We start from the raw sequence: 56,949 nt of genomic DNA, 5'->3' as shown, positions 1-56,949 counted from the left end.
TAACACCGAATCCCTGTTGGCCGGCCTTGTGGCTCTGGTTGGCACCATACAAGTCGCCCTGCTCTACCCTCAGATCGCCCACGGTGGCGTGATCCGCGAAGAATTCATGTGGTTGCCCAGCCTCGGGCTGAACTTCGTGTTGCGCATGGATGGTTTTGCCTGGCTGTTCTCGATGCTGGTACTGGGCATTGGCACGCTGGTATCGCTGTACGCGCGTTACTACATGTCGCCGGACGACCCGGTACCGCGTTTCTTCGCGTTTTTCCTGGCCTTCATGGGCGCCATGCTCGGGCTGGTGATTTCCGGCAATCTGATCCAAATCGTGTTCTTCTGGGAACTGACCAGCCTGTTCTCGTTCCTGTTGATCGGCTATTGGCACCACCGCGCCGATGCCAGGCGCGGCGCCTATATGGCGCTGATGGTCACCGGGGCGGGCGGCCTGTGCCTATTGGCGGGCGTGATGCTACTGGGGCATATCGTCGGCAGCTACGACCTCGACCAGGTGCTGGCGGCGGGCGATCAGATCCGCGCGCATTCGCTGTACCCGATCATGCTGGCCCTGGTGCTGATCGGCGCCTTGAGCAAAAGCGCCCAGTTCCCTTTCCACTTCTGGCTGCCTCACGCGATGGCGGCACCCACTCCGGTTTCGGCCTACCTGCACTCGGCGACGATGGTGAAGGCCGGCGTGTTCCTGCTGGCCCGCCTGTGGCCGTCGCTGTCCGGCAGCGAAGAATGGTTCTGGATCGTCGGCGGTGCCGGCGCGATCACCCTCCTCCTCGGCGCTTACTGCGCCATGTTCCAAAATGATCTCAAGGGCCTGCTGGCCTACTCCACCATCAGCCACCTCGGGCTGATCACCCTGTTGCTGGGCCTCAACAGCCCGCTGGCCGCCGTCGCTGCCGTATTCCATATTCTTAACCACGCCACGTTCAAGGCCTCGCTGTTCATGGCCGCGGGCATCATCGACCACGAAAGTGGCACCCGTGACATCCGCAAGCTTAGTGGCCTGGTGCGGCTCATCCCGTTTACCGCGACTCTGGCGATGGTGGCCAGTGCCTCCATGGCCGGCGTGCCATTGCTCAATGGTTTCCTGTCCAAAGAAATGTTCTTCGCCGAAACCGTGTTCGTGTCATCGACCGCCTGGGTAGAAATCGCCCTGCCGATGATTGCGACCATCGCCGGCACCTTCAGCGTCGCCTATGCGCTGCGTTTTACCGTCGATGTGTTCTTCGGCCCGCCCGCCACCGACCTGCCCCACACGCCCCACGAACCGCCGCGCTGGATGCGTGCACCGGTGGAATTGCTGGTGTTCACCTGCCTGCTGGTGGGCATCTTCCCGGCCCAGGTGGTTGGTTCGATCCTCGCCGCCGCCGCGCTGCCGGTAGTGGGCGGCGTATTGCCCGAGTACAGCCTGGCGATCTGGCACGGCTGGAACGCGCCGATGATCATGAGCCTGGTCGCCATGTCCGGCGGCGTGGTGCTCTACCTGCTGCTGCGCAAGCAACTCAAGCGCGGCCGCTTCAAATACCCGCCGATCATCAGTTACTTCAACGGCAAGCGCATGTTCGAGCGCAGCCTGGTGGTGATGATGCGCGGTGTGCGCCGCATCGAGAAACGCATCAGCACCAAGCGCCTGCAGACCCAGCTGTTCCTGCTGGTGCTGGCGGCAGTGATCGCCGGCTTGATCCCAATGCTCAACAGCGGCATCAGTTGGGGCGACCGGCCGAAGATCCCGGGCTCCATTGTGTTTGTGACCCTGTGGCTGCTGGCGATTGCTTGCGCCCTTGGCGCCGCCTGGCAAGCCAAGTATCACCGCCTGGCGGCCCTGACCATGGTCAGCGTGTGCGGCTTGATGACCTGCATCACCTTCGTGTGGTTCTCGGCGCCGGACTTGGCGTTGACGCAGTTGGTGGTCGAAGTGGTGACCACTGTGCTGATCCTGCTGGGCCTGCGCTGGCTGCCACGGCGGATCGAAGAAGTGTCACCACTGCCCAGTTCGCTGCGTAAGGCGCGCATTCGCCGCCTGCGTGACTTCCTGCTGTCCACCGTGGTGGGTGGCGGCATGGCGTTGCTGTCCTACGCGATGCTGACCCGCCAGACGCCTAACGATATCTCCTCGTTCTACCTCAGTCGCGCGCTGCCCGAAGGCGGCGGCAGCAATGTGGTGAACGTGATGCTGGTGGATTTCCGTGGCTTCGACACCCTCGGCGAAATCACCGTATTGGGCGCCGTGGCGCTGACCGTCTACGCGCTGCTGCGCCGCTTCCGCCCGTCCAAGGAAAGCATGCAACTGCCCGCGCAACAGCGCCAGCTGGCACCGGACGTGGCCACCGACCTGGTCAACCCACGGCAGGCCAGCGATACCGCCCTGGGTTTCATGATGGTGCCGGCGGTGCTGGTGCGCCTGCTGCTGCCGATTGCACTGGTGGTGTCGTTCTACCTGTTCATGCGCGGCCACAACCAACCGGGCGGCGGTTTTGTCGCAGGCTTGGTGATGTCAGTGGCGTTCATCCTGCAATACATGGTCGCCGGCACCCAGTGGGTCGAGGCGCAGATGAGCCTGCGGCCGATGCGCTGGATGGGCTTCGGCCTGCTTTCGGCAACCCTCACCGGGCTCGGCGCTTTGTTTGCTGGCTACCCGTTCCTAACCACCCATACCTGGCATTTCAGCGTACCTGTGCTCGGCGATATCCATGTCGCCAGCGCGCTGTTCTTCGACGTCGGCGTGTACGCCATGGTCGTCGGTTCCACACTGCTGATGCTCACCGCCCTCGGCCACCAATCCGTGCGGGCCCATAAACCGAGCAACCAGACCAAAGTGGTTGCCACAACGGAAGGAGCCGCCTGATGGAGGAAGTCATTGCAATTGCCATTGGGGCCCTGGCGGCCTCCGGCGTCTGGTTGATCCTGCGACCACGGACGTTCCAGGTGGTGATGGGCCTGTGCCTGCTGTCGTATGGGGTCAACCTGTTTATTTTCAGCATGGGCAGCCTGTTTATCGGCAAGGAGCCGATCATCAAGGACCGCGTGCCGCAAGACCTGCTCCACTACACCGATCCCCTGCCACAAGCCCTGGTGCTGACGGCGATCGTGATCAGCTTCGCCATGACCGCCTTGTTCCTGGTGGTGCTGCTGGCTTCCCGGGGCCTGACCGGTACGGACCATGTGGACGGCCGGGAGCCCAAGGAATGAATTGGGTCAACCAAATGATCGTTGCGCCGATCCTGCTGCCACTGCTGACGGCCGCACTGATGCTGATGCTGGGCGAAAAACGTCGCCCGCTGAAGGCAAAAATCAACCTGTTCTCCAGCATCGTCGGCCTGGGCATTGCCATCCTGCTGCTGTACTGGACGCAACAAGGCGGCCCAGGCTCGATTGGTGTGTACCTGCCGGGCAACTGGCAGGTGCCATTCGGCATCGTACTGGTGGTGGACCAACTCTCGGCATTGATGCTGGTGCTCACCGGCATCATCGGCGTGAGTGCTCTGCTGTTCGCCATGGCCCGCTGGGACCGTGCCGGCACCAGTTTTCATGCACTGTTCCAGATTCAGATGATGGGCCTGTACGGCGCCTTTCTCACCGCGGACTTGTTCAACCTGTTCGTGTTCTTCGAGGTGCTGCTGGCGGCGTCCTACGGCTTGATGTTGCACGGTTCGGGCCGCGCGCGGGTGTCGTCAGGGCTGCATTACATCGCGATCAACCTGCTGGCGTCGTCGCTGTTTCTGATTGGCGCGGCGATGATCTACGGCGTAACCGGCACGCTGAACTTCGCTGACCTGGCACTGAAAATCCCGCTGGTGCCGGAGGCGGATCGCGGCCTGTTGCACGCTGGCGCGGCGATTCTGGCGACGGCATTCCTGGCCAAAGCCGGCATGTGGCCGTTGAATTTCTGGTTGGCGCCCGCCTACTCGTCAGCCAGCGCGCCGGTGGCGGCGATGTTTGCGATCATGACCAAGGTCGGCGTCTATACCGTGCTGCGCCTGTGGACCCTGCTGTTCTCCGGCCAGGCCGGTGCTTCGGCGCTGTTTGGGGGCGACTGGCTGGTGTACGGCGGCATGGCGACCATTATCTGCGCCGCGCTGGCGATGCTGGCTGCGCAACGGCTGGAGCGCATGGCGAGTTTGAGCATTCTGGTATCGGCCGGGATCCTGCTGTCGGCCGTGGGTTTTGCCCAGCCAAGCCTCACCGCCGGCGCGTTGTTTTATCTGGTCAGCTCAACGCTGGCCTTGAGCGCGCTGTTCCTGCTGGCGGAATTGATCGAACGTTCGCGCTCGGCCAATGACCTGCCGTTGGATGAAGAAATCGATGCGCTGCCCAAAGCCATGGAGTCCCTGCATCCGCGTCCCGGCGTGAACCTGGACGATGAACAAAAAGCCGTGGTCGGCCAGGTGATTCCCTGGACCATGGCCTTTCTCGGTTTGAGCTTTGTCGCCTGTGCACTGCTGATTATCGGCATGCCGCCCTTGTCCGGGTTTATCGGCAAGCTCAGCTTGTTGAGTGCACTGGTCAACCCAATGGGCCTGGGTAACGCGGTGGATGAGCCGATCCGCCCGGCCGCCTGGGGCTTGGTGGCGTTGCTGATTTTGTCCGGCCTGGCTTCGCTGATCGCCTTCGCCCGCCTGGGCATCCAGCGCTTCTGGACCCCGGAAGAGCGTCCATCACCGCTGCTGCGCCGCTACGAGTGCCTACCGATTTTCTTCCTACTCGGCCTGAGCATCCTGCTGACCTTCAAGGCCGAACCGTTGATGCGCTACACCCAAGCCACCGCCGAGAGCCTGAACAACCCGGAACACTACGTGATGGCCGTGATGGCGACGCGCCCGATTCCGAGCCCTGAAGCCAAGGCCGCCGCCCTGGAGGTGCAGCCATGAAGCGTCTGTTCCCAGCCCCGTGGCTATCATTGGCGCTGTGGGTGTTGTGGCTGGTGCTGAACTTGTCGATCAGCCCCGGCAACCTGTTGCTGGGCGCGCTGCTGGGCTTTCTCGCGCCGCTGCTGATGGCACCGCTGCGCCCGTTGCCGATCCGCATCCGCCGCCCCGGCGTAATCATCCGCCTGTTCTTTGTGGTGGGCCGTGACGTGATCATCTCCAACCTGCAAGTGGCCTGGGGGGTACTGGTGTGTGGTTCGCGCCCACCACGATCACGTTTTATCAAAATCCCGCTGACCCTGCGCGACGCCAACGGCCTGGCCGTGCTGTCGATGATCACCAGCGTCACACCCGGCACCGTCTGGTCGGAACTGGCGCTGGACCGCAGTATTTTGCTGATCCACGTGTTCGACCTGGATGACGAAGCGCAGTTTATCGAGCATTTCAAACACGCCTACGAACGGCCCCTGATGGAGATCTTCGAATGAGCGCCCTGCTCTCCAATGCGATCCTGTTCAGCCTGTTCCTGTTCTCGCTGGCGATGGTGCTGACCCTGCTGCGCCTGTTCAAAGGCCCGTCGGCCCAGGACCGGGTACTGGCGCTGGACTACCTGTACGTCCTGGCGATGCTGATGATGCTGGTGCTCGGCATTCGCTACGCCAGTGACACTTACTTTGAAGCAGCGCTGCTGATTGCGCTGTTTGGCTTTGTCGGGTCATTCGCCCTGGCGAAATTCCTGCTGCGTGGCGAGGTGATTGAATGATGCCGTTATGGGTTGAAGTGAGCGTGGCGATGTTGCTGGTGCTGAGCAGCGTATTCGCACTGATCGGCGCGATTGGGCTGCTGCGGATGAAAGACTTTTTCCAGCGCATGCACCCGCCAGCGCTGGCCTCCACGCTGGGCGCGTGGTGTGTGGCGTTGGCGTCGATTATCTACTTTTCGGTGCTCAAGTCCGCGCCGGTGCTGCACGGCTGGTTGATTCCGATTTTGTTGGCGATCACGGTGCCGGTGACCACGTTGCTGCTGGCGCGTACGGCGTTGTTCCGTAAGCGCATGGCCGGTGATGATGTGCCGGCCGAGGTCAGCAGCCGCCGCTGATTTCTCAGGCGAACACAGTAAAACATGTGGGAGCGCGGTACATCAGTCACACATGTATTGACTGACACTGCGCATTCGCGAGCAAGCCCGCTCCCACATTGATTTTGCGCTAGGCGAAGGATCGGATTCTGGCCGCCAGCTCTGCCAACTCAGCATCATCCGCCCGCACATAATCGTGGGACGAGATATAGCCCTCATACGCCTCGAAGAACTTATCCACCTTCGAGCTCAACGGCTTGAAGGTACTGTCCGAGCCCGTCCCATGCATGGGAAACAACTTCGCATGCAAATGATCCACCCCATACCCTTCCAGCATCATCCCCGTTCGGGCCACATCGGGAAACGCACGGTCGATCTGAAGCGCGGTTTTCTTCGCTGCAACGGCAAGCCCTGCCAACACCTCATCCGACTGCGCAAACGCATAACTGCCGTAGTGCTGCTTGGGGATTACCACGCTGAAACCCGGTGTATTGGGAAAGATCGAAAGAAACGCCATATGCTGGTCGTCTTCCCACAGAATGTGCGCTGGGGAGGTCTTTTGAACAATGCTGCAGAAGATACAATCCATTTGAATCACCGCTGGTTTCATCGTGGGTTTGGTCGTGTCGACCATCTAAAGCCAGGCTGCGGCGGACGTCAAAACAAATGGCAACTTTCATATATGTCCTACGACGTATGCGATGAGTAAAACCTACACCCCTAAAAGGTAATGGGCTAACCCAAAAGTAAGTGTCTGAATTCAGGGGCCCTCGTAACACACCCAACTGTAGGAGCCGGCTTGCCGGCGATGGCGGCGTGTCAGCCGCCGTCAATGTAGCGGATACGCCACCATCGCTGGCAAGCCAGCGCCTATAGGGGTAATGGGGCTTGTCCTTACAGAATCGGCGCGCCAAACCTGTTCAGGCGTGGCATCCAGTGATCCAGGATCTGCGCCGATGCCAGCACATGGTGCGCGCGCCCGATCAACAGCCGACGCGGCACAACGCCGATATACCGTGAGTCATCGCTGTTATCACGGTTGTCCCCCAGCATGAAGTAACTGTCGGCCGGCACCACCACCGAGCCGAAATTGCGCATTGCCCGCACCGTCGGCATGAACTGCACCGTGCGCTGACAGTTGGCCGCCCGTTCGACCAGCTTGATTCCGGGTACCGTATGGCCGGGAACGATGGGCTCGCTGATGTCCTGCGCGTCACTGTAGGTAGCCGGCACGCCGTTGACCCACAACACCTCGTCTTTCATTTCCAGGGTGTCACCGGGTATGCCGACGATGCGCTTGATCAGGCGCATGCCGTCCTTGGGCGACGAGAACGTCACCACATCGCCACGTTGGGGGTTATCGAGCTTGGCCAGGGAAATATCGGTGAGCGGCACTTTGAGGTCATACGCCACGCGATTGACCAACACCACATCACCCTCCAGCAAGGTCGGGCGCATGGAGCCGGAGGGGATCGGATTCCAGTCGGCCAGGGACGTACGGAAAACGCCAAAGCACACCCAGAAAATGATTGCGTAACGGTAACGGATCAACCAACTTCGCATACATCCTCGCACGACAGGAAAGGGGCATCAGGACTGCGTCTAGACGCCCGGTTGTTGCACGCGAGGGTTAAATTAATATTAGCGTCCACGCGCACTAAAAGGAGTTTCCGCCATGGATATCCAATGTTCCGTTTTTATCGCAACCAGCATCGACGGCTTTATTGCCCGCCCGGACGGTGATATCGAGTGGTTGCACCGACCAGAGTACGAAACCGCCGAGTTGAACGGCGTGACCTATGAACGCTTCATCGCCACGGTCGATGCACTGGTAATGGGTCGCAAAACCCTGGAGAAAGTCTTGTCCTTCCCCGAGTGGCCCTACGAGGGCACGCCAGTCATTGCGCTCTCCCATCAGCCTCTGCAGATCCCTGCGCATCTGGAGAGCAAGGTCGAGGTCATGGCAGGAGACGTCACCTCACTCTTGGCAACGTTAGCCGAGCGCGGTATGAAGCACCTCTATATCGACGGAGGGCAGACGATCCAGGCGTTTCTTGAAGCGGGCCTGGTCAATGAGCTGATCATCACGCGTATCCCGGTTTTACTCGGGCAAGGGATCCCACTCTTCAGCCAGATCGGTCGAGAACTTGAGCTTCGCCATATCGGCACGCATGAGTCGGACAATGGTTTTGTTCAAAGTCGGTATCAAGTGATGCAATCTTCATAGCGGCGGCAGACACTCCTATCGCGCAAGACGGACAGGATGACTAAGCACATTATTGTTATCGGCGGCGAGTCCACCGAAGACAAACGGACAATCACGGCAGTGGGGCCGAGACGGGACGTTGATAGAAGACTGCCAATACCAAGCAGGAAAAATTTCAGAGCCGTGTTCGGTGAGACCTCCGCTCTGACTATGCAGGTCTTGGACACGAATAGAGGTTTAATTCGAAAAACTTAGCAATATGCAAAAAAACGCCCCGAACCAGTCGGGGCGTTTTTCATTCAGCGTTTACCGATCAAGCTTGATCAGCCAACCGCCAAGTAGTCCCACCCTTGCCGTCTTCCAACACCACACCCATCGCGGTCAGTTGGTCACGGATACGGTCGGATTCCGCCCAGTCTTTATTAGCCCGCGCAGCCAAGCGCGCCTGAATCAGCGCATCAACTTCAGCTGCATCCACACGCCCTTCAGCGCCAGCTTGCAGGAAGTCATCGGCTTGCATCTGCAGAACACCGAGCACGCTGGCCAGTTCCTTCAAGCGTGCCGCCAGACCCGCCGCTGCATCAAGATCAGTCTCGCGTAGGCGGTTGATCTCGCGCACCATCTCAAACAACACCGCGCAGGCTTCCGGGGTGCCGAAGTCGTCGTTCATGACTTCGGTAAACCGTGCCACGAACGCTTCGCCGCCGGCAGGTGCCACGGCTGGCAGGCCTTTCAGCGCGTGGTAGAAACGCTCCAGGGCGCCTTTGGCATCCTTGAGGTTGTCTTCCGAGTAGTTGATGGCGCTGCGGTAGTGACTCGACACCAGCAGGTAACGCACCACTTCCGGATGGTACTTTTCCAGCACGTCGCGAATGGTGAAGAAGTTGTTCAAGGACTTGGACATCTTCTCGCCATTGATGCGGATCATGCCGCAGTGCATCCAGGCGTTGGCGTAGGTCTTGCCGGTGGCGGCCTCGCTTTGGGCGATTTCGTTTTCGTGGTGCGGGAACTCGAGGTCGCTGCCGCCGCCATGAATGTCGAAGGTGTCGCCCAGGCAGCAGGTGGACATCACCGAGCATTCGATGTGCCAGCCCGGACGGCCGGCGCCCCATGGCGACTCCCAGCTCGGCTCGCCGGGCTTGGTGCCTTTCCACAGCACGAAGTCGAGCGGGTCTTGCTTGGCTTCGTCGACCTCGATACGCGCGCCAATGCGCAGGTCTTCGATTTTCTTGCGCGACAACTTGCCGTAGCCCATGAACTTGGCGACGCGGTAGTACACGTCGCCATTGCCTGGGGCGTAGGCGTAACCCTTGTCGATCAGGGTCTGGATCATGCTCAGCATGCCCGGAATGTGATCCGTGGCGCGCGGCTCCATGTCCGGTTTGAGGATGTTCAGACGCGCTTCATCCTCGTGCATCGCGGTGATCATGCGCTCGGTCAGCACATCGAACGGTTCGCCGTTCTCGCGCGCCCGGTTGATGATCTTGTCTTCGATGTCGGTGATGTTGCGCACATAGGTCAAGTCATAGCCGCTGAAACGCAACCAGCGGGTTACCAGGTCGAAGGCAACCATGCTGCGGCCGTGGCCGATGTGGCAGTAGTCGTACACGGTCATGCCGCACACGTACATGCGCACCTTGTTGCCATCCAGCGGCTTGAAGACTTCTTTGGTCTTGCTGAGTGTGTTGTAGATCGTTAGCACAACGGCTTCCTTAGAGAATCACTGGCCCCACGAATCACGCAAGGTCACGGTACGGTTGAATACCGGCTGACCGGGTTTCGAGTCTTTGATATCCGCGCAGAAGTAACCTTCGCGCTCGAACTGGAAACGGTCTTCCGGCTGTGCGTCGCCCAAAGAGGGTTCGGCACGACAACCTGTGAGAACTTGCAGGGAGTCAGGGTTGATGTTGTCGAGGAAGCTGGCGCTGTCTTCAGCCTTTTCAGGATTTGGCGAGCGGAACAGACGATCGTACAGACGCACTTCGCACTCGATGCTGGCCGCAGCTGGCACCCAGTGGACCACGCCTTTGACTTTGCGGCCTTCAGGGTTCTTGCCCAGGGTGTCCGGGTCGTAGGAGCAGCGCAGTTCGACGATGTTGCCGTCGGCGTCCTTGATCGCTTCGTCGGCGCGAATCACGTAGCTGCCGCGCAGACGTACTTCGCCGTTCGGCTCCAGGCGCTTGTAGCCCTTCGGCGGCTCTTCCATGAAGTCATCATGATCGATGTAGATTTCACGGGCGAACGGCAGCTTGCGCACGCCCAGCTCTTCTTTTTGCGGGTGACGTGGCAGTTCGAGGTTCTCGACTTGGTCTTGCGGGTAGTTGGTGATCACGACTTTCAACGGACGCAGCACGCACATAGCGCGCGGAGCGTTCGCGTCGAGGTCCTGACGGATGCTGAACTCGAGCATGCCGAAATCGACCACGCCGTCGGAACGGTTGGTGCCGACCATGTCGCAGAAGTTACGGATCGACGCCGGGGTGTAGCCACGGCGGCGGAAGCCCGACAGCGTCGACATGCGTGGGTCGTCCCAGCCATGCACGTGCTTTTCATCGACCAGTTGCTTGAGCTTGCGCTTGCTGGTGATGGTGTAGTTCAGGTTCAGGCGGCTGAATTCGTACTGACGCGGGTGCGCCGGCACCGGCAGGCTGTCCAGGAACCATTCGTACAGCGGGCGGTGGCTTTCGAACTCCAGGGTGCAGATCGAGTGGGTGATGCCTTCGATGGCGTCCGACTGACCGTGGGTGAAGTCGTAGTTCGGGTAGATGCACCACTTGTCACCGGTCTGGTGGTGGTGGGCATGGCGGATGCGGTACATGATCGGGTCGCGCAGGTTCATGTTCGGCGAGGCCATGTCGATCTTGGCGCGCAGTACACGGGCACCGTCCGGAAACTCACCGGCGCGCATGCGGGCGAACCAGTCGAGGTTCTCTTCGACCGAACGGTCGCGGAACGGGCTGTTCTTGCCAGGCTCGGTCAGGTTGCCACGGTATTCCTTGGCTTGTTCCGGGCTCAGGTCGTCGACGTAGGCCTTGCCAGCCTTGATCAACTCGACGGCCCAGTCGAACAACTGATCGAAATACTTAGAGGCGTAGCGCACTTCACCGGACCATTCGAAGCCCAGCCACTTGATGTCGCTTTCGATGGCGTCGATGTATTCCTGGTCTTCCTTGGCCGGGTTGGTGTCGTCGAAACGCAGGTGCGTGACGCCACCGAACTCCTGGGCCAGGCCGAAGTTCACACAGATCGACTTGGCGTGGCCGATGTGCAGGTAACCGTTGGGCTCAGGCGGGAAGCGGGTGACGATCTGCGTGTGCTTGCCCGAATCCAGGTCCGCCTGGATGATCGGGCGCAGGAAATTGACCGGAACGGCAGGTCCGGCCTTGGAATTCGAGGTAGGGTCGACAGTGGGCTTGCTCATAGGATCCTTGAACAGACAGGTTCGTGGCCAGGTGGGGCCAGATAAAACAAAGGGCTCATAATAGCCGAAGCAGTCAAGACACTGACAGGCCACGACCAAAAACTGCTGCTTTAATTACTGCTTTAATGACGAGGGCGGTAAAAAACCACCTCGAAATTCCTGCAGGTCACGCTAAACTGCGCGCCTTGGCCCACGTTTGGCCGAACCGGTCGCGGCGCCCAGGCGTCCAAACCCACGAATTCCCTGAAAAGAGTAGTGAATATGACTCACGTCAAACTGACCACCAACCACGGTGACATCGTCATCGAGCTGAACGCCGAGAAAGCGCCGATCACCGTCGCCAACTTCATCGAATACGTCAAAGCTGGCCATTACGAAAACACCGTTTTCCACCGTGTCATCGGTAACTTCATGGTCCAGGGCGGCGGTTTCGAGCCTGGCATGAAAGAAAAGAAAGACAAGCGTCCAAGCATCCAGAACGAAGCGGACAACGGTCTCTCCAACGACAAGTACACCGTCGCCATGGCCCGTACCATGGAGCCACATTCGGCGTCCGCGCAGTTCTTCATCAACGTGGCCGACAACGCCTTCCTCAACCACAGCGGCAAGAACGTGCAGGGCTGGGGCTACGCCGTGTTCGGTAAAGTCACCGAGGGCCAGGACGTCGTTGACAAGATCAAAGGCGTGCAGACCACCGGTAAAGCCGGTCACCAAGACGTTCCGGTAGAAGACGTTATTGTCGAGAAAGCCGAGATCGTTGGGTGATATTGCTGATTTCAGATTTGCATCTGGAAGAGGGGCGCCCGGATATAACCCGGGCGTTTCTGGATTTGCTCCACGGCCGCGCCCGTGGCGCCCAGGCGTTGTACATTCTGGGGGACTTTTTTGAAGCCTGGATCGGCGACGATGGGATGACACCGTTCCAGCGCTCGATTTGCGCGGCGTTGCGTGAACTGAGCGACAGCGGCACCCCGATTTTTATCATGCACGGCAACCGCGACTTCCTGATCGGCAAGGCGTTCTGCAAAGCTGCAGGTGCCACCTTGCTCAAGGACCCAAGTGTCGTGCAATTTTATGGCGAGCCTGTGCTGTTGATGCACGGCGACAGCCTCTGCACCCGCGACGTCGGCTATATGAAGCTGCGGCGCATCCTGCGTAACCCGATCGTGCTGTTTGTCTTGCGGCACTTGCCCTTGCGCACCCGCCACAAGCTGGCGCGCAAGCTACGCAGTGAAAGCAGCGCCCAGGTCCGGATGAAAGCTAACGACATTGTCGATGTAACGCCTGAGGAAGTGCCGCGGGTGATGCAGCAGTTTGGCGCGCGCACATTGGTCCACGGCCATACGCACCGCCCCGCCATTCATAAGTTGCAGATTGGTGACCAGGCGGCCAAGCGCATCGTGCTGGGGGATTGGGACAAACAAGGTTGGGCATTGCAGGTGGACGAGCAAGGGTTTGCGTTGGCGGCGTTTGACTTCGTCAATCCGCAGTTGGCGTTGCCTGGGGCATAACCCTCATACACAACACCGGTAGCATGTCAGAGTAGGCTGTTGTGGGCTTGCCTGCGATGCAGACACCTCGGTACATCAGGCACACCGAGGTGATGCTATCGCAGGCAAGCCAGCTCCCATATGGACCGAGTACATCCGTTAGTGGCCCGAGGCTGCTGGCCCAGCCTTGGCCGCAAACGGCGGTTTCGCCAGCCATACAATCACGATCAAGCCCATGAACATCCACCCCAGCAACGTGAAGTAATCCACGGTGGACATCATGTACGCCTGGCTGGTGAGGACCTGGTCCAACTGCGCATACGCCTTTTGCCCTGCCCCACCGAGCGCCTGTAAGGCATCCCGGGTTGCCGAGTCATAGGTGGTCATGCTCTCGCTCATGTACGCATGATGCTGGTCCGCGCGGCGAATCCAGATCCAGGTGGTCAACGAGGCCGCAAAGCTGCCGCCCAACGTCCGCAGGAAGGTCGCAAGACCCGCGCCGTCGGCGATCTGTGCTGGCGGCAAATCGGACATCAAGATGCTCAAGGTCGGCATGAAGAACAGTGCCACGCCAATGCCCATAAACAACTGCACCAAGGCGATGTGGGTGAAATCCACCTCATTGGTGAAGCCGGCGCGCATGAAACAGCTCAAGCCAATCGCTAGGAACGCCAGGCCGGCCAGCAAGCGCAGGTCGAATTTATGCGCGTATTTGCCCACAAACGGCGACATCAGCACCGGCAGAATGCCGATCGGCGCCACCGCCAGCCCCGCCCAGGTGGCGGTGTAGCCCATCTGGGTTTGCAACCATTGCGGCAGGATCAGGTTGATGCCGAAAAAACCGGCATAACCCAGCACCAGCACAATGGTGCCTATACGGAAGTTGCGGTGGGCGAACAAGCGCAGGTTGACCACCGGGTGCTTGTCGGTCAGTTCCCAAATGATGAACACCGCCAGGGCAACAGCCGAGATCACTGCTCCAATGATTATGAAGTTGGATTCGAACCAATCCAGGTCGTTGCCCTTGTCGAGGATGATCTGCAAGGCGCCGACACCGACGATCAGACTCAACAGCCCGACGTAATCCATCGGCTGATAGCTGGTGACCACCGGGCGTTTCTTCAGCTGCGAACGCACCACCATCACCGCGAAGATACCGATGGGCACGTTAATAAAGAAGATCCACGGCCAGCTGTAGCTATCGGTGATCCAGCCGCCAAGGATCGGGCCGGCAATCGGCGCCACCACCGTAACCATCGCCAGTAACGCCAGGGCCATGCCGCGCCTCGCCGGCGGGTAGACCGCGATCAGCAACGTCTGGGTCATCGGGTACAACGGTCCCGCGACCAAACCTTGCAGCACCCGAAAGCCGATCAGCTCGGGCATCGAAGTGGAAATACCGCAGAGGAACGACGCCAGCACAAACAGAATGGTCGCCCACAGAAACAGCTTCACCTCGCCAAAGCGCCGACTCAACCAGCCGGTGAGTGGCAAGGCGATGGCGTTGCTCACCGCAAACGAGGTGATTACCCAGGTGCCCTGCTCCGAACTCACCCCAAGGTTGCCGGAAATCGTCGGCAACGCCACGTTGGCGATGGTGGTGTCGAGCACCTGCATAAAGGTCGCCAGCGATAGGCCAATAGTGGCCATCAACAGGCTGGGTGGCGTGAACGAGGCGTTATTGCTCATCAGCGTTGCACAGCCTTAGGCGCGGCGAGGCTGTTGTCATGGATCAACTGGCTGATCATGGCATCGGCTTCGGCCAGTTGGCTGTCATACACGTTGGTGGTGAACGAAGCCTTTTGCGGCGTCTGCTGCGCCAATACCGGGCCGCTCTGATCGTGCAGGTCCACACTGACGACGGTGCTCAAGCCCACGCGCAGCGGGTGCTTGGCCAGTTCGTCGGCGTTGATATGGATACGCACAGGCACACGCTGCACAATCTTGATCCAGTTACCGGTGGCGTTTTGCGCCGGCAGCAAGGCAAACGCACTGCCGGTACCGGCGCCCAGGCTGTCGACGGTGCCGCTGAACTTCACGTCACTGCCGTAGATGTCCGACTCGATGTCTACCGGCTGACCAATACGCATACCGCGCAGTTGGGTTTCCTTGAAGTTGGCGTCGATCCACAGCTGGTCCAGGGGGATCACCGCCATCAACGCGGTACCCGGCTGTACGCGCTGGCCCAGTTGCACGGTGCGCTTGGCCACGTAACCGGTAACCGGTGCAATCAAGGTGCTACGGGCATTGGCCAGGTAGGCCTGACGCAGCTGCGCGGCGGCGGCCTGCACATCCGGATGGGAACTGATCACCGTGTCGTCCACCAAGGCATTGGTGGTTTTCAGTTGCTGCTCAAGGTTGGTCAGCGCGTTCTTGGCGGCGGTCAGGCTGTCGCGGGCGTGGGACAGTTCTTCTTGGGAAATTGCCCCACCCTGGGCTAGGGTTTTACGCCGGTTAAAGTTGTCCTGGGCCGTTTGCACATCAGCTTTCTGTGCATTGACCTGGGCTTTCATGCCATCCACGTTGCTGTACAAACCCCGCACCTGACGCACAGTACGCGCCAGGTTGGCCTGGGCATTTTGCAGGCCGACCGCGGCGTCATTCGGGTCGAAGTTGATCAGCACCTGGCCTTCGTGGACCAAATCGCCATCGTCGGCGCCGATGCTGACCACGGTACCGGTGACCAGCGGGGTGATTTCCACCACGTTGCCGTTCACGTAGGCATCGTCGGTGCTTTCGTTGAAACGCCCGTAAAGCTCATACCAGGCCCACACGCCGAGGACGCCGAGAACGACGATCAGCGCCAGGCTGAGCAGCATGACTTTGCGTTTGCGCGGGTTGTTGTCTTTGGGTTGCTCTGTTGCGTTAGTGCTTTCGGCAGTGGCCATCACAAATACCTCAAATTATTCCGTGCGTGTAGCGGGGGTGGTTACGGCCACGTCATTGGCGTTGAACCCGCCACCCAGGGCTTGCATCAATTGAATCGACAGATCGATCCGCGCAGCATTCAAGGTCGCCAGCTGACGCTGGGCCTGCAGCAATTGCTGCTCGATGCTGAGTACATCCAGGTAATTCCCGATCCCCGAGCTATAGCGCTGAACCCCGGTGTCGTAAGACTGCTGGGCAATGTCCGCGGCGTGCTGCTGGGCCTGGATCTGCCGAGCGGTTTCGCGCAATTGCGAGAGCGTATTGCCGATATCACCCAAGGCTTGCACCAGGGTTTTGTTGTACTGGGCCACAGCCAGGTCGTAATCGGCGTCGCGGGCATCGAGGTCGGCGCGCAAGCGGCCACCGTCGAAGATCGGCAACGAGATCGTCGGCGCAATGCTGAAAAAACGGCTGGCTGAGCCAAACATTGCGTCGCCCAACAACGACTCGGCCCCGGCGCTCGCGCTCAAGTTGAGGTTGGGGTAGAAGCGAGTTTTGCTCGCGGCGACGTTCTTGCTCGCTGCCTCGACGCGCCAGCGCGCGGCGATCAGGTCCGGACGACGGCCTAGCAGCTCGGCCGGCAGTACCGAAGGCACGGCGACGGCGCTGGGCTTCAACACATTCGGGCGGCTCAGCTCGTTGCCACGGTCAGGGCCTTTGCCGAGCAAGACGGCAAGGGCGATCTTGGCGCTTTGCAGCTGTTTCTCGGCATCGATCAATTGCGACTGAGAGCTGGCTTCCAGGCTTTCGGTCTGCTGGTACTGGTACTGGCTGTCGATACCGGAACTCAGGCGGCGCTTGCTCAACTCGAGCATTTGGCGGGTACGCTTGAGGTCGTCGGTGGCCAAGTCCCGCACTATATGGGCCTGGCCCAAGTCGCTGTAGGCCTTGGCCACGTTGGCGGCCAGGGTCAGGCGCGCGGCTTGCTGATCGACTTCGGCGGCACGCGCCTGACCCAAGGCCGCTTCCCAGGCGGCGCGTTGGCCACCCCAGAGGTCGAAGTTGTAGTTGAAGCTGGCGCCGATGTTACGCACGGTGGCGTAGGCATCGCCCTGCCCCAGCGGGTCCTGGTCTTTAGCCAAACGCGAGCGGCTCACACCGGCGCTGGCATCCACGGTCGGCACACGCGCAGCATCGGCGGCATAAGCCGCCGCTTGCGCCTGGTGGGCCCGGGCGCTGGCGACTTGCATGTCGGGGCTGTTTTGCAGAGCTTCGTGGATCAAGCCGTCGAGCTGTGGGTCGCCGAGGCTTTTCCACCAATCAGCAGTCGGCCAGGCGGCGCTGGACAAGGTCATACCACTGAGGGATTTACCGGTTTGCAGCGTGTTAGCGTCGAGGCGTTGGCCTTGGGTGTGGAGGCCGCTGAAGTTGGCACACCCGGACATGCTCATCGCCACCAGCACCAGGCTTAGTGCGCGCGTATTCATTGATTACCTACCCGCTGGATGACGATGGCGTCACCGGCTGCTACCAGAATTTTCGTGAGAATTTTTTCCAGGGTTTTCAACTCACCGGGCTCCAGGGCTCCGGCCAGTTCGTTCATCGACTGCGCGCCGATATGCGGCAGCATGTCTGCCAAGCGTTGGCCGTCTTCGGTGAGTACCAACTGCACCTGACGCCGGTCGTGCTCGGAACGCTTGCGCGCCAGCAGGCCCTTTTGCTCCAGGCGGTCGAGCATGCGGGTCATGGAGCCGCTGTCCAGCGACAGATTGCGGCACAGCTCGGCCGGCGTGTCGACGTCAAACTGGGCAATGATGATCAACACCTTAAACTGCGCGGCTGTTACGCCGTGAGGTTCCATGTGGGTGTCGATAATGCGGTCTTTGAGCAGCGCCGCCCGGCCTAGCAACAGGCCGAGGTGGCAGTTGCGAAAGCTGTCAGGGGTGAAGTGGGTCATCGAAAGTCACCTTATTACTGCCTAGGCAGTGAATGTATGACAAGATGTTACTGCTTAGGCAGCGAATGTCAAATGGAATTATTAGCTTGCTTGGTAATCCAGCGACCGATGGGCTGTCGTCCAAACAAATGCGAGAGCGGGCTTGCCTGCGATGGAATCAACTCAGTGCACTTGATGGACCGAGGTCTCCGCATCGCAGGCAAGCCCGCTCCCACATTTTTTACGGCGCAAGGGTTTAGAAATCCCGTTTGTAGAAAATATCCAGCGAACTGGCCACACCACTGGCCACCTCCAGATACACCTTCTTGCTCAACAAGTAGCGCAAGGCAATGGTGCTCGCCGGCTCAAACACCCCAACCCCGTAACGCAGGCTGAGTTTCTCGGTGATCTTGCCGCTGGCCACCACCGAGGTGTTATTGCCTGAGCCTTGGGTGTCGAGGTCGAAGTCTTGGATCCCCAGCTTAGTGGCGATATCCGAGGTCACCCCGGCGCTCCCCATCAAGCCAAGGCCCAAGGCGGCTTCGGCGAGCATGTTGTTGTCTTCACCGGTGTTGTTACGCGAACGCCCCAGCACCAAGTACGACAGCGCATCCTCCTGAGGCATGGCTGGCTCGGAGAAGATCTGCGTGGTCGGCTGTTCGGCGCTGCCGCTCAGGCGAATACCGGCAGTCACAGTCCTGGACGGCTCGGTAACCACGCGTATAGCTTCGATATCCAGGAACGGCTGGTCCAGCGGCCCTGCAAACAACAGCCGAGCGCGGCGCACGTTGAGCCGCTGCCCGTAAGCGCGGTAGCGACCGTCGTTGAGCCACAGCTCGCCTCGGGTGTCCATGTTGTCACCGATATGCACCTGCCCCTGCACCTTGGCGGTGAGACCGAAGCCAGCGAAGTTGAGCTGGTCCTCGCCCACCACCACGTCGATGTCCATAGCCATCGCCATCGGCGGCTTGCCCTGTTCAGTCTGGCTGCCGACAATCACCGTGTCATCCGACACCTTGACCGTCGACGGCGGCAGTTCACGCACGGTGATATCACCCCGCGGGATGTGCACTTTACCGGCAATCGCCAATTTGTCGTTTTTAAGGCTGATGGTCAGGTCTGGCGCCACTTCCAGTGCTGCGTAAGGCTCCACCGTGACCGGCAGTTTCGAGCCTTGCAGGCGCAGGTCCACCCCCAGTGCCTGGCCCCAGTCGATCTGCCCCTTGAGGCTGCCCTGCCCGGCCTTGCCACTGTGCCAGGCGCCATTCAACTGCACGCTTTCGCCAGCAATCAGCGCCTGTACGTTCAAGCCTTCAAGGCTGATCGGCAATTCAGGGCCGGAGACCTCGCCGCCCACCAGGTTCACGCTGCCGTTGACCTGCGGCGCCAGCAGCCCACCGGAGATGCGGCCATTACCGTTAAGCCTGCCGGTGAGTTTTTCAACCATCGGCACAAACGGCCGCGCCACGGCGAGGTCCAGGCCGTTGAGGCTGAACGTACCCGTGATCGGTTTGTTCTTCGGCAACGGGTTGATCTGTGCCTGCAACAGCAACTCGCCAAGCTTGCCACCGCGGAAATTCAGCTGGGTGTCGATGCGCTTGGGGTTAAGGGTGGTTTCCAACTTGAGGGTGTCATAGGGGAAGTCCAGCCATTGGTCCTTGTCCTTGACGCGCAAGGTGCCACCGCTGGCATCCACCGCGACCACGCCTTTGGGACCGCTGGCGGGCAGATCGAGTTGAACATCGGCATTGAGCTTACCCTGCCAGGCAAAATCTTTAGGCAAGAAAGCCGCCAGACTGTCGATGGGGAATTGCTTGAGGTGGTAGCGCAACTTGGGCTCAGGCATCAGGCGCTGGTCTTCACCGCACAGGCTTGCAGGGCCCGATACCCAGCAGTGCGCGGCAAAGGTCAGCTTGCCGTCGGCCAAACGCTCGATTCTTGCCGGGGCTTGCAGTTTCCAGTCCTGGCCGCCAGCTTTTACATCACCGCTGGCCAGCCGCCCTCGCCAGTTGCCTTTGTCGAGGTTGCCGTCCAAAGCCAGGGCCAGTTTGACCAAGGGGCCAGCCAAGTCCAGCTGGACTTTCTGGCTCTTGATATCGCCTTGGGCACTGGCTGTCAGGGTGCCGACCTGGGTCTCACCGGCTTGGATGCCGCTGCCCTTGAGGTCAATCTTCGCGCGTTGGGCGTTGTCGAGCGTGGCGCCGAGGCTGAGGCTTTGCAGATGGTTATCGGCAAACGCCAGTTGCTGGCCCTTGAGGTCGAGCTTGCCTTGCGGCGCTTGCAAGGTACCAGCGACATCGACACGCCCATTGATTTGCCCACGCAATTGCGGCCACAACTGGGCGAGGCGCGCCAGCTTGATGTCGATCTGCCCAGCCACGCGCTGTTGCAAGCTGCCACTGCCGTTGATGCGGTTGTCACCCAGGCGGATATCCAGATTGGCCAACGTCCATTGCTCGCCCGCGCCTTCTGCCTTCGCCGCCAGCACGGCGGTTTGGCCGCGCAAACGGCCTTTAAGGACGAGGTCGGCATTCAGTTTGAGCTGTTCATTTTTGAACTCGCCCTTGCTGCGCAACGGTCCAGCCAAGGTGCCCGGCAACTCAGCGACCCAGTACGCCGGGTTCAACGCCGACAAGTCCAGCGCGGTGTCCCAGGCAATGCCGTCGGCAAATTGCAGACTCAGGTGACCTTCGGCCTTGCCCTGGCCCGCCGTCAATTTAAGCTCAGGCAGGAAGACTTGCTTGAGATCGCCACTGAACGGCGTGACCACATTGAACGTGCCGGCCGGACCGTCAAGGTCGGCCTTGAGGTTGCCGAGGTAGTTGCCGTCCTTGTAGGAGACTTCGCCATTAAAGGTGCGTAATGCAACCTGCGGCTCGTCGATCACGGGGTAGAGGCGGTGCCAGGGAAAATCCAACCAGTCGATTTTCGCGTCGGCGCTGAAGCCTTGTTGCCAGTCCAGATTGGCGCTGAGCTTGAGGCTTTGTTTGTCGTCGCCAACCAGGTCCAGCCTTGAAATTTGTGCGCCCTTGGTATCAACGCGCCCCAGGAGCAGCAACGTCACCGGGCTTTTTTCGGCGGGCAGTAACGCGTGGCCCGATAACGCAAACCCGCTTTTCAGGTCGCCCTTTGCCATGAGCACCAGCTCATTGAATTGCAGGGTGTCGGGCAAATCGGCAGACGGTTTGAACGCATCAGACTTGATCAGCAATTGACCCGACAGGTTTTCCGCCAGCGGTTGCACCTCAGCGAGAATTTTCCCGGGCAGGTAGCCGCTGCTGTCGGCATCCAGCGTGAGGGTTTTGAGCAGGTCACCGTCGACTTTGAGTGCGACTTTCCAGGGCGCGCCGCCGGGCGCATAAGGAAGGCTCAGGTTGCCGGTGGCGCTCAACGGCCAATTGCCAGTGGGTTGCAGCAAGCCGGCCAAGTCCAGCACCAGGTCGTCACGTTGAAGGTGCACCGAGTCGATCTGCATACCGGCCGCTGTCCAGTGCGCCGCCAGTTGCAGGCCCTTGAGTTCTTCGCTGCCGTTAAACAGCAGACTGCCGACGCGAATGTCACCTAGCTGGATGGCCACAGGCAAGTTCAAATCCGGCAGTTGGATCGGCCCACTGCTGCTCTCTTCAGTACTGGGTGGAAATTGCAGGCTGACCTGCTCCACATCCAGCCTGTTGATACACAGGGTCATGCGTAGCAAGCAACCCGGTGACCAGTCGAACGTCGGAGCATTGAGCTCGACCCGACTGGTGTCTTGCCGCCACAACAGATGGTCGGCGCTCCACTGACCGCCCAGGCGGCCCTGAAAATTCTCAACCGTCAAACCCGGCACTTGGCCCAAGGCCCAGCGGCTGCCTGCTTGAGTGCCAAGCACTGTCCACAGCGCCAACAACACCAAGGCGAGGACGGCCACAATGGCCAGCCCCGTTATTTTCAAACCACGCATCACAGCTCAGGCCCCATGGAAAAGTGCAAACGAATGCCGCCCGGATCTTCGAGAGCATGGGCCAAGTCAAGGCGAATCGGTCCCACCGGCGAAACCCAACGCACGCCAACACCCACGCCGGTTTTCAGGCTGGGCATTTCCAGGGTGTTGAAGGAGTTGCCTTGGTCGATAAAGGTCGCGATCCGCCACTTTTCGGCGATGGAATATTGATACTCAGCGCTCAGGGCCACCATATAGCGGCCGCCGATGCGGTCACCGCGGTCGTTCTCGGGTGACAACGTCTGGTACTCGTACCCGCGCACACTTTGGTCACCACCGGCAAAGAAGCGCAGCGACGGTGGCACCGACTTGTAGCCATTGGTGGCGCTGCCGCCGAACTGCGCGCGGCCCAGGAAGCGGTGGTTATCCCACACAGTGGTCAAGCCTTTAATCGTGGCGGTGCCGTAAAGCAGGTTGGTATCGGAACCGAGACCTTCCTTGGCGACCTTGGCGTCGAACATCAGGCGGTAGCCATTGTGCGGATCGATGCGGTTGTCGCTGCGCAGGTAGGAATAATTGATCCCCGGCATCAACAGGTTGCTCAGGCCCGAATCATTGCCCAAGCGATATTCTTCGCGTTGATACTTCAGCGAGATCACCCGGGTCCAGCCGCTGGGCAATTTACTGTGCCATTCAGGGCCAAGGGTCAGCAGTTTACTCAGGGTATCGGTGTTGGCGATTTCTTCATTCTGGTAGCCACCGGCGAAGCGCAGTTTGTCGGTCAGCGGTGGGTCCAGGGGAATGTCATACCACAAGCCGACGTTTTGCCGTGGCGCCGACAGTTCGGCTTCCCAGCCATAGCTGTGACCCTGCGGGTTGACCCAGTGGCGGGTCCAGTTGGCTTTGCCGCGCGGGCCGACGTCGGTCGAATAACCCAGGCCCAGGCCCATGGTGCGTGGCTTGCGGGTTTCCAGTTGCACAGCCACCGGGATCACATCGTCGGCCGAGGCCGCTGGGGTGGCGTCGACGCGCACGGCCTCGAAAAAGCCGCTCGATTGCAGGTTCTGGTTGAGTTCGGCGATCAGTTCGGAGTCGTAAGGAGCCCCGCTTTTGAACGGCACCATGCGTTGCAGCAGGTCTTCATCAAACGGCGTGTCGCCGGCAAAGCTGACCTTGCCCATGGTGTAACGCGGGCCGCTGTCATAGATGAGTTCGATATCGGCGACGCCCGCCCGAGGGTCTACCGAGAGTTTTTGGCGGGTGAAGCGCCCACTGAAAAAGCCGTAGCGCGACGCCTGGTTCTGGATCAGACGCTTGGCGTCTTCGTAATGGCCGTGGTTGAGCACGGCGCCGGATTTGAGGTCGTCGCTGACGGGCACGCGAAAGGACTTCAGGCTCGCGGCCTGGCCGTCAACCCGAATGGTCACGTTGCGCAAATGCACCGGTTCGCCGGGGTCAATGGTGAGGGTCAGACGCGGGTTCTTACCGCCCCTCACATCACTGGTGATCTGCGGCTGATAGAAGCCTAGCGCCTGGGCCGCCTTGCGCGCCTGCTCTTCAGCACCACGGCTGAAGCGCTGCAAGGCTTCTTCGTCACGATCGCCGACCCCGCCGATATAGCCTTCAATGTTGGCTTTCAACGCATCGTTTGATGGCTTGACCCGCACGTCCAGCTCGCTCTGCGCCAATGCGCCGCAGCTTGTGAACAGCAGAATCAAGCCGCTGGTAAATCTTCCTGGAAACTTCATAGGCGCGGATGCTACACGAGCTGGGGAGACTCTTTGAACCCGTAATAGTCTGAATAATTCTGTCTAAGCCGTTGCAGCATGTAACGTTTGGGGATTGGGATGGAAAAATACATGCTCCAGGATGGGGCCGACGGCCACTTCGCCGATTTCCTCATAACCCTGGCGTTTGTAGAAATCCAGGTAACGTGAGTTACCGGTATCAAGCACGACGCCCGACGAATGCGGATCGTCGGCGCACCAGTTGTGCACGGCCCCCAACAACTGCTCGCCGTAATGCTTGCCCTGGAATTGCGGGTGAATACCCAATAACGGCAGCATGTGCACCGACTCGTTCGGCAGACAGGCCAGCACCGCATGATGGTATTCCAGATAGCGCCGAGTGCCACGCACACCGGTGCTCAGCCACATGCGCAATTGCCAGGCCCAGCTTTCGGTGATGCCTAAACGCCGCTGCGGCGGCGCGATCAGGGCAATACCGATCAGCCGGTCGTTGACGAACAGGCCGATGGCGGGCAGTTTCTGAAAAAAGTGCTGCTTGACCAGTTCGCGCACGGTGGCGCGAACCCGCTGTTCATAGCCAGGCCGTTCTGCTTCGAAGAGGTAGGCGAAGGTCGGCTCATGCCGATAGGCCTGGTACAACATGGAACGCGCCTCGCGCGAATAGCCGCTGTTGAGCAGGCGTATTTCGGCATTGGCAGTCGAAGTGTCAGGCATACAGTCAATCTCCCTGGGCGCCATTCAAAAAAGATGGCGTTCTTATGGGTACGAACTTGTACGGCGCGAGTCGTTCCCAGACATTAGCAGTGCATCCGCCCTACCGCCACGCTGGCCCCGGCCTGACTTGTCGGCTAGCATCGCCCTTTTGCCAGACTGGACTGCCGACCATGAAAATCGTCTCTTTCAATATCAACGGGCTACGCGCCCGCCCCCATCAGTTGGCGGCGCTGATTGAAAAGCATCAACCCGACGTAATCGGCCTGCAGGAAACCAAGGTTCACGATGACCAGTTCCCGTTGGCCGAAGTGCAGGCCTTGGGCTACCACGTGTACTTCCACGGGCAAAAAGGCCACTACGGCGTGGCCCTGCTCTCGCGCAAAGAAGCGCTGAGCGTGCACAAAGGTTTTGCCAGTGATGAAGAAGACGCCCAGCGCCGCTTTATCTGGGGCACCTTCGCCGATGAGAACGGCCACCCCGTGACCATCATGAACGGCTACTTCCCCCAAGGCGAAAGCCGCGACCACCCGACCAAGTTCCCCGCCAAGCAGCGCTTCTACGAAGATTTGCAGCACTTGCTGGAAAGCCAGTTCAGCAGTGATCAACCGCTGGTGGTGATGGGCGACGTGAACATCTCCCCCGAAGACTGCGACATCGGCATCGGCGCCGACAACGCCAAGCGCTGGTTGAAAACCGGCAAGTGCAGCTTCCTGCCGGAAGAGCGCGAGTGGATGGCCCGCCTGAAAAACTGGGGCCTGGTAGACAGCTTCCGTCACCTCAACCCAGACGTCGCCGACCGTTTCAGCTGGTTCGATTACCGCAGCCGAGGGTTCGAAGATGAGCCCAAGCGTGGGCTGCGCATTGATGTGATCATGGCGTCGGTTGGCTTGTTGTCACGCGTAAAGGACGCGGGTGTGGATTACGAGTTGCGCGGTTTGGAGAAACCGTCGGACCATGCGCCGATCTGGCTTGAGTTGAGCTGACTGACACACGGCCATCGGGAGCAAGCCCCTCCCACATTTTGATCAACTGAGTGTCAGTCATATTGTTGAAATCCAACTGACTTAATCTCCGGGCACTCCCTTTGGCCTAAGAAGGTGCCAGCATGATGCTGCGCGTTCTGTTTCTGTTGACCCTACCCCTCTGCGCTGTGGCTGCTTCCCTGCCCGTCCCCGATCAAGGTCCCGCATTGCGTATCCAGGGTTCCAATACCATTGGCGCGGCATTGGGGCCCGCCTTGGTCAAGGGCCTGATGGAGCACCAAGGCTTGCAGGCGGTGCACAGCGAGCCTGGCGAAGGTGCCAATGAGCAGCGGGTGATCGGCAAGACGCGTCTGGGAAAATCGGTGACTATCGAGGTGGCTGCTCACGGCTCCAGCACCGGTTTCACCGCGCTGAAAAAAGCCGGTGCCGACCTGGCGGCGGCATCGCGCCCGATCAAGGACAGTGAACTGGTAGACCTTGAAGCCTTCGGCGACCTGAAAAGCCCTGAGGCCGAGCAGGTGATCGCCATCGATGGCCTGGCCATCATCCTCAACCCGAGCAACCCACTGGAGACACTGAACACTGAGCAGTTGGCGCAGATTTTCAACGGTGAGGTCAACACCTGGGAGGCGCTGGGGGGGCGCGGCGGCGCCATTCATTTATACGCACGCGATGATCAATCCGGCACCTATGACACCTTCAAGGAACTGGTGCTACGCCTGCGCAACAAGCCACTTGCAGGCTCAGCCAAACGTTTCGAATCCAGCGAAGCCTTGTCTGACGCCGTCAGCCATGACCCTCAAGGCATTGGTTTTATCGGCCTGCCGTATGTGCGCCAGGCCAAGGCCGTGGCGATTGTCGACGGCGACTCGCAACCCATGCTGCCGTTGGCCCGTCTGATTGCCACCGAAGACTACCCACTGTCACGACGGCTGTACTTCTACCTGCCGCCGTCGAGTCGCAATCCGTGGGCCAAGGCATTGGTCGATTTTACTCAGAGCAGCAAGGGCCAGGCGGTGGTGGCCGCCAATGGGTTTATCGCTCAGCAGGTGCGAGCGATTGCCGTGGAACCGCGCGCATCGATGCCCGAGGGCTATCAAACCATCGCCCGTGACGCCCAGCGTTTGACCGTGAACTTTCGTTTCGAGGAAGGCAGTGCCAGTCTGGACAACAAGGCGCGCCAGGATCTGCAACGGGTGGTGGCGTATATAAGCAGCCACGGCAAGCTCGACAAGCAGGTGACGCTGGTGGGGTTTGGCGACGCCAAGAGTGATCCGCAGCGGGCGGCGCTGTTGTCGAAGTTGCGGGCGATGGCGGTGCGGCGCGAACTGGTCAAGAGCGGCGTGGTGCTGCGTGATATACGCGGGTTTGGTGCGCAGATGCCGGTGGCGGCGAATACGGCGGATGAGGGGCGGATCAAGAATCGGCGGGTTGAGGTTTGGGTGTATTGACCTGAACGTTTTGTGGTGTTCAGAACGGCCCCTTCGCGAGCAAGCCCGCGCCCATATTTGACCGGTTTCCAGCATGAGAATGCGGTCGAATGTGGGCGCGGGCTTGCTCACGAATGCAGGCGACTCGGTCCTACTGCCCGCTGCGCATCAGTTCTTTAGGCACATACTTGCCGATCTCAAACTTGCCGATCGCTGCGCGGTGCACTTCATCCGGGCCGTCGGCCAGGCGCAGGGTACGTTGCATGGCGTACATATAGGCCAGCGGGAAATCGTTGGAAACCCCAGCGCCGCCATGAATCTGGATCGCACGGTCGATCACCTTCAACGCCACGTTCGGCGCCACTACCTTGATCTGGGCGATTTCGCTTTTTGCGACTTTGTTACCGACGGTGTCCATCATGTACGCCGCCTTCAACGTCAGCAGGCGCGCCATGTCGATCTCCATCCGTGAGTCGGCGATCTTGTCGATATTGCCGCCCAGGCGCGCCAATGGCTTGCCGAACGCGGTACGGCTGACAGAGCGTTTGCACATCAGTTCCAGCGCGCGCTCGGCCATGCCGATGGAGCGCATGCAGTGGTGAATACGGCCTGGGCCAAGACGCCCCTGAGCAATTTCGAAGCCCCGACCTTCACCCAGCAGTACGTTTTCGTAAGGCACGCGCACGTTGTCGAACAGCACCTCGGCGTGGCCATGGGGCGCGTCGTCGTAGCCGAATACCGGCAGCGGGCGGACGATTTTCACGCCAGGGGCATCCACTGGCACCAGAATCATCGAGTGCTGCTGGTGACGCGGTGCATCCGGGTTGCTCAGGCCCATGAAGATCAGGATTTTGCAGCGCGGGTCGCAGGCGCCGGAGGTCCACCATTTTTTGCCGTTGATTACCCATTCATCGCCGTGGCGCTCAGCGCGGGCGGCCATGTTGGTTGCGTCTGAAGACGCCACGTCCGGCTCGGTCATGGCGAACGCCGAGCGGATCTCGCCGCGCAACAGGGGTTCGAGCCAGCGTTGTTTTTGCTCGGTGTTGGCATAGCGCACCAGCACTTCCATGTTGCCGGTGTCGGGCGCGGAGCAGTTGAACGGCTCCGGCCCTAACAGCGAGCGCCCCATGATTTCGGCCAGCGGCGCGTACTCAAGGTTGGTCAAGCCAGCCCCCAGTTCGGATTCTGGCAGGAATAGGTTCCACAGGCCTTCGGCTTTGGCGCGGGCTTTCAGCTCTTCCATGATGGCAGTGGGCTGCCAACGGTCACCTTCGCTGACCTGGCGTTCGAACACCGGCTCGGCCGGGTAAACGTAAGCATCCATGAACGCGGTGACACGTTCACGCAGTTCCTGAACCTTGGGCGAATAGGCGAAATCCATGAGCAGCTCCCTTCTCTGAGAGGTTGTTTAGGTCATGCAATCGATGCTAGAACAGCGCTGATAATTTACCTAGCCTATTCTCGGCGTGTATTAACATTCATCACCGATATATGATCGGCGCATGGGCACTTAACAAATCGCCACCTAACAATAAGAGCGCAACGACATGAATCTGAGCAAGGTCGACCTCAACCTCTTTATCGTCTTCGATGCGATTTACACCGAAGCCAACCTGACCCGCGCAGGGCAGATAGTCGGCATCACCCAGCCGGCGGTGTCCAACGCATTGGCGCGCTTGCGCGAAACCTTCAACGACCCGCTGTTCGTGCGCACCGCCCAAGGCATGGTGCCCACGCCCATGGCGCAGAACATCATCGGCCCGGTGCGCAATGCGTTGTCGTTGCTGCGGGTGTCGGTGCAGGAAAGCCGGATTTTCAACCCACAACAGGCGGCCAAGACCTATCGCATCAGCATGACCGACCTCACCGAGGCGGTGATTTTGCCGCTGCTGTTCCAGCGCCTGCGCCGCTTGGCGCCCACTGTGGTGATCGAGAGTTTCCTGTCCAAACGCCGCGAAACCACCAAGGAACTCGCCGCCGGGCGCCTGGACTTTGCCGTGGACGCGCCGCTGAATACCGACCCGCAAGTGCGCCACGTCAAGCTGATGGAAGACCGCTACGTGTGCGCCATGCGCAAGGGCCACCCGATGGCGAGCAAGGACACGTTCACGCTGGATGACTACCTGTCACTGACGCATATCCATATCTCCAGCCGGCGCAACGGCTTGGGCCACGTTGACTTGGCCCTCGGCAAGATGGGCATCCAGCGCAAGATCGCCCTGCGCTCCCAGCATTACCTGATGGCCTCGCAAGTCTTGCAGCAGACCGACATGGTGATGACCGTGCCTGAACGCTTCGCCCGCCGCCATGAACTGCACTGGTTCAACCTGCCGGTCAACGACGTGCCGCCGGTGGAAACCCACCTGTACTGGCACGAAAGCACCGATCAAGACCCGGCCAACCGCTGGATGCGTGAGCAGATGATCGAGTTATGCCAGCAGGTGACGGCGCATGAGAAGAAGCTCGATAAATTGCAATCCTGACAGTTTTTGTGGCGAAGGCGCTTGCTCTCGCTGGACCGGGCTGGCGCTCCAGTGCAAAGCGCTGCCAAGATTTTGGGGGCGCGGCGCCCCCCCCCCCGGCAGGAGCAAGCTCCCTCGCCGCAGCGTGTGCATCCAACCGGGCTATTTGCTTGACGTTTACGTCAACGTGCCATTAGCTTAGCGCCAAGACCTACTTGAGCGCCCCCATGAGCACGACCTACAGCATCTCCGACCTCGCCCGCGAGCTCGATATCACTACCCGCGCTATTCGCTTCTATGAAGAACAAGGCCTGCTGGCTCCGGAACGTCGGGGCCAGGAGCGCATCTACTCGGCGCGAGACAAGGTCAGCCTCAAGCTGATCCTACGTGGCAAACGTATCGGTTTTTCCCTGGCGGAATGCCGCGAGCTGATCGAGCTCTACGATCCCAGCAGCGGCAACCACATCCAACTCAACAGCATGCTGGCCAAGATTGCCGAGCGCCGTGAGCAGCTTGAGCAACAGCTATTGGATATCGAACAGATGAAGCTGGAACTGGACACCGCCGAAGAGCGCTGCACCCAGGCACTGGCGCAAACCATCAGCCAGGTTGGCCAATAACCAGAAGGTAGCTGCCAATGTCCCTCCCCTCACATGTACGCATGGTCGAAGTCGGCCCACGCGATGGCTTGCAGAACGAAGCCCGGCCCATCAGCGTGGCCGATAAGGTCCAGTTGGTGGATGCCCTCACTCACGCGGGCTTGAGCTACATCGAAGTCGGCAGTTTTGTCTCGCCCAAGTGGGTGCCGCAGATGGCCGGCTCGGCCGAGGTGTTTGCGCAGATACAGCGCAAACCCGGCGTGACCTACGGCGCACTCGCGCCGAACCTGCGTGGCTTTGAAGACGCCTTGGCCGCCGGCGTGAAAGAAGTCGCCGTGTTTGCGGCCGCATCGGAGGCGTTTTCCCAGCGCAATATCAACTGCTCGATCAGCGAAAGCCTGGCGCGTTTTGCACCGATCATGGCGGCGGCCAAACAGCACGGCATCAGCGTGCGTGGTTATGTGTCGTGTGTGTTGGGTTGCCCTTACGAAGGTGACATCGCCCCCGAACAAGTCGCGGCGGTCGCGCGCGAGTTGTATGCGATGGGCTGCTATGAGGTTTCCCTGGGCGATACCATCGGCACCGGCACGGCGGGCGCGACACGGCGCCTGTTTGAGGTGGTCGGCGCGCAGGTGCCACGGGACAAACTGGCTGGGCACTTCCACGATACCTACGGTCAGGCGATCGCGAATATCTACGCCAGCCTGCTCGAAGGTGTGAATGTGTTCGACAGCTCTATCGCGGGCCTTGGCGGCTGCCCTTACGCCAAGGGCGCCAGCGGTAACGTCGCCACCGAAGATGTGGTGTACCTGCTCGACGGCCTGGGTATCGACACCGGCATCGATCTGACGCAGTTGATTCGCGCAGGCCAGCACATCAGCCACGTGCTGGGTCGGCCCAGCGGGTCGCGCGTGGCCAAGGCGCGTAACGTCCGGTGAGTAGCATTGCTGTGACAATGTGTTACCGCACGCCTACTTAACGAGTAACACGGGAACATATTTTGTCTGACTAGCCATAAGCCGTTGCCTACCAAAAAAACCAAGCCGTTGATTTTAAAGGATTTTTAAAAGTTGGCACGGCTTCTGCTATCTCTATTGCATAACAAGAATAAAAAGCGCCAAACCTAATAAAAATAAGACGAAACGACTCTGACATAATAAAAACAACACGGCAGAGACGCAGCTAACAGATTTTTTTGGAGAAGATGTGCTTCGCAGGGTACGGCATGCCGAAACCCGCAACCGGTTAGAGAAAAATAAAACTACCTCAGGTAGCTACCACTGGTTGGATCGTTAACGAAGAAGCAAGTCAGCGCTCAAAAAAATACGTTTGCTCTTGACCCCGGATGGGGGTCGCCAAAAATAGTGGTAAAGGGTAACGGTTGCCAAAAACAACAATAGACCGCCCCTCAATAATAAAAAAAGAGCACGCAACGACAAATTAAAGGGGACCTTCGGGTCCCCTTTGTGCTTTTTGCGTTTCAGAACATCGCGATATCGCACTGATAAACATGTGGGAGCGGGTTTTCTCGCTCCCACATTGGTTTGGTCTGCTCAGTTGGGCTGCGTGCGCAGCTCCTCAATCGAAATCTCACGCATGCGAAACTTCTGGATTTTGCCTGTCACCGTCATCGGAAACTCGTCCACGAACTTGAAATGCTTGGGCGTCTTGAAATGCGCAATGCGCCCCTTGCACCAGGTTTGCAGCTCTAGCTCGTTGGCCACATGGCCGGGATGGAACTTGACCCAAGCGACGATCTCTTCACCGTAACGCGCATCCGGAATACCGATGATCTGCACATCGGCCACCGCCGGGTGAGTGAAGAAAAACTCTTCCAGCTCACGCGGGTACACGTTTTCGCCCCCGCGAATAATCATGTCTTTGTTGCGCCCGGCGATGCACACGTAGCCGTGCTCATCCATGGTCGCCAAATCGCCGGTGTGCATCCAGCCAGCGTCATCGATGGCGTCGCGGGTGCCGTCGGGGTTGTTCCAGTAGCCAAGCATCACACTGTAGCCCCGGGTGCACAATTCGCCGATCTCACCGCGTGCAACCGTATTGCCATCGGTGTCGATGATCTTGTTTTCCAATTGCGGCTGGGTGCGACCGACAGTGGTGACACGGCGCTCAAGGTCATCATTGGCGCCGGTCTGCAGTGACACCGGGCTGGTTTCGGTCATGCCGTAGGCGATCTGCACCTCGCCCATGTGCAGCTCGCTGATGACGCGGCGCATGACCTCGATGGGGCATGTCGCCCCGGCCATGATGCCGGTGCGCAGGGTCGACAGGTCGAACTCGCCCCGGCGTGGGTGATCGAGCAACGCGATAAACATCGTCGGCACGCCATACAGCCCGGTGGCGCGCTCTGCGGCGACGGCACTTAAGGTCAGCAACGGGTCGAAACCGTCATTGGGATAGATCATAGTGGTGCAATGAGTGATGCAGCCGAGGTTGCCCATGACCATGCCGAAGCAGTGATACAGCGGCACCGGAATCACCAGGCGATCCTGAGCCGTGAGACCCAGGCTCTCACCGACCATGTAACCGTTATTAAGAATGTTGTGGTGGCTGAGGGTAGCGCCCTTGGGGAATCCGGTGGTGCCGGAGGTGTACTGGATGTTGACGGCTTGATCGAAGTGCAGGCTGGCCTGGCGGGTGTGCAGCTGTTCGGGCGGGACGCCACTGCCGAGGGCTGCCAGCTGCGACCAGGGCAAGAATTCCGCAGGCGGGCTGGGGTCAAGGCTGATCATGGCGCTCAGGCCGGGGCTGAGTTCCTGCAATATCGCGTGGTAATCGGAGCCCTTGAACGACCCGGCGCACACCAGCCATTGGCAACCCGATTGCTTGAGCACGTAATCCAATTCACTGCTGCGGTAGGCCGGGTTGATATTGACCAGGATCACGCCGAGCTTGGCGCTGGCGATCTGGCTGATGCACCACTCGGCGCAATTGGGCGCCCAGATGCCCAGACGGTCGCCGGTTTGCATGCCCAGGGCAAGGAAGGCACGGGCGTGCAGGTCAACCGTTTCAGCCAATTGCCGCCACGTGTAGCGACGCTGCTGATGGCGCACCACCAAGGCCTCACCCTCGGCGTGCTGCGCCACCGTGTGATCAAAGGCCTGGCCAATGGTCATGGCCAGCAAGGTCTGGTCTTGGGAGCCACGGCTGTAGCTCTGATTCGATTGATCCATAACGACCCCTGTTGTCTTTTTTGTAGGTTGACGTAAACGTAAACTACGATTGACAGCGCCGTAACGCAAGCTTACGTTAACGTAAAGGTGAGCGCCCTCCCCGGCACACTCTCCACACAACAACAACGCTTACATTAAGGTGCCTGTCCATGAGTTACCCGTCCCTGAACTTCGCCCTCGGCGAAACCATCGACATGCTGCGCGACCAGGTGCAGTCCTTCGTGGCCAAGGAAATCGCCCCGCGCGCAGCCCAAATCGACAGCGACAACCTGTTCCCCGCTGATATGTGGCGCAAGTTCGGTGACATGGGCCTGCTCGGTATTACAGTGCCGGAAGAGTACGGCGGCGCCGGCCTCGGTTACCTCGCCCACGTGGTAGCCATCGAAGAAATCAGCCGCGGCTCGGCTTCGGTAGGCTTGTCCTACGGCGCCCACTCCAATCTGTGCGTCAACCAGATCAACCGCAACGGCAGCCACGAGCAGAAGCTCAAGTACCTGCCCAAGCTGATCAGCGGCGAACACATCGGCGCCCTCGCCATGAGCGAGCCGAATGCTGGCTCCGACGTGGTCTCGATGAAGCTGCGCGCCGATAAACGCGGCGACCATTACGTGCTCAACGGCAGCAAGACCTGGATCACCAACGGCCCTGACGCCAGCACCTTCGTGATCTACGCCAAGACCGACCTGGAAAAAGGCCCCCACGGCATCACCGCGTTTATCGTCGAGCGCGACTGGAAAGGTTTCAGCCGCAGCAACAAGTTCGACAAGCTCGGTATGCGCGGTTCCAACACCTGCGAGTTGTTTTTCGATGACGTTGAAGTGCCTGAAGAAAACATCCTCGGCGCGCTGAATGGCGGCGTGAAAGTACTGATGAGTGGCCTGGACTATGAACGCGTGGTGCTGGCGGGCGGCCCGATCGGCATCATGCAGGCGTGCATGGACCTGATCGTGCCGTACATCCACGACCGCAAACAGTTCGGCCAGAGCATCGGCGAATTCCAGCTGATCCAGGGCAAAGTCGCCGACATGTACACCCAGCTCAACGCCTGCCGCGCCTACCTCTACGCCGTGGCCCAGGCGTGCGAGCGCGGTGAGACCACGCGCAAGGATGCGGCCGGGGTGATCCTGTTCAGCTCCGAGCGCGCCACGCAAATGGCCCTCGACGCGATTCAGATTCTGGGGGGTAACGGCTACATCAATGAGTTCCCCGCCGGGCGCCTGCTGCGTGACGCCAAGCTGTATGAAATCGGCGCCGGTACCAGTGAGATTCGGCGGATGCTGATCGGTCGCGAACTCTTCAACGAAACCCGCTGAAGGAGCACACCCATGGCCATCTTGCACACCCAGCTAAACCCGCGCTCGGCGCAATTCGCCGACAACAGTGCGGCGATGCGCCAACAGGTCGACGCCCTGCACACCCTGCTCGCCCATGTGCAGCAAGGCGGCGGCGCCAAGGCTCAGGAACGCCATACGTCGCGCGGCAAACTGCTGCCTCGCGAGCGAATCAACCGCTTGCTTGATCCCGGCTCGCCCTTTCTCGAACTCAGCCAACTGGCTGCGCATCAGGTGTATGGCGAAGACGTGCCCGCAGCGGGTGTGATCGCCGGGATCGGCCGCGTCGAAGGCGTGGAGTGCATGATTGTCGCCAACGACGCCACCGTCAAAGGCGGCTCCTACTACCCGCTCACAGTAAAAAAACACCTGCGTGCACAGACCATCGCTGAGCAGAACCGCCTGCCGTGCATCTACCTGGTCGATTCCGGTGGCGCCAACTTGCCGCGCCAGGATGAAGTGTTTCCTGACCGCGAGCACTTTGGACGGATCTTTTTCAACCAGGCAAATATGAGCGCCCAAGGTATACCGCAGATCGCCGTGGTAATGGGCTCGTGCACCGCGGGCGGCGCGTATGTGCCGGCCATGGCCGACGAGGCGATCATGGTGCGCCAGCAGGCCACTATCTTTCTCGCTGGCCCACCGCTGGTAAAAGCGGCGACAGGCGAAGTGGTCAGCGCCGAAGACCTCGGCGGTGCCGACGTGCACTGCAAGATATCCGGTGTGGCCGACCACTATGCCGACAGCGATGAACATGCGCTGGCCCTGGCCCGGCGCAGTGTGGCCAACCTCAACTGGCGCAAACAGGGCGAGTTGCGCCAACGTACGCCGGTGGCGCCGCTGTACAGCAGCGAAGAGCTCTACGGTGTGATCCCTGCCGACGCCAAGCAGCCATTCGATGTGCGCGAAGTGATCGCGCGGCTGGTGGACGGCTCGGTGTTCGATGAGTTCAAGGCCTTGTTTGGCACCACGTTGGTATGTGGTTTTGCCCATCTGCACGGCTACCCGATTGCGATCCTGGCGAATAACGGGATCTTGTTCGCTGAAGCCGCGCAAAAAGGCGCGCATTTTATCGAACTGGCTTGCCAGCGCGAGATTCCCCTACTGTTCCTGCAGAACATCACCGGTTTTATGGTCGGCCAGAAGTACGAGGCGGGTGGCATCGCCAAGCACGGGGCCAAGCTGGTGACTGCCGTAGCCTGCGCTAAGGTGCCCAAATTCACGGTCATCATTGGCGGCAGTTTCGGTGCCGGAAACTACGGCATGTGCGGCCGCGCCTACGACCCGCGCTTTCTGTGGATGTGGCCGAACGCGCGCATTGGCGTGATGGGCGCCGAACAGGCGGCCGGCGTACTTGTGCAGGTCAAGCGTGAACAAGCCGAGCGTGCCGGGGTGGGCTTCAGCACCGAGGAGGAAGCCGCGATCAAGCAGCCGATCCTCGACCAGTATGAAACCCAGGGCCACCCCTACTATTCCAGCGCGCGCTTGTGGGATGACGGCGTCATCGACCCACTGCAAACCCGTGATGTGCTGGCACTGGCCTTGTCCGCTTCGCTGAACGCCCCCATCGAGCCGAGCCGCTTCGGCGTGTTCCGCATGTAAATGGAGCTGTACCCATGAGCGATTTCAACACACTCGAACTGGCCACCGACAGCCGTGGCTTTGCCACGCTGTGGCTCAGTCGAGAAGCCAAGAACAACGCGTTCAACGCCGAAATGATCCGCGAACTGATCATCGCCCTTGACCACGTCCAGGGCGACCCAGCCCTGCGTTTCCTGGTGCTGCGCGGGCGCGGCAAGCATTTCAGTGCCGGTGCCGACTTGGCGTGGATGCAGCAATCCGCCGAGCTTGACTACCACACCAACCTCGACGACGCCCGCGAGCTGGCAGAGTTGATGTACAACCTGGCCAAGCTGAAAATTCCGACACTGGCTGTGGTGCAAGGCGCCGCCTATGGCGGCGCGCTGGGCCTGATCAGTTGTTGCGACATGGCTATTGGGGCCGATGACGCGCAGTTCTGCCTGTCGGAAGTACGCATTGGCCTGGCCCCCGCGGTGATCAGCCCGTTCGTGGTACAGGCTATCGGCGAACGTGCGGCGCGGCGTTATGCCCTGACCGCCGAACGCTTTGGTGGCCAACGGGCACGGGACATCGGTTTGCTGGCAGAAAGTTACCCAGCCAATGAACTGGACCAACAGGTGGAACAGTGGGTGGCCAACCTGTTGCAAAACAGCCCTGCGGCGATGCGCGCCAGTAAAGACTTATTGCGCGAAGTGGGCAACGGCGCCCTCACCCCGGCACTGCGCCGCTATTGCGAAAACGCCATCGCGCGGATTCGCGTGAGCACCGAGGGCCAGGAAGGCTTGCGATCTTTCCTGCAAAAACGCCCACCCAGTTGGCAAGCACAGGAGCCGCGCTCATGAGCACACTGACCACCGTACTGGTGGCCAACCGCGGCGAAATTGCCTGCCGCGTGATGCGCACCGCCAAGGCCATGGGCCTGACCACGGTGGCCGTGCACAGCGCCATCGACCGCGATGCGCGCCATACCCGCGAAGCGGACATTCGTGTCGACTTGGGCGGCAGCAAAGCCAGTGAAAGTTATCTGCAAATCGACAAGCTGATCGCCGCCGCCCAGTCCAGTGGCGCCCAGGCGATACATCCGGGTTATGGGTTTCTGTCGGAAAACGCCGACTTCGCGCGCGCGATCGAAGCGGCGGGCCTGATTTTTCTCGGCCCGCCCGCCTCGGCCATTGATGCCATGGGCAGCAAATCGGCGGCCAAGGCGTTGATGGAAAAAGCCGGTGTACCGCTGGTGCCGGGTTATCACGGCGAAGCCCAGGACCTGGAAACCTTCCGTGATGCCTGCGAGCGAGTCGGCTACCCGGTGCTGCTCAAGGCCACGGCCGGCGGCGGCGGCAAGGGCATGAAGGTGGTCGAGGACGTCAGCCAACTGGCCGAGGCATTGGCATCGGCCCAGCGTGAGGCGCTGTCGTCCTTCGGCAATGGGCAGATGCTGGTAGAGAAATATCTGCTCAAGCCGCGCCATGTCGAGATCCAGGTATTTGCCGACCAGTACGGCCACTGTCTGTACCTGAATGAGCGTGACTGCTCGATTCAGCGTCGCCATCAGAAAGTCGTGGAGGAGTCACCAGCGCCGGGCTTGAGTGTTGAACAGCGCAAAGCCATGGGCGAAGCCGCAGTGCGCGCAGCCCAGGCCATCGGTTATGTCGGCGCGGGCACGGTGGAGTTCTTGCTGGACGCGCGCGGCGAGTTTTTCTTTATGGAGATGAACACGCGGCTACAGGTAGAGCATCCGGTGACCGAGGCGATTACCGGCCTCGATCTGGTGGCGTGGCAGATCCGTGTTGCCCAGGGCGAGCCGCTGCCGATCACGCAAGAACAGGTGCCGCTGATCGGTCACGCGATTGAAGTGCGCCTGTATGCCGAAGACCCCGCCAATGATTTCCTCCCGGCCACCGGGCACTTGGCGTTGTACCGTGAATCGGCGCCAGGCCCTGGCCGCCGTGTGGACAGCGGCGTGGAGCAAGGCGACGACGTTTCGCCGTTCTACGACCCGATGCTCGGCAAGCTGATCGCCTGGGGCGAAGACCGTGAACAGGCGCGACTGCGCTTATTGGCGATGCTCAATGAATTTGCCGTCGGCGGACTCAAGACTAACTTGGGTTTTTTGCGACGAATAATCGGCCATCCGGCATTCGCGGCAGCGCAGTTGGATACCGGATTTATTCCCCGCTATCAGGATGCGCTGTTACCGCTTCCGGGCGAATTGAGCGATGAGTTTTGGCAGGCGGCGGGTGCAGCGTTTATGCAGAGCTTGCCTAACGATGATGGGCCGTGGGCGGATACGCGAGGTTTTCGTGCAGGGCTGCCTGCAGAGGTTTCGCTGCATTTGAGCTGCAATGGTCAGGATCGTCTGGTGAGGTTGGATGGCGGCGCCGCGCAGTTGCGGGGCGAGCAGTTGGTGATCGAACACAACGGTGTGCGGCGTGCCCACCTGGCAGTTCGCAGCGCAGGCAGCGTGTACCTGCGCTGGAGCGGCGAGATGCACACCGTAAGCCTGTTCGACCCGATTGCAGCGGTCGAAGCCAACCAATCCCATCAAGGTGGCCTTACGGCGCCCATGAACGGCAGCATCGTACGGGTGCTGGTGGAGGTCGGCCAAGCTGTCGAAGCCGGTACGCAATTGGTGGTGCTTGAGGCGATGAAGATGGAACACAGCATCCGCGCGCCCCAGGCCGGGGTGGTCAAGGCGTTGTTCTGCCAGGAAGGCGAAATGGTTGCTGAAGGCAGCGCCTTGGTCGAGCTAGACACAGCGGATTAGAACTTCGCGGTGGCTTGCACGACAACGCCGAGGATTCGGCAATCGTCGCTGAACAGCAGCTTCGGATAGGTCGGATTGAGCGGTACCAGGTAGAGCTGGCCGCTCTCTTCCATTAACTGGCGAAAGGTCGCCTGGGTACTATCGGCCCATTGGGCGACGACCAGTTTGCCGGGCTCGGCTTCGATGGCCGGGTCCACCAGGATCATCATGCCGGCGCCAATGCTCAGGCCGCTGGGAGCGGTCATGGCATCTCCCGTCACGGGTAGCCAGAAAGCGTCGCCCCGGGCGTGGTAATCCGTCAGCTCGAACCGTGCGGCACCGTAGGTTGGGCGTTCTTCACGTACTTCGCAGACACCTTTCCAATCACTGACCGGGTAGCGGAAATACGGGTTGTAGTGTTGTTCCAGTGCTGTCGCGTCATCGGCTTTCTCGCGAATTTCCAGCGCGACCTCCAAGTACCCCAGCCCCAACTCGGCGAGCACCCGATTCATATCCGCGAGGCTAGGCACACGGCGCTTGTTGAGCCAATGGCCCACACCGCCCTGGGACATGCCCAAGCGTTCGGCCAGTTCATCCTGCGTGACCTTGCGGTCTTTCATGTTGGCTTTGACCAACGCTATCCAGTTATCCATGGGCCGAGACAATACGTTGCGTAGTTGCTACGACAATAAACAGTTTGTAGTAATCCATCAAATGACATAAATACGATCCGTATTATTATCGATGGCAGGTTTTAGACATCCACTCAGAGTACCCACCCTCATGACGACCCGCCCGTATTACCTGCCCAACACCTCTGAAACCGACGAACTGTTGGTGATGCGCAACAGCGGCGCCGCCCAGCGCGCACTCGACTATTACTTGAAAGAGGATGTTTCGACGCCAATCGCGGACGCGTCATTTTTCGACATTAAGCCCGGTATTAGCCACGAGGACGCACTGGTTCACGCTTCCGACCTGCTGCGCAGCGCGGCGGCAGCGGCGTACGAATCGGCAAGCAGCCGTCAGGGCAACCAACGGGATCTGGCGTTTTCAGTGGTGTATTTGATTGATATGGCAAAGGCGATGGTGGAGCAGACATTGCAAGTGCCAGAGGGTCAGGCAAACACTTGACCGGCACACAGCGAAAATATTTCTATCTCAGGGATAAAAACATTTGACTCGCAAATGATAATGATTATTATTGTTGGCAGCTGATCGCGAGATCAGTCGATAGACCAAGGGACCTTAGGTCGGACTCTTGGAATATCTCCTCATCAGGCTAATCACGGTTTTTGACCCGGCTCTTTGGCCGGGTCTTTTTTTGCCAGTTTTCCTGGCATGGCTTCAGGCTAATGAAGACTGTGTGTTGCTCGATGGCGCGCATGGTAGCAAAAGACCATCGCCAAAAGAAAGCCGAACCAACGCTCTAGACCGGATCTTTGCGAAATAGCGCTTGAGAATCAATCTCATAGATTCTAAGCTGCTGCGGCGTCAAGGACGACGCCCCCTCCCCCTCTGCAACAATTTCGCATCAGAATTGCGCCTGAGTCCTTGTAAGATATCTGCCACAACTCTCCTACTCAGGCGACCCGACTATGACTGTGGCCTTGACCTCCATCAAGATCAGTACCGACTTCGACAGCGGCAATATCCAAGTCCTGGATGCCAGCGACGCCTACCAGTTGCTGCTTGCGATCAAACCCGATACCCGCAGTGCGCATTTCCAATGGTTCCACTTTAAGGCCGAAGGTATGCACGTGGGTCACACCCACACCTTTCGCCTGAGCAATGCGAGTCAGTCCTCTTACAAAAACGCTTGGAGCGGCTACAGCGCGGTAGCGTCTTACGACCATATCAACTGGTTCCGCGTCCCCACGCGTTTTGATGGCGAAACATTGCACATCAGCCTGGAAACCCGTGAAAAACAAGCCTGGATCGCCTACTTCGAACCCTACAGCCGTGAGCGTCACGACTGGCTGATCGACCTGGCCTTGAACCGCGCTGGCACCGAGTTACTGGCAACAGGCAAAAGCGTCGAAGGCCGCGACATCCAACTGCTGCGCCGCGGTAAAGGTGGTGAGGGCCGACGCAACGTCTGGATCATCGCCCAGCAACACCCCGGCGAACACATGGCCGAATGGTTGATGGAAGGCATCATCGAACGCCTGCAGCAGGACGGTGACGCCGAGTTGAAAAAGCTTCTGTCCGTCGCAGACCTGTACTTGATACCTAATATGAACCCTGACGGTGCCTTCCACGGCCACTTGCGCACCAACGCCATGGGCCAGGACCTCAACCGCGCCTGGCAGAGCGCCAGCCAGGAGATCAGTCCAGAAGTACTGTTCGCCCAACAGCAGATGGAAAAATACGGCGTTGACCTGTTCCTCGATATCCACGGCGACGAAGAAATCCCCTACGTGTTCACCGCCGGCTGCGAAGGCAACCCAGGCTACACCACGCGCCTGGAAGTGCTGGAGAAACACTTCCGCGGCCACTTGAGCGCGCTGACCCGTGACTTCCAGACCACCCACGGCTACACCCGTGACCTGCCGGGCGAAGCCAACATGACGCTGGCCTGCAATGCCGTCGGCGAGAAATATGACTGCCTGTCACTGACCCTGGAAATGCCGTTCAAAGACAACGATGACGCGCCCAACCCAAAGACCGGCTGGTCGGGTGAGCGCTCCAAGCAGTTGGGCAAGGATGTGTTAAGCAGCGTCGCCGATATCGTTGGCATCTTGCGCTGATGGCTGTGTGGCGAGCGAGTTTGCTCGCCACACAGCCCTGGCATCAGCCCTTGGTGCCAGTCATGCTTTGCAGCACGCCGTCACGGCGAATCAACCCGTGGAATAGTGCCGCCGCCAGGTGCAATAGCACCGTTAGAAACAACAGATAGGCCAGGTACCCATGCGCTTTGCGCAACAGCGCAAACAACGGCGCATTTGCCCCCACCAACGCCGGCAGCTGCACTGAACTACTAAGCATCACCGGATCACCGGCTGCCGAAATCATCGCCCAGCCCAGCAGCGGCAACACCAGCATCAACGCGTACAACACTAAGTGCGACGCCTTGGCTGCCAGCACTTGCCACAATGGCAAATCGACAGGCAGCGGCGGTTGCCGGGTGGAAAAGCGCACCGCCAACCGCACGATCACCAACGCCAGAATCGCAATACCCAACGGCTTGTGCAGGTGAATCAGCCACTCGTGGCGCTCCGACACCGACGCCACCATGCCCGCGCCGATAAACAACATGGCGATGATCATCAAGGCCATCAACCAATGCAGCAGGCGGGCCAACAGCGCGAAAAACCGTGGTTGAGCATTCATGGTTTCGACTCCTGAGGGGCACTGTGCAGTGGGCTGACTTCACCGGCGCGGCGCACGTACGAACTGGCATAGGCTGCCGAACGCGCCGCCAGCAGCGGATCGTTGGAAGCTTGAATACCACTGGGCAAAATCAGTGGGTCAAAGTTGATGTCGCGGCAATCACCGTCCGCTTGCGGCTGACTGCTTTGCAGCACCAGGGTACCGGCGTTCAGCACCTTGTGTTCACCGGCCCAGGCCTTGCTCGCATCGTCCAAAGGGTCGCCGGGGTTGGCCAGGGTCATGTTCAGTTGCCAACGCAGCGGGCCGGAAGCCAGGCGCTGTACCAGGTCTTTTTCGAGGAAGTCGCTGCCCGATGGCGCGGTGTCGCCGGCCGCATCTTGGTCTTGTGGCACCACGCCCCAACGCACCGCCTGACGCTTGCCATCCGCGCTCACCAAATAAAACGCATTGATGCCGTTGTAGGTTTCAGTCGCATAACTGGCCGACGGCTTGGCTGTCTTGACCCACGCCAGAAACGGCGCCGTCTCCGGGTGCGCGGCAAAAAACGCTGGCATGCCCGCCGGGTTCGGCTTGCCGGTGGCCGGGTCCGGCGCACCCGCCTTGAGCATCTGGTAAAACGCCTCAGGCGTGCCCACCGGGAACACCGGCATGCTGTTCATCCCCGTGCGCCATTGCTGGCCGTTGGCCTGGCTGAACTGCAGGGCGAAACTGCGGATAGGCACACTGCTGTCCGGCGCATAGGGGTTGCCGCTGGGTAAAGCAAACCGACCGATCACCGGGGTTTTCGCCGCGCTGAACACCTGGGCACTGGAATACGCACGCACCTCGGGGCTGCTCTCGAAGTAACCCGCCACGCATACGCCCTTGGCATGGTTACGGCGCAAGCCCGGGTGCACGCCATTATTGGTTTCAAGGGCGTTGACCAGGGTCTTGGGCTGCAGGCGCTGTGGGTCGAGCATACCGTTGACGTAGGCAAACGCCCCGGCAACAACAGCAACCACCGCACCGATACCAGCAAGCCGTGCGATCAGGCTCGGCGTGCTGAGCGGAGGACGGGGCGGTGATGAGTGATCTACCATGAAAAGCTCCAGCACAGAGGGAAAAGAGCTATGAGACGAATCTCACGTAGGTTTATTCCTCCTTCGCTGTAGTTATTTTCACAGCTGATCCCGTTTGTGCTTTATTTTCTCCTACGACTGATTGAATAAGGCCTGGCGCTTGTTCAGAAAAGCATTCATGCCCTCCTGCTGATCGGGTGTCGCAAACAAGCCATGAAACAGTCGGCGCTCCAGGCGTACCCCATCGCGCAAACCCACTTCAAGAGCCTGCCCCACGGCCTCACGCGCGGCTCGGGTGGCGGTGCGGGAAAACCCGGCAATCTGCGTCGCCACCGCCAGCGTCTGCTCCAGCAACGTCGCCGCCGGGTACACCCGTGACACAAGTCCTGCCTGCTCCGCCTCCTGGGCCGTCATCCGCCGGCCGGTCAACACCAGGTCCATCGCTTTGGCCTTGCCGATCAGCCCGGTCAAGCGCTGGGTCGCGCCCATGCCCGGGATCACGCCCAGCTTGATTTCCGGCTGGGCGAACGTGGCGCTGTCGGCGGCAAAAATCATGTCGCACATCAGCGCCAGCTCACATCCTCCGCCATAGGCGTAACCGGCCACGGCGGCAATGGAGGGCGTACGCAGGTTAGTGAACGCCTCCCACCCGCAGAAATAATCTTCGTTGAGCATGTCCAGGTACGACTTGCCGCTCATTTCCTTGATATCTGCCCCGGCCGCAAAATACTCGGCAGTGCCAGTGAGCACAAAGCAACCGACCTCCGGGTCTTGGTCCAAGGCCGTTAAAGCGGTGACAAGCTGCGCCATCAACGCTGAACTCAATGCGTTTTTGACCACAGGGCGATTCAACCGAAGCAACACCACCCGGCCATGACGCTCGATCATTACATTCATAGAAACCTCCAAATATTGATGTGCTGAACCCGCGTGTTACCTCACGAATCCCAGATCGCGCCATAGGCCGGTATGCCCCTGGCTTCCATCTCTTCCACCACACGCCGCGTCAAGCCCTGATTGGCAATGCAGATCACCGCCTCTGCGCCGAACACCTGCACCGCGCCGTAAGCCAGTTGCACAAGGTCGGGCTTACCGCGCTCATCGGTGTCCCAGATCAACGCGTTCGGCTGTGCCCGCAGAATCTCGTCCACCAATGCATCACCGTAGGTCGCCCTCGGGCTGCGGGTAGACCAGATCAGTTGGATCGGCACCTTGGCTGCCAATAGGTGCGGCATCACAGGGCCGATACCGCTGCCGGTCGCCACGTACACCACCGACGTGAACAACGTCTCCACACGGGCCACTCCGGCAGTGGTAATGCCCTTGACCCACACGTGGTTGGGCAAGTCCTCGATGAAACGCCCCGTCCAATCCCCGGCCCTGGAAATGATCAAGCGAAACCCGGCCTCGTTCGGTGCTGGGATATTGGCAAACGAATGCCACTCCAGCAGCGGGTGCCGACTGATCGCCGTGGATGAGCCGGCAAACGGTGTGGTGTGAGCGAAGCGGGTAACGACCGCGTGCCCGGAAGGCCGCGTATGTTCAACCGCTACTTTGCGCAGGCGTAGCCATGGCAGCGCGATGCTCAAGGTCAGTAGCACCAGTATCCAGAACGAGCCGCTGAGCAATAGCTGCGCCCCATCCTCCATCGACGCCAGCAGCGTCAGCCCCCAGAACACCAGCAGTACAGACCACCCGGCAAAACGGTGAACCCGTTCGAAACCGTTGTGAAACCGACCTCGAACCCATGGATGAGCCATGATCACCATCAACAGCAACAGGCCTAGCAGCAGCCCGGCCATCCACATCCAGGCCGACGAAACGCTACCCGGGTGCTGCAGATACCGTACGCCTTGAACACCGAGCATCGCTGCGAACCAGGCGGTCGCGGCCAATGCCGAGCCGCTGTGCAGACCACCGATGTGGTAGACCTTCGCCGCGCTGCGGCGGATACGCAACGGCCAACACAGCGGTATACGCGTTGCCAACCAGAACAGCGCATTGATCAGGTATTGCTGGCGAATCACAATGGCAACCGACAGGTTGATCAACACCATGTCCGCGAGCCTCTCAACGGTGAGGGCGTGAACGTCCACAGCCAGCAGCACAAACGCGTTGCCCATCAGCACCAGCGCCAACAGACGGTTGTAGTAAGAGAACATCGGCAGTGACGTCCAGCGGCGCCAAAGCGCGGGCTTGGGCGGCACAACGGTACGGGTCAGCGCATCAATCATGGCCGGGGCCCTCAGTTATGAGCGCCAACAACGCCACGTGCCGCTCCCGAGCCCGCTGCAGCAATAGACCCTTGTCGATCTTGCCCCTGGCGGTCAGTGGAAAATGCTCCATCGCATAGATCGACGACGGCACGCAGTAGTAGGCCAGGCGTTCCTGGCACCGGGCTCGGCACGACTGAACGTCAGCACTGGCCGGCGAAACAAAGGCCACCAGGTTGCGGCTGTCCAGCTTCAACGTGACCGCCCGCGTGCAGCCATCGCCGGCCTCCAGGGCGGCGGACACGGCGTCCAGCTCCACACGAAACCCGCGAACCTTTACCTGATCATCGACCCGCCCCAAATGTTCAAGCTGCCCCTCAGTCGTCCAGCGCCCCAGGTCCCGCGTACGAAACATCATCGCGTCACCGCCCATAAAGGGGTCCGGGCGGTAGCGCTCGTCAGTCAGCTCAGCATTATTTAAGTAGCCGACCGTTACCCCTGCGCCGCCGGCCCACATTTCACCGGTTTCACCCAGTTCACAGGCACGGCCGTGTTCATTGAGCACATACACGGTGTTATTGGGCGTGGGCTTGCCGATGGTCAATAGCGTGCCAGGCACGTGCCGATGCAGCGTATTGACGATCGTGGTTTCGGTGGGGCCGCAACCGTTGTAGAACGCGCAGTGTTCGGCCCAATGCTCGGCGAGCGCCTGGGAACAGGGCTCTCCCGCCACCGCGACGACCTTGAGGTCAGGGCATTGCTCAGGGTCAAGCGTCGACAGTATCGAGGGCGTTGCGATCAATACGTCGCACTGTGCAGCGGTTTGCGCAATATCTTGACCTCGAATCAGCAGGGTCGCACCGTGTGCCAAGCAACCGAGTATTTCCCAGGCTGCCATGTCAAACCCGATATTGAGGACCTGCCCCACATTACGACCCGGTGCCATGCCCATCCGCCCCGGCTCCGTCAACAGGATGTTGCACACGTTGCGGTGACTGACACACACGCCGTTGGGCCGCCCGGTCGTGCCGGAGGTGAACAGCACGAAACACAGATCATCGGTGTCAGTTGCGGCGAACACCTGATTGTTGTCCTGGGCGATCCAGGGCTCTTCGGCCAGAAACGTGTCCAGGCCCAGACAGCGATGGGCTGCATCAGCCGGTATACGCTCGGCCAGGCTCGACAGGCTCAGAATCACGGGGCTGGACAGCGACTCCAGCACCATGCTCAGTTGCAGTGTCGGTACGATTCTGGCGTCCTGAGGGACATACGCGGCGCCCACCTTCAGCACCGCCAAAAGCCCTACCAGCATGGGAATCGAACGCTCGACGAACAGCGCCACCGTGTCGCCGCGCTTCACGCCCTGCTCTACCAGGCGCACGGCCAAGCGATTGGCTTGACGGTTGAGCTGTTCATAGCTGATACGCTGGCCCGCCCACACTGCAGCGATGGCTTGCGGCGCCCGTGCCGCTTGCCCCTCAATGGCGTGGTGCACAGTGTCGCAGGCGGGCTCGGCCGTAGGGCCACACCCCCATTGTTCAAACACAACTCGCTGCGCGGCAGGCAAATGAGCCAGAGCAGCTCGGGAAAAGAACTGTTTATCGATCGGAGAAAATGTCATGCATACACCCTCATCAATTAACTGCCGAAGTGGTTCCCGGCTGTTACGAGGGTTGATTGAGGTAGGGGAGTGGCATTACAGGGCCGCTCGCATTGCAGATTTTCCCTATACAAAAGCGCAACATTCGTACTGCTGTTGATGGAATAAGCTACGTCGGCCAGCGTCTTCCTCTGCACAATCGATCAGAACCCACGCCCATGCACGAGCTCGACGAACAGTTACGTGAACTCATCCCCAGGATGCGACGGTTTGCCGTGTCCCTGACGCGTAACGCCAGCAGCGCCGACGACCTGGTGCAGTCGACCCTTGAACGGGCGATCATCCGTTGGGCCGATAAACGCATCGAAGGTGATCTGCGTGCCTGGCTGTTCTCTATCCTCTACCGACAGTTCCTCGACGCCCACCGCCGCGGTCGGCGCTATGCACGCATGCTCGATTACTTTACCGGCCGTGACGACGCGCAACCTTCGGTGGAGCGCACGGTGATGGCTCAGTCGACCTTGCAAGCCTTCGATAAACTCAACACCGAGCAGCGCGCCCTGCTGCTCTGGGTGTCTGTCGAAGGGTTAAGCTACAAGGAGGTTGCCGTTATCCTCGAGGTGCCCGTCGGCACCGTCATGTCGCGCCTGTCTCGGGCGCGCCAGGCCTTGCGTCAACTCAGCGACGGCGAAATTGCCAGCCCTGCCCTGCGGATACTCAAATGATCAGCCTGCCCCCCAGCGAACGCGATTTGCATGCCTACGTCGATCACCAACTGTTGGAGAGCGATCGCCACGTGCTTGAAACCTACTTGGCGGCCCACCCCGACGTCGCAGCCCAAGTGCATGCCTGGCAACAGGATGCGCAAGCGCTGCGCGCATCATTGAGCGGGGCGTTGCAACAACCGCCCAACCCCGAATTGGACCCGACGCTGATTCGCCAGCGCATCAAGCATCAGTCGCGCCGCCACTTCGCGAGCGCCGCCGTGCTACTGATCGCAGTCAGCCTAGGCGGCATCGGCGGCTGGCACGCCCGCGAAGCCACCCAGCCGGCAATGTTGCCGATGGCCGATGCGATGCAAGCGTTCCGCCTTTTTGCGCAGGACGGCATTATGCCGGCCGACTACAACGCCCAGGACAGCAGCACCATGCAGGCCTGGCTCGACCGCTACTTCAACCAGGCTCATCGCCTGCCCGACTTGAGCCAGGCGGGCTTCAAGCCGGTCAGCGGGCGTTTGCTCACCACTGAGCAAGGCGCTGCCGCCATGGTGCTGTACGAAGACCCGCAAGGGCGGCGCATGAGTTTCTACATCCGCCCGCCAGGCCCGGAGAACGGTTTTCTGCCGCGTGGCAGCCGCAGTGCCGACGGCTTGCAGGCCGAATACTGGTCTGGCAGTGGCTACAACTACGCGATGGTCAGCCCGGTGGGTCAGCTGACCCCGCAGACGATGAAGTTCTAAAAGCCCACGTCCAGCACGACGTTGTCGATGTAGGTGCCGCCTGGCGGTGTGGTCTGGTCGCTGTAGACCTTGGCGTTGTAGTTGAACACTTGGCTGCCGGTGCCCAAGCCATTGCCAGGGTTGACCTCAGCCGTGGAGCTCGCCCGCCGCGCCGCGCCCACACTGCCCCAGCGCGTGGTGCCGGCGCTCTTGAAAATGTCGTACGCGAGAAAATTACTCCCGGACACCATCTGCCGACGGCCGCCCACACTCACCGGGTTTTGCCCATCGCTGAGGCCAACGGTGTAGGCGCTGCCTTTGGTGCAAGCCACGCTGGCCTGGCCGCTGACGGTGGTGAATGCACTGACCACCGGCGCACTGCCAAACGCGATCGGCGGTGTGGTGATCTGGCAATCATTGACCACGGTCATGCTCACCGTCAGCGTGGTAGTGCCGCTGTTGACCTCACGGCCCAGGCATATGCCGCCAAGGCCAATGCCCGAGCAATAGTTCCAGTTCCAGAACACACTCAGGGTTTCGCTGTACACACCGGCGGCGACGTTACTGCCGAGGGTGGTGGCGAAATAAAGCGGCATAACTTTTGTGCCGGGCCCGAACACCAGCCCCAGGGACGCGGCAATACCGCCACTGCCACCAAAGTCGAACGCGGTGCCGCGCGTCATCGGGAACGCGGTGGTGTTGTTGGCGTAGATCGTATAGTTGATAACGTCCCCGGTCGGCCCGACCAAGCCCCCTTGCGCTGAGCCGCTGATGGTCGCGTAGAAATGGTCATTGGAGGTCAAGACCGACAGCAGCGCTGGCGTGCAGCTCAAGCCACCATTGGTGGTTGAGCTGGGCTGGGAGGTGGTACGTACCGTCATCGAACTCACCGTTGTGCCAAAACTGGCCGGTACCGTGGCGACCACCGAACACACGGCCTGTACCTGTGCAGACATACCCAAACTTGCCAACGGCAACCACCGTAACAGCCATTCCTTAACCCGCACACGCACACTCCCTAGGTCATTGGCACACCAGTGGCCCGATCAACGGCACCTGCTCCTGCGTGGTGTCCAGTTCAAACGTCGCCTGGCAGGTTTGGCCGTCACCGACCGAGACTTGCAAGGTGTTATGCGCCGCCAGGTTTTCCAGGTAGACCAGGCCGTCCCAGCCGACTACCGCCAGCGCGCCACTTTGCTCATGGCGTACCTGGCTGCCCAGAGACAAATCCTGATGCTGGGTATCGACCAACGTGATGCTCGCCGCGAGCACCCGGCGCACCGGGAACTCCAACAAGTAGCCACTGCCCCGGCGCACGGCGACCCGTTGTTCGACATTCGGCACTTGCACGTTGGACGGCAAGTTCAGCGGGTCGATCTCGTATTTGGCGCGGTAGTAGGCGCTGGTCCACGGCACCAGCAAGTGCCCGTTGCGGTCGGTTTCGCCGACCACCTGGTTCTCATAGCGCACCGGCACGCCACCCACGCCATCGGTGCTCACGACCACGAATGCATCGTCGACGCGGTTGGCGGCGAACACGTGGTGGTCCATCCACACCAGCGAGCCACTGGCATCCGCCCAACGGGTGTGCGCATCGCTGTTGCCATACACGCCCGCCTGCAATTGCACCGACTGCAGGCGCCAGGTCAGGTCGGCCTGACGATAAGCCGGTCCATCGCCGCTGGCGTACCCCAGGTTGAAGCCCACACCGCCCTGGGCGGGTACGGCACGGCTGTAGTTGACCCGCTGCTGGCTCTGCCCGGTTTTGCTGCGCTCACTGCCCACGCTGAGGCTGCCGTACACGTCGAAGGGCATCACCACTTGCGCCTGCACCGCCCAACTGCTGTCGCCAACCTCATGGTTGGCCGACAGGTAAAAACTGCTGTTGCGCCACAGTGATTTGCTCCAGGTCATATTCACCAAGCGCGTGCGCGAGTCATCCGCCGCCTGCACATCAAAATAGCCCACGCCCAGGCTGCCGAAATCATCCAGGTTCAAGCTCAGGGTGGCCTGCTGGCTGCGCTTGCTGAGGCTGGCATAGGGTGTGTCGACCAAGCTCAGGTCGGCGTACTCATCGCGCCGCTCCACCCGCTGGTAAGACAGGCTGTAACGCTGGTTGCTGTATTGATAGCCCAGGCTTAGTTGCTGGCCGGCGCGGCCGTCGAACTGGCTTTGGCTGACGGCGGTGTTGAGCACACCGAAGTTACCCACGCGCAGGTTGCCACCCACACCGCCCAAAGCCAAGTCACCCGAGGCTTCGGCGTGGCTTTCCAGGGTGAACGCGTCCGACAGTCCATAACGAAAGGTGCCGCTGGCCACGCCGGGGCCGTAGCCGAAATCGCGCACGGTGTAGTCGCGGCGCAGGTTACCGGCGGCCACCGAAAAGTCCGATAAGCCCTTCTGCAGCAGGGTGCTGGTGACATAGAACGGCACCGTGGTCGACACCTGTCGGCCGAGGGCGTCAGTGGTCACCACCACCGCCTCCCCCGCGCCGTTAATAAACGGCACGTTGGTCAGCGTGTACGGCCCCGGCTGCAGGTTGGCACTGCTGGATTTGTAACCGTTGATAAACAGGTCCACCGACGACGGCACCGCCGCCTCCCCGGCAAACTGTGGCAAGGGGTAGGTGACCAAGTCGGGGCGCACGCCAAAGTCGCGCGACACCTGCACCCCGCCCAGGCGCACCGACGTGTTCCAGGGCAACGCGCCGCTGATCACATCGCCCGCTTCATAGGTCAACAGGCGTTCGTCGTCGGAAAACCGCCAAGTGGTGTCATAGCGCCGATAGCCATTGTCCGGGCTGCTGCCGATTGTCTCCCGGCCCATGGTGGTGCGGTATTGGCCGGTGTTGGACAACGTGCCCCAGGTGTCGAAGAGCCTGACTTCGTTGAAGATGCCGAGGTAGGTGCCCGCGTCATCGGTGTCATTAAGGTAGGCGTCATAGTTGAGCAGCGCGCCGAAACTGGTCAGCGCATGGGTGCGCGGGTAGTTATCACGATTGCCGATAAACTGCTCCGGCAACCAGGCGGGCGGCACCGTGAGCATCAGGCGCTGGCCCTGGCTGTCGTAATCGGTGTGCAGGCCCGGCAGGTTTTCCAGCGCGACCTCGGTGGGCACATCACCCGGCAGCTTCATACCGATTTCCTGCAACACCGAGGCTGGCATAAACAGCTGCCCGGCGCGTTGATTAACGGCGACCACACGGCCGGTGTCACGCTGGTTGACCACCAGTTCCAGGAATAACTGTGCATCGGCAACAGCCTCCAGACTGCCGGGAGGGGGCGGCAATGGCGCCGCCACGCCTGGCGCCACAAACACCAGGCCAGACAGGCCACTCATCACCCACACCGACCGCCATAGACATCGAGCCCTCTCGCGGCTCACCAAGGCTTTGTGTCCTTCAATGGACATCTCCATCCGTTAACACCCGGGGCTGCTCCCTGCCCTATCGCACTGTTTTATCGACCTGGTGCGAGGCTCTCCAGTTGCGTTGCACCATTGACGCGGACCTGCAAGGGCTGATCCGCCGGCAGCCCGTCCGGCACCGGCCAGCGCATGGTCGCGCCCGGCAGCACATAGCCCATCAAGCCTTCCACCAGCGGCCGAGGTTGGCCGCCCTGCTTGAACGTGGCATCGGTCAAGCGCGCGTGGACGGCGCCCTGGTTGCGCATTTCGACGTAATTACGCCCACCCACGCTGACTTTTTTCCAGCTCAGGTCCGGCTTGCCGGCCCCCTTTGGGTCGCGGTCGCGGGTGCCGTCGACCTTGCTCCAAAGGCCTGGGCCATAGGCAAACAACGGCACCGAATAACGCATCTGGAACCGCACCGCGGCGGCGGTCTTGCCATCGGCAGGGGCTGCGGGGGGCGTGGCCGATGGGATCTCATCGATGATGATGCGATAGGCCAATTCCTGGCCCGGCGGCACGTCCTTGGTGCGGGTCAAACGCACCAACTGTTTCTGCCCCGGCTCGATTTTCGCCACCGGCGGGCTGCCGATCACGTCGCGCTGGTTCTGGTACTGCTCATCAAAGCCGCTCTGGGTCCAGGCGAACACACGGATTTGCAGGTTGGCGGTCTCCGTGCCACGGTTTTCCAACCACAAAGCGCTGGCCTGTTGATCGGCCTCCAGCACCGGGTCAATCGGCCAGATCAGCACCGAGCTGGCCGCCTGGGCCTGCCCTGCCGTCAACGCCAATAACGCGCTCAAACCCGCTGCCCACCCAAGCCGGGAAGCTGCATACATAAGTCTCACTCCTCATTGCCAATCGCCTTACCACGACAGCTGCACCTGCAACGTGTCGCTGTACGTCCCCCCAGGCGTATTACCCGGTAACTGCACTCGCCCATAAATCGGCAAGGTGATACTGGCCGCGTTGCTGTAGGCCACGCTGACGCTTTGGCTGATCCCCAGGTTCTGGCTGAACGCCGCGTCCTGAAACAGCTGATAGGCCACTTGGGCGCTGCCGCTACTGAGCTGCATCCGCCGACCACTGTTGTTATGCAAACCGCCGTCGACACTCATGTTCAGCGCGACACCCGGTGTACATTGCAAGGTCACGCCACCGGTGAGCGCGACCGACGCCGTGCTGGTCGCCAGTGCCGAATACGTGCCGAACGCCAGGCTGCCGTAGTTCGTGCCACCACCGACCACCAGGCACCCGGGCGTGATCGTCGCGCTGACCTGGAACGATTGACTGGTCACCGCCAACAGCGACACCGGCATGCCCCAGCCGATGCACACCGCCAACGCCCACACTGCCCGGCTCATGGCACTTAGAACGTCAGGGTCACGTTAACCGTGTCGGTATACGTACCGGCGGGCAGCCCGGCCTTGCCATTGGCCTTCCCGTAAATATTCACGGCCTGGGCCACCCCGGTACTCGGCGCCAGGTTGATCACACCACCGATGGCCAGCAAATTCGAATGGCCGCTGTCGGTGTAGAGGTCGTACGGCACGTAGTTGGCAACGCCGTCGTACAGCGCTCGTGCACCGCCAGTGGACTTGCCGTCATTGGCGCCAGCCGACACGGTCAGCGTCGGCGAGGTACCCGCCGAACACAGAATCGACAATGCCCCGCCACCGCCGCCCAGCACTTGCCCGTCGGCCTCGGTGAACAGGCTATTGGCCGTACCAAAGTTCAAGTTACCGAAGCTCATCCCGCCGGTTGCCGCCGCTCCATTGACCTGGCAACTGCTGGTCAGCACCAGGCTCGCGCTGACCGTGCCGGCCACGGTGGCCGCCTGCGCACCCGATATCCACGCCAGCGCCATCAATGGAAAAACCGCTTTCGATACACGTGCATGCATGATGTTCATCCTCATGGTTTACCAATCCAGAGTCACCGTCAGGGTGTCTGTGTAGATGCCGGCCGGTAGGGCCTTGGTATTCGCCACCACCAAGCCGAATACCGGGATCGGTACTTGTGTGCCCTTGGTCACGACGAAATTGCGTTGCTGGCCGATGCTGTAGGCGCTGCGGCCCAACGGGTCGGCGGATAGCCGATAGGGAATGGTGTGGCGGCCGTTGCTCAGCCGTCGAGTAGCGCCGTCGCCATTGGCGCCGCCGTCGATGGTCACGGTGAAGCTGCTGACCACCGAGGGGTTGCACGACACCGACAGCGGCGCCTTGCTGCCGTCAGTAACGCCAGCGCCCAAAGGGTTGTTCCACGTAGGCCCTTGGCTGCCGAAATCGAGTATCGCGGTGCCACCCGTAGGGCTGACCGGTGCGCGCTCAACGTTTTTACTCACCTCGCAGCTCGCAGTAATCACTAAGCGTGCGTGCACCTGCCCGTTCACCGCGCCCGCCTGGGCGTCGTCCGCCAGCAGCAACAGGCCGCCCATCGCCGCGAGGGCCCAGCCCCGGCTTACCATGTGACCGTGACCTTGAGCAGGTCGGTGTAACGGCCAACGGCGGGGATGTTTTTGAGCGGTTCGATGCGCGCATAAAGCGGTAAGTCGACCGAGCCGGAGTCTGGGACGCGCCCGCTGAGGGGAATGTCCACCGGCAACGGGATCAACCGGGCGGCGTCGGCGTAGATACGATAGGGAATGGGTTTACTCGAAGGCGTTGCGGCGCTCAGGTAGCGCACTTCGCCGACGCCGCCATGCAGGCCGCCGTCCACGCGCATTTGATAAGGGGTGTCGGGGTTGCATTCCAGGCGTGGCTGGCGCTGGCTGATCAGCGCCGCACTCAAGGGACCGGCCGGGTCATCCAGACGTGGGCCGCTGCCGAAATCCAAAACGCCGAGCTGCTCGATGCCTGCGCTGCGGGTGGTGCCCACCAGTTGGCAGCCCCGTTGCACGTCGATGCGCACCTCCACCTGAAGCTGCGCGCCGCAAACCGTGTTACAGAGCATGGCGCCCATCACTGCCAAAACTGCTCGTCCCTTCACAGCCCCAATTCCTTATACAGGGGTGACAACTGTGTATGAGGTTAGCCATTTAAAGAAAAACTGCCAGTTTGGACAGGATTGCCCCCCACGCCATACCTTTGCGAGATAGCTGGCGGCCCCTTCTCTATTGGTCAAATCGCGGCGAGCGCCCTACAGTAAGCGACCACGCACTACAGAGTGACCCGCATTGGCCGTGCTCTCCTTAATCCAGCGCTTGCTTGGCAAAAGACTGACGTAAAGAGCGCCTCGCCCATCCCGGCGTTTTTTGCACACAAGGCCAAACAACAGGGTTACACCCTGAGTGCCGGGCAAACCCAGGCAATCGCCGCCCTTGCCCGCCAGACCCAGCAACTGCTCGCCGGCCAGCCCACGCGCAGCCTGTACCTGCACGGCCCGGTCGGGCGGGGCAAAAGCTGGCTGCTCGATGGTTTTTCCCAGGCGCTGCCGATTGCCGAGAAGCAGCGCTTTATCAATCTGGTAGACGTGCTCTAGATCAGGACAAACGCCTGACCCTGATCGGCCAACAACCGTTGGCACACGCCCTGGCAGGCCAAGCCATTGACCTTGCCCGTACTGCCAGTCGCCTGCACCAATTGCAAACCGTCTGCCCGCAACAAGCGCCTCACCCGGTATCATGAGCGCCTTTTACGCCCTCTTGCCGAGTGACCGCGCCGTTCATGAATACCCTCGCCCAACTCAAGGCCGGCCAATTGGCCGGTATCACGCGCCTGGACCTATCCTGCGGGCTGACCGAATTCCCCAGGGAAATCTTCGAACTGGCCGATTCGCTGGAAATTCTCAACCTCACGGGCAACGCCCTGAGCAGCCTGCCGGACGACCTGCATCGGCTCTCGCGTTTGCGCGTGCTGTTCTGTTCGGACAACGCCTTTACCGAGCTGCCAGCATGCCTGGGCCAGTGCGCCAAACTGAGCATGATCGGCTTCAAGGCTAACCAGATCAGCCACGTGCCCGCCGCCGCATTGCCGCCGCAACTGCGCTGGTTGATCCTCACCGATAACCGCATCAGCCAGTTGCCCAGCGAATTGGGCGAGCGGCCACTGCTGCAAAAGCTGATGCTGGCCGGCAACCAACTGACGGACCTGCCGCAAAGCCTGGCCAACTGCAAAAACCTGGAGTTGATTCGTATCGCCTCCAATCGCCTGACCCAACTGCCGGACTGGCTGCTGACACTGCCGAGCCTGACGTGGCTGGCCTATGCCGGTAACCCGGTGGAAATGGCGGTAGAGGTGGTCGCTGATGACGTGACGCCCAATATTCCCTGGTCGGAACTGACGCTGGGCGAAGTGCTCGGCGAAGGCGCCTCGGGGGTCATTCGCAAGGCGTTGTGGAAGCCGCAGGCGTTGCCTGTCGCGGTCAAACTGTACAAAGGCACGATCACCAGCGACGGTTCACCGCTGCATGAAATGCAAGCCTGCATCGCCGCCGGCCTGCACCCCAACCTGATCAAGGTAGAGGGCCGTGTGGTGGGGCACCCCGATGACCAGGCTGCGCTGGTGATGGACCTGATCGACCCGAGCTACCGCAACCTCGCGGCCTTGCCGAGCCTGGCATCGTGCACCCGCGATGTCTACGCGCCGAACACGCGTTTCAGCATTGACGTGGCCTTGCGCATGGCACGTGGCATCGCCTCGGTGGCGGCGCACTTACACCGGCACGGCATCACCCATGGCGATTTGTACGGCCACAATATTTTGTGGAGCGCGGCGGGAGATTGCTTGCTCGGGGACTTTGGCGCGGCGTCGTTCCATGCGACGGCGGACACCCTGCAAACCAGGGCATTGCAGCGCATTGAAGTGCGCGCGTTTGGGGTGTTGCTGGGGGAATTGTTGGAGCGCATCGAGACCGAGATCAATGACGATGTACTGATAGACCTGCAGAAACGCTGCTGCCAACCGGATGTGTTAGCGCGACCGGGCTTCGAAGAAATCGAAGCGCTGCTGAGGTCTGTGCCAAACCACTAAACCAATGTGGGAGCGGGCTTGCTCGCGAATGCGGGAAGTCAGTCAGCTGATCTGGCGACTGACACACTGCATTCGCGAGCAAGCCCGCTCCCACATTTTTACTGCATTTATTCAGCGATCAATCAGCCGGCCAGACCAACGAACATATCCTGCACGTCATCGTGGTTGTCCAGGCCCTCCAGGAAGGCTTCGACTTCAGCCATCTGCTCATCGGTCAACCCGCTCACCGGGTTCTTCGAAAGATAGCCAAGCTTGGCTGACAACACGGTGAAACCCTGCTCCGGCAGCGCTTTTTGCACGGCATCGAGGTCAGTGGTTTCGGTGATGAACAAGGTGGAGCCTTCTTCTTCACCGTCTTCGAA

51 protein-coding genes and 1 pseudogene (2 of these 52 only partly in view) are annotated in these 56,949 nt (G+C 60.6%); 24 read left to right on the top strand and 28 right to left on the bottom strand.

The features are described from left to right. The 6 genes in view from FW764_RS20410 to FW764_RS20385 are tightly spaced (each overlapping or abutting the next) and all read left to right on the top strand, a layout consistent with a single transcriptional unit that may run on beyond the window. Positions 1 to 2,848 carry the 3' portion of a monovalent cation/H+ antiporter subunit A gene (locus FW764_RS20410; RefSeq protein WP_446435412.1) on the top strand. 74 nt of this gene lie to the left of the window's left edge, so 2,848 of the gene's 2,922 nt are visible here — the last part of the coding sequence; its start codon lies beyond the left edge, outside the window; it ends in the stop codon at positions 2,846 to 2,848. After that, positions 2,848 to 3,192, top strand: coding sequence for a Na+/H+ antiporter subunit C (locus FW764_RS20405; RefSeq protein ID WP_446435411.1), 345 nt, complete (start codon positions 2,848 to 2,850; stop codon positions 3,190 to 3,192). The genes FW764_RS20410 and FW764_RS20405 overlap by 1 nt, the downstream gene beginning before the upstream one ends. Continuing rightward, complete coding sequence (locus tag FW764_RS20400) at positions 3,189 to 4,871, top strand: monovalent cation/H+ antiporter subunit D (protein ID WP_446435410.1); 1,683 nt, start codon at positions 3,189 to 3,191, stop codon at positions 4,869 to 4,871. The genes FW764_RS20405 and FW764_RS20400 overlap by 4 nt, the downstream gene beginning before the upstream one ends. After that, positions 4,868 to 5,356, top strand: a complete 489-nt coding sequence (locus FW764_RS20395; RefSeq protein ID WP_446435409.1) for a Na+/H+ antiporter subunit E — start codon at positions 4,868 to 4,870, stop codon at positions 5,354 to 5,356. Before FW764_RS20400 ends, FW764_RS20395 begins: the two co-directional genes overlap by 4 nt. Continuing rightward, the gene (locus tag FW764_RS20390) at positions 5,353 to 5,631 is read left to right on the top strand and encodes a K+/H+ antiporter subunit F (RefSeq protein WP_446435408.1); all 279 of its coding nucleotides are present in this window, start codon (positions 5,353 to 5,355) and stop codon (positions 5,629 to 5,631) included. Before FW764_RS20395 ends, FW764_RS20390 begins: the two co-directional genes overlap by 4 nt. Then, positions 5,628 to 5,966: a Na+/H+ antiporter subunit G gene (locus FW764_RS20385; protein ID WP_446435407.1), complete on the top strand. Its 339-nt coding sequence runs from the start codon at positions 5,628 to 5,630 to the stop codon at positions 5,964 to 5,966. The genes FW764_RS20390 and FW764_RS20385 overlap by 4 nt, the downstream gene beginning before the upstream one ends. A gap of 109 nt (positions 5,967 to 6,075) precedes the next feature. Here the strand turns inward: FW764_RS20385 and FW764_RS20380 are convergent, their stop codons facing one another. Then, complete coding sequence (locus tag FW764_RS20380; RefSeq protein WP_446435429.1) at positions 6,076 to 6,534, bottom strand: HIT family protein; 459 nt, start codon at positions 6,532 to 6,534, stop codon at positions 6,076 to 6,078. A 305-nt stretch (positions 6,535 to 6,839) separates the two neighbouring features. Further along, positions 6,840 to 7,508: a signal peptidase I gene (gene lepB / locus FW764_RS20375; RefSeq protein WP_446435406.1), complete on the bottom strand. Its 669-nt coding sequence runs from the start codon at positions 7,506 to 7,508 to the stop codon at positions 6,840 to 6,842. Positions 7,509 to 7,620: 112 nt separating this feature from the next. Between lepB and FW764_RS20370 the strand changes: the two genes are divergently transcribed. Further along, on the top strand, positions 7,621 to 8,172 hold the full coding sequence (locus FW764_RS20370; RefSeq protein WP_407022027.1) for a dihydrofolate reductase family protein: 552 nt from the start codon (positions 7,621 to 7,623) through the stop codon (positions 8,170 to 8,172). 292 nt (positions 8,173 to 8,464) lie between these two features. Here the strand turns inward: FW764_RS20370 and cysS are convergent, their stop codons facing one another. Then, the gene (gene cysS, locus FW764_RS20365; RefSeq protein WP_446435405.1) at positions 8,465 to 9,853 is read right to left on the bottom strand and encodes a cysteine--tRNA ligase; all 1,389 of its coding nucleotides are present in this window, start codon (positions 9,851 to 9,853) and stop codon (positions 8,465 to 8,467) included. Positions 9,854 to 9,871: 18 nt separating this feature from the next. Continuing rightward, positions 9,872 to 11,572 (bottom strand): glutamine--tRNA ligase/YqeY domain fusion protein, encoded by a 1,701-nt coding sequence (locus FW764_RS20360; RefSeq protein ID WP_446435404.1) that lies wholly within the window; start codon positions 11,570 to 11,572, stop codon positions 9,872 to 9,874. A gap of 261 nt (positions 11,573 to 11,833) precedes the next feature. Here FW764_RS20360 and FW764_RS20355 point away from each other — a divergent pair, with 261 nt between their 5' ends. Both FW764_RS20355 and lpxH read left to right on the top strand, forming a co-directional pair. Next, positions 11,834 to 12,337, top strand: coding sequence for a peptidylprolyl isomerase (locus FW764_RS20355; RefSeq protein ID WP_446435403.1), 504 nt, complete (start codon positions 11,834 to 11,836; stop codon positions 12,335 to 12,337). Beyond that, entirely contained in the window at positions 12,334 to 13,083 is a 750-nt protein-coding gene (lpxH, locus tag FW764_RS20350) for a UDP-2,3-diacylglucosamine diphosphatase (RefSeq protein ID WP_446435402.1), read from the top strand. Before FW764_RS20355 ends, lpxH begins: the two co-directional genes overlap by 4 nt. Before the next feature lie 138 nt (positions 13,084 to 13,221). Here lpxH and FW764_RS20345 read toward each other — a convergent pair whose 3' ends face one another. From FW764_RS20345 to FW764_RS20315, 7 genes are all read right to left on the bottom strand, one after another. Continuing rightward, positions 13,222 to 14,751: a DHA2 family efflux MFS transporter permease subunit gene (locus tag FW764_RS20345; protein WP_446435401.1), complete on the bottom strand. Its 1,530-nt coding sequence runs from the start codon at positions 14,749 to 14,751 to the stop codon at positions 13,222 to 13,224. Then, on the bottom strand, positions 14,751 to 15,950 hold the full coding sequence (locus tag FW764_RS20340) for an HlyD family secretion protein (RefSeq protein WP_446435400.1): 1,200 nt from the start codon (positions 15,948 to 15,950) through the stop codon (positions 14,751 to 14,753). The genes FW764_RS20345 and FW764_RS20340 overlap by 1 nt, the downstream gene beginning before the upstream one ends. Before the next feature lie 15 nt (positions 15,951 to 15,965). After that, positions 15,966 to 17,417, bottom strand: a complete 1,452-nt coding sequence (locus FW764_RS20335; protein ID WP_446435399.1) for an efflux transporter outer membrane subunit — start codon at positions 17,415 to 17,417, stop codon at positions 15,966 to 15,968. Further along, positions 17,414 to 17,887: a MarR family winged helix-turn-helix transcriptional regulator gene (locus tag FW764_RS20330; RefSeq protein WP_446435398.1), complete on the bottom strand. Its 474-nt coding sequence runs from the start codon at positions 17,885 to 17,887 to the stop codon at positions 17,414 to 17,416. The genes FW764_RS20335 and FW764_RS20330 overlap by 4 nt, the downstream gene beginning before the upstream one ends. Before the next feature lie 235 nt (positions 17,888 to 18,122). After that, positions 18,123 to 21,809 (bottom strand): translocation/assembly module TamB domain-containing protein, encoded by a 3,687-nt coding sequence (locus FW764_RS20325; protein WP_446435397.1) that lies wholly within the window; start codon positions 21,807 to 21,809, stop codon positions 18,123 to 18,125. Then, the gene (locus FW764_RS20320) at positions 21,809 to 23,536 is read right to left on the bottom strand and encodes an autotransporter assembly complex protein TamA (RefSeq protein ID WP_446435396.1); all 1,728 of its coding nucleotides are present in this window, start codon (positions 23,534 to 23,536) and stop codon (positions 21,809 to 21,811) included. Before FW764_RS20320 ends, FW764_RS20325 begins: the two co-directional genes overlap by 1 nt. Positions 23,537 to 23,599: 63 nt before the next feature. Then, positions 23,600 to 24,250, bottom strand: a complete 651-nt coding sequence (locus tag FW764_RS20315) for a GNAT family N-acetyltransferase (protein WP_446435395.1) — start codon at positions 24,248 to 24,250, stop codon at positions 23,600 to 23,602. A gap of 170 nt (positions 24,251 to 24,420) precedes the next feature. On the opposite strand from FW764_RS20315, the gene xthA reads away from it, so the two are divergent. Together xthA and FW764_RS20305 are read left to right on the top strand one after the other, a co-directional pair. Next, entirely contained in the window at positions 24,421 to 25,233 is an 813-nt protein-coding gene (gene xthA / locus FW764_RS20310; protein WP_446435394.1) for an exodeoxyribonuclease III, read from the top strand. 122 nt (positions 25,234 to 25,355) lie between these two features. Next, positions 25,356 to 26,684, top strand: coding sequence for a substrate-binding domain-containing protein (locus FW764_RS20305; RefSeq protein WP_446435393.1), 1,329 nt, complete (start codon positions 25,356 to 25,358; stop codon positions 26,682 to 26,684). Positions 26,685 to 26,814: 130 nt separating this feature from the next. Here the strand turns inward: FW764_RS20305 and FW764_RS20300 are convergent, their stop codons facing one another. Then, positions 26,815 to 28,044 (bottom strand): acyl-CoA dehydrogenase, encoded by a 1,230-nt coding sequence (locus FW764_RS20300; RefSeq protein ID WP_446435392.1) that lies wholly within the window; start codon positions 28,042 to 28,044, stop codon positions 26,815 to 26,817. Between the two features lie 166 nt (positions 28,045 to 28,210). Between FW764_RS20300 and FW764_RS20295 the strand changes: the two genes are divergently transcribed. The 3 genes from FW764_RS20295 (at position 28,211) to FW764_RS20285 (ending at position 30,662) form a co-directional block, all read left to right on the top strand. After that, the gene (locus FW764_RS20295; protein ID WP_446435391.1) at positions 28,211 to 29,146 is read left to right on the top strand and encodes a LysR family transcriptional regulator; all 936 of its coding nucleotides are present in this window, start codon (positions 28,211 to 28,213) and stop codon (positions 29,144 to 29,146) included. Between the two features lie 206 nt (positions 29,147 to 29,352). Continuing rightward, positions 29,353 to 29,745 carry a MerR family transcriptional regulator gene (locus tag FW764_RS20290; RefSeq protein ID WP_159957710.1) on the top strand — a complete coding sequence of 131 codons (393 nt, stop codon included), beginning with the start codon at positions 29,353 to 29,355 and terminating at the stop codon, positions 29,743 to 29,745. Between the two features lie 17 nt (positions 29,746 to 29,762). Continuing rightward, positions 29,763 to 30,662, top strand: a complete 900-nt coding sequence (locus FW764_RS20285; protein WP_446435390.1) for a hydroxymethylglutaryl-CoA lyase — start codon at positions 29,763 to 29,765, stop codon at positions 30,660 to 30,662. Positions 30,663 to 31,277: 615 nt separating this feature from the next. Here FW764_RS20285 and FW764_RS20280 read toward each other — a convergent pair. Then, positions 31,278 to 32,915 carry an AMP-binding protein gene (locus FW764_RS20280; RefSeq protein ID WP_446435389.1) on the bottom strand — a complete coding sequence of 546 codons (1,638 nt, stop codon included), beginning with the start codon at positions 32,913 to 32,915 and terminating at the stop codon, positions 31,278 to 31,280. 149 nt (positions 32,916 to 33,064) lie between these two features. Here FW764_RS20280 and FW764_RS20275 point away from each other — a divergent pair, with 149 nt between their 5' ends. The 4 genes from FW764_RS20275 to FW764_RS20260 are packed head-to-tail and all read left to right on the top strand — an operon-like array spanning position 33,065 to position 38,591. Beyond that, positions 33,065 to 34,228 carry an isovaleryl-CoA dehydrogenase gene (locus tag FW764_RS20275; protein ID WP_446435388.1) on the top strand — a complete coding sequence of 388 codons (1,164 nt, stop codon included), beginning with the start codon at positions 33,065 to 33,067 and terminating at the stop codon, positions 34,226 to 34,228. 12 nt (positions 34,229 to 34,240) lie between these two features. Continuing rightward, entirely contained in the window at positions 34,241 to 35,848 is a 1,608-nt protein-coding gene (locus tag FW764_RS20270) for a carboxyl transferase domain-containing protein (RefSeq protein ID WP_446435387.1), read from the top strand. A gap of 14 nt (positions 35,849 to 35,862) precedes the next feature. Beyond that, a complete protein-coding gene (locus FW764_RS20265) occupies positions 35,863 to 36,669 on the top strand; it encodes a gamma-carboxygeranoyl-CoA hydratase (RefSeq protein WP_446435386.1) in 807 nt (268 codons plus the stop codon). After that, entirely contained in the window at positions 36,666 to 38,591 is a 1,926-nt protein-coding gene (locus FW764_RS20260; protein WP_446435385.1) for an acetyl/propionyl/methylcrotonyl-CoA carboxylase subunit alpha, read from the top strand. Before FW764_RS20265 ends, FW764_RS20260 begins: the two co-directional genes overlap by 4 nt. Here FW764_RS20260 and FW764_RS20255 read toward each other — a convergent pair. Then, positions 38,588 to 39,223 (bottom strand): LexA family protein, encoded by a 636-nt coding sequence (locus tag FW764_RS20255; protein WP_446435384.1) that lies wholly within the window; start codon positions 39,221 to 39,223, stop codon positions 38,588 to 38,590. The two genes, FW764_RS20260 and FW764_RS20255, sit on opposite strands and share 4 nt — an antisense overlap. A gap of 130 nt (positions 39,224 to 39,353) precedes the next feature. On the opposite strand from FW764_RS20255, the gene FW764_RS20250 reads away from it, so the two are divergent. Next, positions 39,354 to 39,704, top strand: a complete 351-nt coding sequence (locus tag FW764_RS20250) for a DUF6124 family protein (RefSeq protein ID WP_446435383.1) — start codon at positions 39,354 to 39,356, stop codon at positions 39,702 to 39,704. 464 nt (positions 39,705 to 40,168) lie between these two features. Further along, entirely contained in the window at positions 40,169 to 41,320 is a 1,152-nt protein-coding gene (locus tag FW764_RS20245; RefSeq protein ID WP_446435382.1) for a M14 family metallopeptidase, read from the top strand. Between the two features lie 43 nt (positions 41,321 to 41,363). Here FW764_RS20245 and FW764_RS20240 read toward each other — a convergent pair whose 3' ends face one another. The 5 genes from FW764_RS20240 to FW764_RS20220 all read right to left on the bottom strand — a co-directional run bounded on the left by FW764_RS20240 (position 41,364) and on the right by FW764_RS20220 (position 46,795). Next, positions 41,364 to 41,903, bottom strand: coding sequence for a cytochrome b (locus FW764_RS20240; protein ID WP_446435381.1), 540 nt, complete (start codon positions 41,901 to 41,903; stop codon positions 41,364 to 41,366). Further along, on the bottom strand, positions 41,900 to 42,982 hold the full coding sequence (locus FW764_RS20235; protein WP_446435380.1) for a catalase family peroxidase: 1,083 nt from the start codon (positions 42,980 to 42,982) through the stop codon (positions 41,900 to 41,902). The genes FW764_RS20240 and FW764_RS20235 overlap by 4 nt, the downstream gene beginning before the upstream one ends. A 111-nt stretch (positions 42,983 to 43,093) precedes the next feature. After that, positions 43,094 to 43,858 carry an enoyl-CoA hydratase-related protein gene (locus FW764_RS20230; RefSeq protein ID WP_446435379.1) on the bottom strand — a complete coding sequence of 255 codons (765 nt, stop codon included), beginning with the start codon at positions 43,856 to 43,858 and terminating at the stop codon, positions 43,094 to 43,096. Between the two features lie 41 nt (positions 43,859 to 43,899). After that, entirely contained in the window at positions 43,900 to 45,195 is a 1,296-nt protein-coding gene (locus FW764_RS20225) for a hypothetical protein (RefSeq protein ID WP_446435378.1), read from the bottom strand. Beyond that, positions 45,188 to 46,795 carry an amino acid adenylation domain-containing protein gene (locus tag FW764_RS20220; protein ID WP_446435377.1) on the bottom strand — a complete coding sequence of 536 codons (1,608 nt, stop codon included), beginning with the start codon at positions 46,793 to 46,795 and terminating at the stop codon, positions 45,188 to 45,190. Before FW764_RS20220 ends, FW764_RS20225 begins: the two co-directional genes overlap by 8 nt. A gap of 197 nt (positions 46,796 to 46,992) precedes the next feature. Between FW764_RS20220 and FW764_RS20215 the strand changes: the two genes are divergently transcribed. Further along, a complete protein-coding gene (locus FW764_RS20215; RefSeq protein WP_446435376.1) occupies positions 46,993 to 47,499 on the top strand; it encodes a sigma-70 family RNA polymerase sigma factor in 507 nt (168 codons plus the stop codon). Further along, positions 47,496 to 48,233 (top strand): anti-sigma factor family protein, encoded by a 738-nt coding sequence (locus tag FW764_RS20210; RefSeq protein WP_446435375.1) that lies wholly within the window; start codon positions 47,496 to 47,498, stop codon positions 48,231 to 48,233. Before FW764_RS20215 ends, FW764_RS20210 begins: the two co-directional genes overlap by 4 nt. On the opposite strand, the gene FW764_RS20205 is transcribed toward FW764_RS20210, so the two are convergent. The 7 genes from FW764_RS20205 to FW764_RS20175 all read right to left on the bottom strand — a co-directional run bounded on the left by FW764_RS20205 (position 48,230) and on the right by FW764_RS20175 (position 54,578). Next, entirely contained in the window at positions 48,230 to 49,168 is a 939-nt protein-coding gene (locus FW764_RS20205; protein WP_083360409.1) for a Csu type fimbrial protein, read from the bottom strand. The genes FW764_RS20210 and FW764_RS20205 overlap by 4 nt on opposite strands. A gap of 67 nt (positions 49,169 to 49,235) precedes the next feature. After that, on the bottom strand, positions 49,236 to 51,629 hold the full coding sequence (locus FW764_RS20200) for a fimbria/pilus outer membrane usher protein (protein ID WP_446435374.1): 2,394 nt from the start codon (positions 51,627 to 51,629) through the stop codon (positions 49,236 to 49,238). A 41-nt stretch (positions 51,630 to 51,670) separates the two neighbouring features. Continuing rightward, a complete protein-coding gene (locus tag FW764_RS20195; protein WP_446435373.1) occupies positions 51,671 to 52,456 on the bottom strand; it encodes a fimbrial biogenesis chaperone in 786 nt (261 codons plus the stop codon). Between the two features lie 27 nt (positions 52,457 to 52,483). Beyond that, positions 52,484 to 52,981 carry a Csu type fimbrial protein gene (locus FW764_RS20190; RefSeq protein WP_446435372.1) on the bottom strand — a complete coding sequence of 166 codons (498 nt, stop codon included), beginning with the start codon at positions 52,979 to 52,981 and terminating at the stop codon, positions 52,484 to 52,486. 5 nt (positions 52,982 to 52,986) lie between these two features. Then, positions 52,987 to 53,520, bottom strand: a complete 534-nt coding sequence (locus FW764_RS20185) for a Csu type fimbrial protein (RefSeq protein WP_446435371.1) — start codon at positions 53,518 to 53,520, stop codon at positions 52,987 to 52,989. A gap of 18 nt (positions 53,521 to 53,538) precedes the next feature. After that, complete coding sequence (locus FW764_RS20180) at positions 53,539 to 54,084, bottom strand: Csu type fimbrial protein (protein WP_083357903.1); 546 nt, start codon at positions 54,082 to 54,084, stop codon at positions 53,539 to 53,541. Next, on the bottom strand, positions 54,078 to 54,578 hold the full coding sequence (locus FW764_RS20175) for a Csu type fimbrial protein (protein ID WP_446435428.1): 501 nt from the start codon (positions 54,576 to 54,578) through the stop codon (positions 54,078 to 54,080). The genes FW764_RS20180 and FW764_RS20175 overlap by 7 nt, the downstream gene beginning before the upstream one ends. Positions 54,579 to 54,792: 214 nt before the next feature. Between FW764_RS20175 and zapE the strand changes: the two are divergent. Beyond that, positions 54,793 to 55,070, top strand: a pseudogene (gene zapE, locus FW764_RS20170) (AFG1/ZapE family ATPase); the annotation flags it as partial. Positions 55,071 to 55,093: 23 nt separating this feature from the next. Here the strand turns inward: zapE and FW764_RS20165 are convergent. Beyond that, positions 55,094 to 55,222: a hypothetical protein gene (locus FW764_RS20165; protein ID WP_446435370.1), complete on the bottom strand. Its 129-nt coding sequence runs from the start codon at positions 55,220 to 55,222 to the stop codon at positions 55,094 to 55,096. A 60-nt stretch (positions 55,223 to 55,282) separates the two neighbouring features. Here FW764_RS20165 and FW764_RS20160 point away from each other — a divergent pair, with 60 nt between their 5' ends. After that, positions 55,283 to 56,587, top strand: a complete 1,305-nt coding sequence (locus tag FW764_RS20160) for a protein kinase (RefSeq protein WP_446435369.1) — start codon at positions 55,283 to 55,285, stop codon at positions 56,585 to 56,587. 122 nt (positions 56,588 to 56,709) lie between these two features. On the opposite strand, the gene FW764_RS20155 is transcribed toward FW764_RS20160, so the two are convergent. Continuing rightward, a protein-coding gene (locus FW764_RS20155; protein WP_083357900.1) for a YebC/PmpR family DNA-binding transcriptional regulator crosses the window boundary here: on the bottom strand, positions 56,710 to 56,949 show its final stretch. The gene runs 468 nt beyond the window's last position; 240 of the gene's 708 nt are visible here — the last part of the coding sequence; its start codon lies off the right edge, out of view; the stop codon is at positions 56,710 to 56,712.

It is taken from the genome of Pseudomonas sp. 1152_12 (assembly GCF_052850675.1).
Note: the sequence above shows the minus strand (reverse complement) of the source record. Positions and strands in the feature narration are given on the sequence as shown.

Excerpts from the sequence above, each read along its gene's own strand:
- FW764_RS20405 (WP_446435411.1), top strand. The coding sequence starts at position 2,848 with ATGGAGGAAGTCATTGCAATTGCCATTGGGGCCCTGGCGGCCTCCGGC.
- FW764_RS20400 (WP_446435410.1), top strand. The coding sequence starts at position 3,189 with ATGAATTGGGTCAACCAAATGATCGTTGCGCCGATCCTGCTGCCACTG.
- FW764_RS20395 (WP_446435409.1), top strand. The coding sequence starts at position 4,868 with ATGAAGCGTCTGTTCCCAGCCCCGTGGCTATCATTGGCGCTGTGGGTG.
- FW764_RS20390 (WP_446435408.1), top strand. The coding sequence starts at position 5,353 with ATGAGCGCCCTGCTCTCCAATGCGATCCTGTTCAGCCTGTTCCTGTTC.
- FW764_RS20385 (WP_446435407.1), top strand. The coding sequence starts at position 5,628 with ATGATGCCGTTATGGGTTGAAGTGAGCGTGGCGATGTTGCTGGTGCTG.
- FW764_RS20380 (WP_446435429.1), bottom strand. The coding sequence starts at position 6,534 with ATGGATTGTATCTTCTGCAGCATTGTTCAAAAGACCTCCCCAGCGCAC.
- lepB (WP_446435406.1), bottom strand. The coding sequence starts at position 7,508 with ATGCGAAGTTGGTTGATCCGTTACCGTTACGCAATCATTTTCTGGGTG.
- FW764_RS20370 (WP_407022027.1), top strand. The coding sequence starts at position 7,621 with ATGGATATCCAATGTTCCGTTTTTATCGCAACCAGCATCGACGGCTTT.
- FW764_RS20360 (WP_446435404.1), bottom strand. The coding sequence starts at position 11,572 with ATGAGCAAGCCCACTGTCGACCCTACCTCGAATTCCAAGGCCGGACCT.
- FW764_RS20355 (WP_446435403.1), top strand. The coding sequence starts at position 11,834 with ATGACTCACGTCAAACTGACCACCAACCACGGTGACATCGTCATCGAG.
- FW764_RS20345 (WP_446435401.1), bottom strand. The coding sequence starts at position 14,751 with ATGAGCAATAACGCCTCGTTCACGCCACCCAGCCTGTTGATGGCCACT.
- FW764_RS20340 (WP_446435400.1), bottom strand. The coding sequence starts at position 15,950 with ATGGCCACTGCCGAAAGCACTAACGCAACAGAGCAACCCAAAGACAAC.
- FW764_RS20335 (WP_446435399.1), bottom strand. The coding sequence starts at position 17,417 with ATGAATACGCGCGCACTAAGCCTGGTGCTGGTGGCGATGAGCATGTCC.
- FW764_RS20330 (WP_446435398.1), bottom strand. The coding sequence starts at position 17,887 with ATGACCCACTTCACCCCTGACAGCTTTCGCAACTGCCACCTCGGCCTG.
- FW764_RS20325 (WP_446435397.1), bottom strand. The coding sequence starts at position 21,809 with ATGCGTGGTTTGAAAATAACGGGGCTGGCCATTGTGGCCGTCCTCGCC.
- FW764_RS20320 (WP_446435396.1), bottom strand. The coding sequence starts at position 23,536 with ATGAAGTTTCCAGGAAGATTTACCAGCGGCTTGATTCTGCTGTTCACA.
- FW764_RS20315 (WP_446435395.1), bottom strand. The coding sequence starts at position 24,250 with ATGCCTGACACTTCGACTGCCAATGCCGAAATACGCCTGCTCAACAGC.
- xthA (WP_446435394.1), top strand. The coding sequence starts at position 24,421 with ATGAAAATCGTCTCTTTCAATATCAACGGGCTACGCGCCCGCCCCCAT.
- FW764_RS20305 (WP_446435393.1), top strand. The coding sequence starts at position 25,356 with ATGATGCTGCGCGTTCTGTTTCTGTTGACCCTACCCCTCTGCGCTGTG.
- FW764_RS20300 (WP_446435392.1), bottom strand. The coding sequence starts at position 28,044 with ATGGATTTCGCCTATTCGCCCAAGGTTCAGGAACTGCGTGAACGTGTC.
- FW764_RS20295 (WP_446435391.1), top strand. The coding sequence starts at position 28,211 with ATGAATCTGAGCAAGGTCGACCTCAACCTCTTTATCGTCTTCGATGCG.
- FW764_RS20290 (WP_159957710.1), top strand. The coding sequence starts at position 29,353 with ATGAGCACGACCTACAGCATCTCCGACCTCGCCCGCGAGCTCGATATC.
- FW764_RS20285 (WP_446435390.1), top strand. The coding sequence starts at position 29,763 with ATGTCCCTCCCCTCACATGTACGCATGGTCGAAGTCGGCCCACGCGAT.
- FW764_RS20280 (WP_446435389.1), bottom strand. The coding sequence starts at position 32,915 with ATGGATCAATCGAATCAGAGCTACAGCCGTGGCTCCCAAGACCAGACC.
- FW764_RS20275 (WP_446435388.1), top strand. The coding sequence starts at position 33,065 with ATGAGTTACCCGTCCCTGAACTTCGCCCTCGGCGAAACCATCGACATG.
- FW764_RS20270 (WP_446435387.1), top strand. The coding sequence starts at position 34,241 with ATGGCCATCTTGCACACCCAGCTAAACCCGCGCTCGGCGCAATTCGCC.
- FW764_RS20265 (WP_446435386.1), top strand. The coding sequence starts at position 35,863 with ATGAGCGATTTCAACACACTCGAACTGGCCACCGACAGCCGTGGCTTT.
- FW764_RS20260 (WP_446435385.1), top strand. The coding sequence starts at position 36,666 with ATGAGCACACTGACCACCGTACTGGTGGCCAACCGCGGCGAAATTGCC.
- FW764_RS20255 (WP_446435384.1), bottom strand. The coding sequence starts at position 39,223 with ATGGATAACTGGATAGCGTTGGTCAAAGCCAACATGAAAGACCGCAAG.
- FW764_RS20250 (WP_446435383.1), top strand. The coding sequence starts at position 39,354 with ATGACGACCCGCCCGTATTACCTGCCCAACACCTCTGAAACCGACGAA.
- FW764_RS20245 (WP_446435382.1), top strand. The coding sequence starts at position 40,169 with ATGACTGTGGCCTTGACCTCCATCAAGATCAGTACCGACTTCGACAGC.
- FW764_RS20240 (WP_446435381.1), bottom strand. The coding sequence starts at position 41,903 with ATGAATGCTCAACCACGGTTTTTCGCGCTGTTGGCCCGCCTGCTGCAT.
- FW764_RS20235 (WP_446435380.1), bottom strand. The coding sequence starts at position 42,982 with ATGGTAGATCACTCATCACCGCCCCGTCCTCCGCTCAGCACGCCGAGC.
- FW764_RS20230 (WP_446435379.1), bottom strand. The coding sequence starts at position 43,858 with ATGAATGTAATGATCGAGCGTCATGGCCGGGTGGTGTTGCTTCGGTTG.
- FW764_RS20225 (WP_446435378.1), bottom strand. The coding sequence starts at position 45,195 with ATGATTGATGCGCTGACCCGTACCGTTGTGCCGCCCAAGCCCGCGCTT.
- FW764_RS20220 (WP_446435377.1), bottom strand. The coding sequence starts at position 46,795 with ATGACATTTTCTCCGATCGATAAACAGTTCTTTTCCCGAGCTGCTCTG.
- FW764_RS20215 (WP_446435376.1), top strand. The coding sequence starts at position 46,993 with ATGCACGAGCTCGACGAACAGTTACGTGAACTCATCCCCAGGATGCGA.
- FW764_RS20210 (WP_446435375.1), top strand. The coding sequence starts at position 47,496 with ATGATCAGCCTGCCCCCCAGCGAACGCGATTTGCATGCCTACGTCGAT.
- FW764_RS20205 (WP_083360409.1), bottom strand. The coding sequence starts at position 49,168 with ATGTCTGCACAGGTACAGGCCGTGTGTTCGGTGGTCGCCACGGTACCG.
- FW764_RS20200 (WP_446435374.1), bottom strand. The coding sequence starts at position 51,629 with ATGGAGATGTCCATTGAAGGACACAAAGCCTTGGTGAGCCGCGAGAGG.
- FW764_RS20195 (WP_446435373.1), bottom strand. The coding sequence starts at position 52,456 with ATGTATGCAGCTTCCCGGCTTGGGTGGGCAGCGGGTTTGAGCGCGTTA.
- FW764_RS20190 (WP_446435372.1), bottom strand. The coding sequence starts at position 52,981 with ATGAGCCGGGCAGTGTGGGCGTTGGCGGTGTGCATCGGCTGGGGCATG.
- FW764_RS20185 (WP_446435371.1), bottom strand. The coding sequence starts at position 53,520 with ATGCATGCACGTGTATCGAAAGCGGTTTTTCCATTGATGGCGCTGGCG.
- FW764_RS20180 (WP_083357903.1), bottom strand. The coding sequence starts at position 54,084 with ATGGTAAGCCGGGGCTGGGCCCTCGCGGCGATGGGCGGCCTGTTGCTG.
- FW764_RS20175 (WP_446435428.1), bottom strand. The coding sequence starts at position 54,578 with ATGGGCGCCATGCTCTGTAACACGGTTTGCGGCGCGCAGCTTCAGGTG.
- FW764_RS20160 (WP_446435369.1), top strand. The coding sequence starts at position 55,283 with ATGAATACCCTCGCCCAACTCAAGGCCGGCCAATTGGCCGGTATCACG.